This window comes from Streptomyces tirandamycinicus, from assembly GCF_003097515.1.
In the GTDB taxonomy this organism is placed as follows: Bacteria; Actinomycetota; Actinomycetes; order Streptomycetales; family Streptomycetaceae; genus Streptomyces; species Streptomyces tirandamycinicus.
This window is the reverse complement of record NZ_CP029188.1, coordinates 2,357,672-2,413,307: the sequence shown is the minus strand read 5'-3', so window position 1 is coordinate 2,413,307 and position 55,636 is coordinate 2,357,672. Positions and strand designations below refer to the sequence as shown.

Genomic DNA, 55,636 nt, shown 5'->3' with positions numbered 1-55,636 from the left:
CGCGGCCGTCCCCGCCGGACTCTTCGACGGCGCCCACTACACGGCCCTCGGCCATCTGCACGGCTGCCAGACCGTCAGCGAGCGGGTGCGGTACTCCGGTTCCCCGCTCGCGTACTCCTTCTCCGAGACCCACCACCGCAAGACCATGTGGCTGGTCGAACTCGGCCCGGCCGGGGAGATCACCGCCGAGCGGCTGGACTGCCCGGTGCCCCGGCCGCTGGCCCGCATCGAAGGCCGGATCGAGGACCTCCTCGCGGACCCCGCGCTCGCCCGGCACGAGCAGTCCTGGATCGAGGCCACCCTCACCGACCCGGTACGGCCCGCCGACCCCATGGCCAGGCTCACCGAGCGCTTCCCGCACACCCTGAGCCTCGTCTTCGCCCCCGAGCGCACCGGCGAGGACACGGCCGCCTCCTACGCGGAGCGGCTGCGCGACCGCGACGACCACCAGATCGCGGAGGACTTCGTGACCCACGTCCGCGGGGGCGGCGGCCCCGACGAGCTCGAACGGGCCCTGCTCCGCGGCGCCTTCGACCACGTTCGGGTGGACACGGCCGTCCGCGAGGTGGCCGGGTGAGACTGCACCGGCTGGAGATCACCGCCTTCGGGCCCTTCGCCGCACGGCAGGAGATCGACTTCGACACGCTGTCCGCCGCGGGTCTCTTCCTGCTGCACGGACCGACGGGGGCGGGCAAGACGTCCGTCCTCGACGCCGTCTGCTACGCCCTGTACGGCGCGGTGCCCGGTGCCCGGCAGACTCCCGGCGCACCGCTGCGCAGCGACCACGCCCCCGCAGGCACGTACACCGAGGTATGCCTGGACCTGACCGTGGGCGGCCGCCGGCTGGAGATCACCCGGCGTCCCGCGCAGTCCCGCGCCAAGAAGAAGGGCACGGGCGTCACCACCGAGAAGGCCCAGAGCCGGCTGCGGGAGTACGACGCGGCACGCGGCGAATGGACCGCGCTCAGCCGCTCCCACCAGGAGATCGGCGACGAGATCGCCCAGCTCGTCGGCATGAGCCGGGAGCAGTTCTGCCAGGTCGTCCTGCTGCCGCAGGGCGACTTCGCACGCTTCCTGCGGGCGGACGCGGAAGCACGCGGAAAGCTCCTCGGCCGGCTCTTCGACACCCGCCGGTTCGCCCTGGTCGAGGAACGCCTCGCCGAGCTGCGCCGCGCCGCCGAGCAGCAGGTGCGGGACGGTGACGAGCGGCTGCTGGCCCTGGCCCACCGGATGGGCCAGGCGGCCGGGAACGCGGCAGGCGACTGGCCCGCCCCCACCCACCGGCCGGGAGACCCCGGCCTCGCGGAGGCGGTGCTGCAGTGGGCCGCCGTGGCCCGCGCGGGCGCCCGGGAATCCCTCGCCGTCGCCGCCTCGGCCCGGGCCGCGGCCCAGACCCGCCAGTCCGCCGCCCGGCGCGCCCTGGACGCGGAACGGGAACTGGCCGCACTGCAGCGGCGACACGCCGACGCCGTGCGGCGGGCCGCGGAACTGGAGGACCGGCGGCCCGCGATGGAGCAGGCACGGGAACGCCTGGAGCAGGCCCGCAGGGCCGAACTCGTCGGCCCGGCGCTCCGGTTGCGCGAGGACGCCGAACGGGAGCACCGGACCGCGGACGCCGCCGCCCGCCGGGCCCGGGCCGCCCTTCCCGCCCCACTGGCGGACGCCGGAGCGGAACGGCTCTCCGCAGTGGAGCACGAACTCCGCCAGGAACTCGGCGGCCTGGACGCCGCGCGCCGCGCCGAGCGGCGCAGCGCCGACATCGCCCGCGAGCGCGGGGAGCTGGACCGCCAGGCCCGCCACGACGAAGGGATCCTGCAGGACGCCGAGGGCTGGCTGGCCGACTGGGACACGGTGCGCCGCGCGCTCCAGGACCGGATCGAGGCCGCGCAGGAGGCCGCCACCCGCGCCGAACACCTCGCAGGACGGCTGGAACCGGCCCGCCGCCGGGTGACCGCCGCCCGTGAACGCGACCGCCTCGCCGCCAGGGCCGCCGCCGTCGAGGACGAGCACCGCACCGCGCGCGAGCGGGCCAACGCGGCCCACGAGAACTGGCTCGGCCTCAAGGAGCGCCGGCTCCGCGGTATCGCCGCCGAACTCGCCGCCGGGCTGGCCCCCGGCGAACCCTGCGCCGTCTGCGGCTCCGCCGAGCACCCCGCACCGGCCAGGGCGGGGGAGGCCCATGTCGACCGCGTGGCGGAGGACTCGGCGTACGAGGAGTACGCCGCCGCCGACCAGGACCGCGCCGAAGCAGAGCGGCAACTGGCCGTGCTGCACGGGGCGTTCACGGCCGCAAGGGACGCGGCGCGCGAAGCCGCTCCCGAGGACCCACTCGACGGCGCCGCCCACCGCGCGGCGCCGTCCGCGCCGGAGCCGGGCATTCCGGCACCGTCCGCGGCGCCCGACGACCTGGGCGACGGAAGGGCGGCGAGCGGCTCCGGCCGGCGGCCCGGAACCGGAACCGCACCTCAGGCACCGGCCGGCGGCGCCGCGGACACCCGGATGGAGGCCGCGTCCACGCCCCGGACCGCGGTCGACGGGTCGCCGTATGTCGCGGCGGTCGCCGAACACGACCGCGGGGTCCGAGCGGACCCCGCGCCCACCGACCCCACCGTCGCGGCCCTGGAGGCGGTCGTCGCCCGGCTGGAGCGCGAGCACCGGGACGCCCACGCGCTGGCGGCCGGGACGCACGAGGCCCGCGAGGAACTGGACCGGGCCGAGCGGGAGTACGGCGAGCGGCTGTCGGCGCGGCAGGAGGCCGAACGGCGCGCCGTCGCGCGGACGTCCCGGCGGGAAGCCCTGGAGAGCGAGCAGAACGCGCTGGACGCGGAGGTGACCCGGGCCGCCGGTGGCTGCGGCACCGTCGCCGAGCGGGCCGCGCTGCTGGAGCGGCGCATCGCGCTGCTCCACGAGGCCGCGCAGGCCGTACGCGCGGCGGACACGGCGGCCGGCCGCATGAAGGAGGCCGACGACCGGCTCTCCGACGCGGCGTTCCGCGCCGGGTACGAGACCCCCGCCGCCGCGGCCGCCGCGCTCCTGGCCGACGCGGAACAGCGCGACCTGGGACGGCGGCTCGACGCCTGGCAGGCCGAGGAGGCCGCGGTGGCCGACCGCCTCGCCGAACCGGAACCCCGCTCCGCCGCCGCCCGGCCGCCCGCCGAACCCGACGCCGTGCTGCGCGCCGCCGACGCCGCCGAGAGCGCACTGCGCGACGCGGTCTCGGCGCTCGACGCCGCCCGGGAACGCTGTGCGGAACTCGACCGGCTGTCCCGTCTCGCCGCGACCGAGGCGCGCCGGCTCGGCCCGCTGCGCGACGAGTACGAGCGCGTCGCCCGGCTCGCCGCCCTCACCGCGGGCACCTCCGCCGACAACGAACGCAGGATGCGCCTGGAGTCCTACGTCCTGGCTGCCCGGCTGGAGCAGGTCGCCGCGGCGGCCACCGTACGGCTGCGGCGCATGTCCGCGGGCCGCTACACGCTGGTCCACTCGGACGCCCGCTCCGGCGGCAAGCGCTCCGGACTCGGTCTGCACGTCGTCGACGCGTGGACCGGCAAGGAGCGGGACACGGCGACGCTCTCCGGCGGGGAGACCTTCTTCGTCTCCCTCGCCCTCGCCCTCGGCCTCGCCGACGTCGTCACCGACGAGGCGGGCGGCGCGCGGCTGGACACCCTGTTCATCGACGAGGGTTTCGGCAGCCTCGACGACCAGACCCTCGACGAGGTGCTCGACGTCCTCGACTCGCTGCGGGAACGCGACCGCAGCGTGGGCATCGTCAGCCACGTCGCCGACCTGCGCCGTCGGATCCCCGCCCGGCTGGAGGTCGTCAAGGAGCGCGACGGTTCCACCGTGCGGCTGCGCTCGGCCCCGGTCAGCGGCTGACCGGCCGTCGGGGCAGGGGCGAGGAGTACACGACGCTCGTCGTCACCGAGCCGAGTCCGCCGATCCGGCCCGAGATCTCCTCGAGATGGCTCATGGACCGGGCGGCGACCTTCAGGACGAAGCAGTCGTCGCCCGTCACATGGTGGGCCTCGAGGATCTCGGGAGTCGTGCCGAGCAGATCGTGGAACGGCTTGTAGTTGCCGTTCGGGTAGCGAAGCCGGACGAAGGCGAGGATCGGCAGGCCGAGGTGCTCCCGGTCCACGACGGCCGTGTAGCCGGAGATCACCCCCGCCTCCTCTAGCCTGCGTACACGCTCGGTCACCGCACTCGGCGACATGGAGACCGTCCGGGCGAGCTCGGCGAAACTGGCGCGCCCGTCGGCCTGCAGGGCGTCGAGGATCCGCCAGTCGGTGGCGTCCGGTGCATATCCCGTCATGCTCGACAGGTAACAGGGGGATCCCCGGCCGATCAAGGCATCCGCCGGGGAATCCTGCTTCAACCCGGAGCGGGGTAACCATAGATTCGTGGTCATGACAACGATATGGACCGCTTCGAACCCCGTCCTCCGTGTGCCGCCGGCGTCTCCGGCAGCGGCCGCCGCCCACTTCTCCGCGAGTCTCGCCTTCCACGCCGACGTCTCGGACGTGGCCGCCGCGCTGGCCGCGGACGGCGACCCCGGGTTCGTCGTGCTCGACTCCCGCTCCCAAGAGGCCTGGGACCAAGGCCGTGTCCCGGGCGCGGTGCATCTGCCCACCGCCCTCGTGCCCGACCGGGCCGAAGGGCTGCTGGACAGATCGGTGCCGGTCGTCACCTACTGCTGGGGCCCGGGCTGCAACGGCGCCACACGCGCCGCACTGGCGCTCGCCGAACTCGGCTTCCGGGTCAAGGAGATGCTGGGCGGCTTCGAGTACTGGGTGCGCGAGGGTTTCGCGTACGAGACCCGGCAGGGCCGGGAGCGCCGGGCCGCCGACCCGCTGACGGCACCCGTCGGCGCGGAGGACTGCGGCTGCTGACATGGACCGCGGCCGCGGTGGCCGGCCTGCCGGACACGGGGCCGGCAGGCCCGCAAGTCCAGGAGCCGCGATGCGCCGTTGGCCGACGCTCGACCGTCTTACGGTGTCAGTGCTCTGCGGCATGATGACCGGCGTGAACACCGAGACACTGACAGACGCCTGGCGACGGCTGCTCGCCGACCCGCACAAGTCGTGGGTGCTGTTCGAGCACGGCACTTGTGTCGTGCTGGCCGCTCCGGAGGGAGCGCTCGCAGAACAGGCCACCGACCTGCTGAGCACGTTCGGCCCGGCGCATGCCGGATCCTCGGCAGGAGATTTCGGAGTGATCGACCTCGAGGACGTCGAGGGATGGGTCGTCACCGGGCATCACGACGACGTTCTCACCTATGTCGGCCCTGATGAGCCCCAGGACCACTCGCACTTCACCGTCGGGCTGTTCGGACGTTCCAAACGCCACAGGGACGGCACCGAACTTCATGTCGTGCACGTGGAGGACGCCCGAGGCTCGGCGGACCCCGCGTGAGTACCGCGCCCCGTCGCGCGTGGTCGCCGCGGCGTATCGGCTCCACGTTCCTCCTCTTTCGGTGACCAGGCGGGTGGGCTGTCCTGCCCAGGGAGCCGATCGCCTTCGTGACGACGGAAGCCGGAGCCTGGCGGACGAGTCGGAGAAGGGCCGAAGTCGGCCGCGGTGCGGCGGCGCTTCTCGGGCGCCGCCGCACCGCGGAATCCCGCTCGGTCCGGACGCACGGGCGGACCGCCCGGCGGCCCGTGGGGCCGGACCTCACGGCAGGACTTCCGCCGTCACGACCTCGACGGCGTCACAGCCTCGACAGCTCGTCCACCAGGTCGTCCAGGCCCAGCGGACCCTGCGACAGCGCCGCCATGTGCCACGCCTTCGCGTCGAAGGCGTCCCCGTGCGCCTCCCGGGCGCGCTCCCTCCCCAGCAGCCAGGCCCGTTCTCCCAGCTTGTAGCCGATGGCCTGCGCGGGCATGGACAGGTAGCGCGTGAGCTCGCTCTCGACGAAGTCGGCGGGCCGTCCGCTGTGTCGGCCGAAGAACTCCTGCGCCAGTTCCGGCGTCCAGCGCTCGCCGGGGTGGAACGGCGACTCCGCGGGGATCTCCAGCTCCAGGTGCATGCCGATGTCGACGATGACCCGGCAGGCACGCATCATCTGGGCGTCCAGGTAGCCCAGCCTGCGCTCGGCGTCCGGCAGGAAGCCGAGTTCGTCCATGAGCCGCTCGGCGTACAGCGCCCAGCCCTCCGCGTTGGCGCTCACCCCGCCGACGGTCGCCTGGTAGCGCGACAGGCGGTCGGCGACATGGACCCACTGCGCGATCTGCAGGTGATGTCCCGGTACACCCTCGTGGTACCAGGTGGAGACCAGGTCGTACACGGGGAAGCGGGTCTCGCCCATGGTCGGCAGCCAGGTCCGGCCGGGGCGTGAGAAGTCCTCGGACGGGCCCGTGTAGTAGGGAGCGGCGGCGCTGCCGGGAGGTGCGATCCGGGATTCCACCACCCGTACCCGGTCGGCGAGTTCGAAGTGCGTGCCGTCCAGGGCCTCGATGGCCTCGTCCATGAGCCGCTGCAGCCACTCGCGCACTTCCTCCACCCCCTCGATGTGGGTGCCGTGCACGTCGAGGTGGGCCAGCGCCTCCCAGGGGCCCGCACCCGGAAGGATCTTGTCCGCCTCGGTCTTCATCTCGCCGAGCAGCCGGTGGTACTCGGACCAGCCGTACGCGTAGGCCTCGTCGAGGTCGATGTCCGTACCGTTGAAGAAGCGGACCCACCGGGCGTAGCGCTCGCGCCCCACCGTGTCGGGGGCACCCTCGATCCCGGGGGCGTACACCTCCCGCATCCAGTCGCGCAGCGAGCGGAAGGCGGCGGTGGCGACGGCCGCGGCGCCGTCGAGCTCGGCGCGGAGTCCGTCCGGCCCGGCGGCGACGAAGTCCTCGAACCAGCCGCGGCCGTCCGGCCCGCCCGTCCACTCGTCGAGCTGTGCGACGAAGGCGGCGGTGGCGCGCGGACCGGCGGGAAGCCCGCGCTCCAGCCCGAGGGCCAGTGAGGCACGGTAGCCCGCGAGGGCGTCCGGGACGGCCCGCATGCGCTCGGCGACCGCGGTCCAGTCCTCCTTCGACGCCGTCGGCATCACGGTGAAGACGTTGCGCACACTGTGCGCGGGGGAGCGCAGGTTGCTGACGGTGCGCAGGCTCTCCTCGGCGTCGTGCACGGCGAGTTCGGCGGTGAGCCTTTCCCGCAGCAGACGGCCGCAGCGCCGTTCCGCGTCCGCTTCCGCGGCGGGCAGCTTCTCGGCCTCGTCGAGCCGGACGAGGGTGGCACGGGCGAGTTCGGCCACGGCCTCCCGGCCGGCCGGGGAGAAGTCCGGGAGGAGGCCCGCGCTCTCCGGGACTCCGAGGTAGGTACCGGTGATCGGGTCGAGGGCGACGAGGGCGTCGACATAGGCGTCGGCGACCTGGCGGGGCAGCACGCTGCTCGGTGTCTCTGACATGCGCTCATCCTGGTACGCGCGGGGGGCCGGCGTCATCACCGGCCGGTCTGGCTGGGCCCCGGTCGGCTGACAAATGAGCATGCCTGGTGGGCTCCTGAGCGGGTGGCAGCAGGGGGCCGCAGTCCCACTGCTGGAAGATCAGGCGGGTCTCCACACGGGCGACTTCACGCCGCGAGGTGAACTCGTCCAGCACCAGCCGCTGCAGGTCCGCCGTGTCGGTCACGGCGACATGCACCAGATAGTCGTCGGGCCCCGTCAGGTGGAAGAGCGCACGTGATTCCGGCAGCGCCCGGATCCGCTCGACGAACGGGCCGATCAGCTCCCTCCGGTGCGGGCGCACCTGAACCATCAGGAGCGCCTCGAGGCCTCTTCCGAGTTTGGCCGGATCCAGTCGCAACTGGTGCCCGAGGATGATCCCGCTGCGGCGCAGCCGGCTCACCCGGTCCAGGCATGTGGAGGGGGCGACGCCCACTTCGGCGGCCACCTCCCGGTAGGTGGTCCGGGCGTCGTTCTGCAGGATGCGCAGTATGTCCAGATCCACCGGGTCCAGAGCGACAGAATCAGCCATGGCCCGAACGTAACACGGAGCAACCACGCTACCGCCCGGTAATTGTCCAGAGTGCGCGCCATGGAATTCGTCCCCTCGAACGCCCCCGCACCCACCCGGGCGCTCGCCACCGAAGCCGTGCACGCCGGCCGCGAGGACCTCGTGGAGCTCGGCCTGCACGCCGCGCCGATCGATCTGTCCACCACCTACCCCTCGTACGACGTGGAGGGGGAGGCGGCGCGTATCGACGCCTTCGCCTCCACCGGCGGGCGGCTGGACGGGCCGCCCGTCTACGCCCGGCTGGACAACCCGACGACGGCCCGCTTCGAGACCGCACTGGCCCGGCTCGAGGGCACGGAGAGCGCGGTGGCCTTCGCCAGCGGCATGGCCGCCCTGACCGCGGTGCTGCTGGTCAGGGCGTCGATGGGGCTGCGCCATGTGGTGGCGGTCCGGCCGCTGTACGGGTGCAGCGACCACCTGCTGGACGGCGGACTGCTCGGGACCGAGGTGACCTGGACCGACCCGGCGGGCGTCGCCGCCGCGATCCGGCCCGACACCGGGCTCGTGATGGTCGAGAGCCCCGCCAACCCGACGCTGGCCGAGGCCGACATCGTCGCGCTCGCCCACTCCTGCGGCTCGGTCCCGCTGCTCGTCGACAACACCTTCGCCACCCCGGTGCTCCAGCGGCCCGCCGAGCAGGGTGCCAGGCTCGTGCTGCACAGCGCGACCAAGTACCTCGGCGGCCACGGCGACGTGATGGGCGGCGTCGTCGCCTGCGACGAGGAGTTCGCCGCCGCGCTGCGGCAGGTGCGCTTCGCGACCGGTGGAGTGCTGCACCCGATGGCCGGCTATCTGCTGCTGCGGGGCCTGTCCACGCTGCCGGTGCGGGTCCGGGCCGCGTCGACGACCGCCGCCGACCTCGCCCGCAGGCTCGCCGCCGACCCGCGCGTCGCCCGGGTCCACTACCCCTCGGTCGGCGGCGCGATGGTCTCCTTCGAGGTGTACGGGGACCCGCGCGACGTGATCGCCGGGGTCCGGCTGATCACCCCCGCCGTCAGCCTCGGCAGCGTCGACACGCTGATCCAGCACCCGGCCTCCATCAGTCACCGGATCGTGGCCGAGGGAGACCGGCGTGCCGCGGGCGTCAGCGACCGGCTGCTGCGGATGTCGGTCGGTCTGGAGGACGTCGAGGACCTGTGGGCCGATCTGTGCGAGGCGCTCAGCGCTCGGCGCGACCCGGCTCGGACCACCCGGGGGCAGGCTCCCGGGGCAGTGCGTGCGATTCCTCGTGCGGAAGCCGTGAGCGCACCGGAGCCGCGCTGAGGCGAGCGGTGATCACGAGGGTGCCCTCCTCGATCTGGTAGTCGAGCGGGAGGCCGAGCCCGCGCATGGCGGCGACCATGCCGGTGTTGGACGACTGGGTCACGGCGTACACGCTCTCGCACCCCGCCTCGACGGCCAGCGCCACCAGCCGGCCCAGCAGCTCGGAGCCGATGCCGCGGCGCTGCCAGTCGTCCTCGACGAGCAGCGCGACCTCGGTCTCGTCCCCGTCCCAGAGCAGGTGGCCGAGGGCGACGATCCGGCCGGACGCCGTCTCCACGGCGAGGGTGCGGCCGAACCGGGGGCTGAGCAGATGGTTCAGGTAGCGGTCCGCGTCGGCGACCGGCCCGTGGTAGCGCAGCCCCAGGGTGCGGGCCGAGCAGCGGTCGTGCATCGCGCGGGCGGCGGCGACGTCGCCCTGGTCCGCGCGGCGGACGGTGATCTCGTTTCCCTCGGGGAGCGTCAGCACGTCCTGGGCGCGCGGAACGCGCGGGCCGAGGCGGGCGTCGAGCTCGACGAGGGCGCGGGCCCGGGCGAACTCGGTCGGGGTGAAGGGCAGATAGGCGCGCTCGACCGTGATCGTGCCGCCGTTCGGGTCGCGCAGCCGGATCACCGTCTCGTCCAGCACGCCCTCCTCGGGGACCTGCTCGCCGGTCGGCCGGCCCCCGAGGGTCTCGGCGGGGCGTGAGTGGATGGTGCACCGGCCGAGCAACTGCCGCAGCGCGAGCGGGAGTTCGGCCGCGTCCAGGGCGGTGCGGGTGGCCAGGCCCAGCAGCCTCGTCGGAGTGTCGACCAGGTCGTGGGCGTCGGCGCGTTCGATCCAGGTGCTGCTGCCGCCGGCGGACGACACCGCCCGGGTGATCTCCTCGGCCCGGAGGGCGGCGGGTGCCCGCAGCAGGAACTCGTCGACCGTGCCGTCCGCCAGGGGGTGCGTCTGCAGCGTCAGGATGTCCACCCGGTGGCGGGCCAGGGCCCCGCACAGGGCGGCCAGGCTGCCGGGCTCGTCCCGGACGGTCGACCGCATCCGCCACAGCACGGTCTCACGGGGAGCCGGTCCGCCCGCCTCGGCCGGGCCGGTGGCAGCGAACGTGCCGGCGGTCCCGGAGCCGGCGGCTCCGGGACCGCCGGTATCGGCGGCCGGAGGCGCATGACTGTGGCGGCGTGCCCACCAGGTGTGGAACGCTGCCGTGGCGATGAGCGTGACGGCCGAGGCGACCAGCAGGTAGGGGCCGTCGGGGCCGTGGACGATCGTGTTCGCGATGGCGTCGGCCACGGCGACGGCGGTGAACAGGGCGGCCAGTTCGACGAGGTCCCGCCGCCAGTGGTGCCGGCGGGTGCGCGTCGCGGAGTTCACGTCGGTCATGGCACCACTGTGACCGAGTGGTGTTGCCTGATCACAAACGCTTTGTGACTGATGGGTTAAAGCCGATTCTTGCATGTTATGGCCCGCTTTCTACCGAATCTGTCGTTGAAGGATCGCGGCGATGACGCAAGGCGGTCGGCAGTGGCCCGCTCGGGCGATGCGCGGGGCGGAGCCGCCCCGCACGGCCGGCTCGTGGGGACCGGCGGGCCTGCTCGGAGCGGGCCGCCCCGAGGCGGCCACGCACCGCTCCACGCGGTCGGCGGGCACGCAGAGTGTCTCCCTCCGTGCCCGGCGGATGGTCGCCGCCGCCCGGCGGACGGGCGACTCCGCCCTCCGGGGCACCGATCACGTCGCCGCGTGAGCACCGGTCACCGAGGCCGATCGGGCCGCGTCCGCGAGCCGGTTCGGCTCGACCGTACCAAGGGCGGCGAGCCCGGCAACGTCATGTCCCAGCCGACCTTCGCCGTGCGGGCCACGGGCGGTGAGCAGGAGAAGCGCGTCGACGGCCACGGGCGGTGAGCAGGAGAAGCTCCTCGACGGCCACGGGTCGGTCCCGGCGCGACGGACAACGGGATCACGAGCGGGACCGGGCGGGGGCCGCAACGGGCCACCCGCGAACTCCGCCCCCTTGGGCGGCCGCGCCCCCGCCCCTCACGCAGGGCACGGCCCGTCAGCGCGGGCAGCAGCCGGGCGGCCGGAGCCGCGCGGTCCGCCCGCAGTACCGCGAGCCGCCGCGCGCCGGGCGCCGTCCGGGTCGCGTACCGGGCCGCCCGCGGTACCGCGAGCAACCGCGCATCCGGTGCCGCCCGGGTCGCGCACCGGGTGCGGCCGATCGTCCCGGGCCGGGGTCGGAACCGCGCGGCCGACCCGCGGCGAGCCGCCAAGGCCCGTGAGCGGGCCGCGACGAGACGTGCGGTGTGCGCCGTGCTCGGTGTGTCGAGGCACTGCCGCTCCGGTCCGCCCGGGCCGGGTCGCGGCAAGCTCGCGGGGGACGGGAGACGTCCGCGACGTCGTACCCCACCCGCCCCCTCGGCGTGCCGGGCCGGGTGGGCGCGACGCCCGGCCCGCGGCCTCCCGGGTGGCCCCTTCGCGGCGCACCGTGCGGGCACCGGGCTGCCGGCCGGAGCCGCTCCCGGTCAGGCGCGGCTCTGACCGACCCGGCCCGGACGAAGCACCCTGCTGAAGAGAACCGTTCCGCCCTCGGCCCGCAGCCGGACCGTCAACTCGCCGCTCGCACCGTCGATCTCGACCTCGCCGAAGTGCTGCGGCGACTCCATCGGCGACACATTGGCCCGCTCCGGCGCCCGCACGAACACCCGCTCCGGACCGAACGTCCCGTCCAGCGCGTTCGCCGGGAACCCGCCCGCCGCGAGAGGGCCCGAGACGAACTCCCAGAAGGGTGCGAAGTCCTTGAAGGCGGCCCCCGCCGGGTCGTAGTGCTGGGCGGAGGTGTGGTGCACATCGGCGGTGAGCCACAGGGTGCCCGTGATCCGCCGGTGCTTGATGAACCGCAGCAGCTCCGCCACCTGCATCTCGCGCCCCAGCGGCGCCCCCGGGTCGCCCTGGGCGACCGCCTCGAAGTTCGCCGCACCGTCCGGGACGACCAGCCCGAGAGGCAGATCGGACGCGATCACCTTCCACACGGCACGCGACCGCGACAGCTCGCGCTTGAGCCAGGCCAGTTGCTCCACGCCCAGGATCCCGGTGGCGTCGTCGGCCTGCCGGCCCGGGGAGTTGGCGTTGCGGTACGTACGCATGTCGAGCACGAACACGTCCAGCAGCGGTCCGTACCGCACCACCCGGTACACGCGCCCCTCGCGCCCACCGGGACGCAGCGTGGACACCGGGAAGTACTCGCCGAACGCCCGCAGCGAGCGGGCCGCCAGCACGTCCACGTCCTTCTCGGTGTAGCGCGGATCGTCGAGGAGCTGGCCCGGGTACCAGTTGTTGCGCACCTCGTGGTCGTCCCACTGCACCACCGTGGGGACCTGGGCGTTGAACCGGCGGACGTTCTCGTCCAGGAGGTTGTAGCGGAACGTGCCCCGGTACTCCGCGAGCGTCTCGGCGACCTTCGCCTTCTCCTCGGTCATGAGATTGCGCCACACGCGGCCGTCCGGCAGCGTCACGCTGGGGACGAGCGGCCCGTCGGCGTACACGGTGTCGCCACTGCAGAGGAAGAAGTCGGGATCGAGGCGCCGCATCTCCTCGAAGGCCCGGAACCCGCCGATGTCCGGGTTGATCCCCCAGCCCTGCCCCGCGATGTCGCCCGACCACAGGAAGCGCACGCCCGCCCGGCGCCGCGCCGGAGCCGTGCGGAAGGTGCCGTGCACCGGCTCCCCGGTGCGCCGGGGGTCGTCGGGATCGGCCAGCGTCACCCGGTAGTGGATCTGCTCACCCGCCGGCAGACCGCGCAGCGCGGTCGTCCCGGTGAAATCGGTCCCCGGCCCGAGCAGCGGGCCGTGCCATCTGCGCGCGCGGCGGAACGACTCGGTCGCCGAGGTCTCCACGATCATCCGCGCCGGCCGGTCCGACCGCACCCACACGAGCCCCGACGACGCCGTCACATCACCGGCCTGCACGCCCCATGCGGCGCCCGGCCTGCCCCGCAGTGCCTGCGCGGGAGCGGCGGCACCCACGGTGAGCGCCGCCGACGCGGCGAGCGAACCACGCAGCACGGTGCGGCGGTTGTAGGACATGGGGTGGGCCTCCTGACGAGTGGACGGCTGCCGTGCCGTGTCCGAGGTCCGTCCCGCTGCCCCGTCGGGTCGGGGCGCGGCGCGAGACACGGGCGATCGCACGGCGGAGCGTCGTCCTCATACCGGGTGTCGGCGGGCGATACGACGACGCGGCGAGGTGCCGTGGCCGTCGGCGTGCGCCCGCCGGGCTTGCGGGACGGAACCTAGCGGCCCGCGGCAGCCGGAACGCGAACCGCACATGAACACGGGGCCGAGCGCAGGGCCGATCGCAGAGTCGAACGCGGGGCCGGGCGCCGGCCGCGGGGGCCGAACACTCCCGCGCGAGCCGGGCGCGGCCGAAAGCTTTCGGGCGAACCGCGCGGTCCGGGACACGCCACGCCTCCTCGGCGCCCACCGTGCCGGAAGGCGGGCGGTCACGAGGGGCCCCGCCGCGGTACCGGTGGCCTCCGCGCCCCGGCCAGGCGCTCGCCCGCCCGCGCGCCGGTCAGCGGCTGCCGTCGAGGATGACCCGGGCGACGAGGGCCGGATCGTCGTTCATCGGCACATGACCGCAGCCGGGCAGCCGGACGAGCCGTGCACCGGGGATGGCCTGCTTGGCCCGGACGCCCTGGCGGCGCAGCAGCAGCCGGTCCCGGCTGCCCCACGCGACGGTGACGGGGACATCGGGCACGTCGGAGGTGAACTGCACCCGGCGGCCGGCGTCGAGCGTCTCACGGAAGCCGGTTGCCTCGCGCAGTGCGAGGGTCTCCGCCACCACCGCCTCCGGTGAACGGCGCCCGGGGCGGGCGTAGATGGTGCTGGTCAGCGCCGCCCGTCCGGCGGCGGTACGGGACAGCCTGCCGATCACCGGCTCGGGGACCAGCCGTGCGCCGCGGCGCATGGCGAGCAACGTCCCGAACGCGTACCTGCGCTCGGCCTCCGACCAGAATCCGGCGGGGGACAGGGCGGTGACGGACCGTACGAGCTTCTGCCGGCCGAGTTCCAGGGCGAGCAGCCCGCCGAGCGAGTTGCCGGCGACATGGGGCCGGTCGACGCCGAGCGTCTCGCAGAGAGCGCCGAGCGCGGGAGCGACGGCGGGAAGCCCGTACGACATGCCGTGGGGCAGCGCCGGGGACGAGCCGAAGCCCGGCAGGTCGACCGCGATCACGTCGCGTTCCGGCGCCAGCAGCGGAAGGACCGGCTCCCAGGCCTGCCAGTGGTGACCGATGCCGTGCAGCAGCAGCAGGGGCTCACCCGCGCCGCGACGCTCGTACGACACCGACAGCGTGCGGGGACCGCCGGGGGAGTCGACCGTGAACGAGACCTTCGAGACCATGCTGCCGCTCCTGACCATGACGTCGTACACGCGTTGTCGGCAACAATTACCGCCCGGTAGCACCGGCGGGCAAGAGGGGCGGGAGCCAGGAGGGGGCCAACGCGCACGCCGAAAGCAGGCGTTGGCCCGGGAGAACGGCGCCGTCCGGCCGCCCGGCCGTGGCCCCCGACCTCGCGCCGCGCCGCGGATGTGGCCCGAGACGCACCGGGATCGTCTGGACATCGACCCTGGCCGTGGGCTGGGATGGGCTCGTGCCAGGCGATACCGCGACCGATGTCTTCGAGACCCACCGCTCCGTACTGACGGGGGTGGCGTACCGCATGCTCGGCCGCTTCGCCGACGCCGAGGACGTGGTGCAGGAGGCCTGGGTACGGTGGTCCGCCGAGGACCGCTCCGACGTCCGCGAACCCCGCGGATACCTCGTGCGCATCACCACCCGGCTCGCCATCGACCGGCTGCGGCAGGCGCAGTCGCGCCGTGAGTCCTACGTGGGACCCTGGCTCCCCGAGCCCATCGCCACCCGCTTCGGGCAGACCGCCCCCGACTCGGCCGAGCGCACCGAACTGGCGGAGTCCGTGTCGCTCGCCGTGCTCGTGGTGCTGGAGTCCCTCTCGCCCCTGGAGCGCGCGGTGTTCGTGCTGCGCGAGGCCTTCGGCTTCCCGTACGGCGAGATCGCCGCCACCCTCGACCGCAGCGAGGCGGCCGTACGGCAGCTCGCCGGGCGCGCCCGCCGCCACGTCGAGGAGCGCAGACCGCGGTACGACGTCGACCCCGCCGCCCGCCGCGATCTGACCGAACGCTTCCTCGCCGCGGCGTCCGGCGGCGATCTCGACGCGCTGCTCCGGCTGCTCGCCCCCGACGTCCGGCTCGTCGGCGACAGCGGTGGGAAGACGAAGGCGCCGCTGCGCGTCCTGCGATCCGCCGACAAGGTGGGCCGGTTCCTGTGCGCCGTGGCCCAGCAGCCCCTGCCCGGCGCCGAGTTCCGCATCCTCGACGTCAACGGCGCGCCGGGCGTGCTGGTGCTGGTCGAGGGGAAGCCGGACAGCGTGGTTCAGATCGAGGTCAGGGACGGACGCGTCGCCTGCGTCCATATCGTTCGCAACCCGGACAAGCTCACCGCCTTCGCGGTGTAGGCGCGTCACGGCCGTCGCCTTCTTGCGGCGCTCACCGCCCGGTCGCGGGGCATCCGCCCCCGAGCGGGCGCCCGGCGCGTCCCGCGACGCGGCGGTCCTCGTGCCGCCGCCCCCGCACCGCGGCCGAGTTGACGGCTCGGCGGCTGCGCGGCGGGTCCACCGCGGCGCACCGCGACGATGCCGCGGCCACCTCAGCCCACCCCACCCCACTTCACCCCATCCCGATTCACCCCATCCCGATTCACCCCATCCCATCCCGGTCCACCGCACGGCACGGCACGGCACCGCGGCGGGAACGTCGCGTGAACGCTCTGCGGCAACGGCCGATTCCCCTGTGTAAGGGGCACAGGATTGGTCTTGACCAAGGGTGAGGGCCGCCCTATGGTCGCAGAGATAGTGCAGGAACCTTTAATAAACAAGGGCGCGTAATGCCGCCGCGGCCACGGCGATTGCGGAGGACAGGGTGGGGACCACGCAGCCGGAGACGGTGCCGGAGCCGAAGTACTGGCACCTGAAGACCGTGATCGGCGAAGCGCTCGACTCCGAGTTCGCGGTCGGGGAGATCCTGCCCAACGAGCGTGAACTCGCCGCCCGTTTCGGCGTGGCGCGGGCCACCCTCCGCCAGGCACTCGACCAGCTGGAACTGGAGGGCAGGCTGCAGCGCCGCCGCGGCGTCGGCACCACCGTCGCCCCGCCCCGCGTGGGTGTGGACGTCTCCACCTCGCCGAACGACTGGCCCGGCGCCGGCGGCGACGCCTGGCAGGCGGCCGACTGCACCCTCGCGGTGCCGCCCGCGGCCGTGGCGCGGGCACTGGACACGGAAGGCGACGAGACCGTGCACATCGTGCGCAGGCTCCTCGTCACGCACGGCCGGCCGGTGGCCGCCGAACTCCTCTACGTCCCGGCCCCCTCCGTACCCGACCTCTCCGCGATCGACGCCCCCGCCGGCGCGACCCGTGCCCGAGCGGTACTGCGTGAACTGCGGCGCCTGACCCTCGACGGCCAGGACCGGGCCGTCGAACTCGGCTCCGCCCGTGCCGACGACGCCAGGGAACTCGACCGCCTCCCCGGCGCGCCCGTACTCGTCGTCACCACCCGGTACTTCTCCGGGGGCCGCACCGCCGCCGCGTCGGTCGCGACCTACCGGGCCGACACCTGCCGGCTGACCTTCGGCGACGCGGGCGATCTGGAGATCCGGCAGCCCAGCCGCCGCCGAGCCTGCTGACCGCCATCGGATCCAGCCGCCGCCGAGCCTGCTGACCGCCATCGGATCCAGCCGCCGCCGAGCCTGCTGACCGCCATCGGATCCAGCCGCCGCCGAGCCTGCTGACCGCCATCGGATCCAGCCGCCGCCGAGCCTGCTGACCGCCATCGGATCCAGCCGCCGCCGAGCCTCCCGACCGCCCCGCCCGGTCCGGCGCCGAGGGCCGGGCGCTCAGCGCCGGGCCGTCACCGTTCCCTCGACGGCGAACAGCTGCTCCTCCACATGGTCGAGCGCCAGTCGCAGCGCCCCCGTCGCCACCGCCGCCTCACCGAGCAGGGAGAGCGCCACACGGGGCGGCCGAAGGCAGTAGCGGGACAGTTCGTCCCGCAGCGGAGGGAGTACCCCGTCGAGCCCCGCGGCCCAGCCCCCGACCACCACCAGCTCGGGGTCGAGCGCGAGCACCAGCGCCGCCACATCGTGCACCAGCCGCTGGATGAACCGGTCGACCGCCGCGAGCGCACGCTCGTCGCCCTCGCGCGCCTCGGCGAACACCCCGGCGACCGCACGCTCGTCCAGCGGGTGCAGCGGCTCACCGGTCGTCGACAGCAGCGTCTCCGGTGTGACCTCCCTGCCCAGCAGATGCAGCGCGCCGATCTCACCGGCCGCGCCGCCGTAGCCCCGGTGCAGCCGCCCGCCGATCAGTGAACCCGCCCCGGGGCTGAGCCCCGCGAGGACGAAGACGAGGTCGTCGGAGTCCGTCCCCGCACCCTTCCAGTGCTCGGCCACGGCCGCCGCGTTGGCGTCGTTCTCCACGAGCACCGGGCAGCGGAACGACCGCCTCAGCCGCTCGCCCAGGGCCAGCCCGGTCCAGCCGGGCAGCGCCGTGCCCAGCCGTACCGTGCCGTCCGCCTCGACGATGCCCGGCGTGCCCACCCCGACCGCGCGCAGCGAGCTCCTGGCCACCCCGGTCCTGCGCAGGACGTCGGCGACGACGCCGCGGACCCGTTCGAGACGGTCGTCGGCGCAGGCCGTCTCGGACACCTCTCGTGAACCGGACCCGATGATCCGGCCGTCCAGACCCGACAGCAGCACGGCGACCCGGTGCGGGCCGATCTCCACACCCAGCAGATGCCCGGCCTCGGCGCGGAACCGGAACCGGCGTGCCGGCCGCCCCTGCCTGCGGGCCTCTCCCTCGTCGGGCCCCGTCTCCGCCACCAGCCCCGAGGCGACCAGGCCTTCCACGACACCCTCGACGGTCGGCCGGGACAGACCGGTGATCCGGGTCAGATCGGTGAGCGTGGCGGAGCCGGATCCCCGCAGCGCGTGGAGCACCACCGCGGAATTGATCCGCCGCAGCAGCGACGGGTCGCCTCCGGTCAGCCGCCCCACCGTGTGCCCTCCCAGCTCGTACACATGTCTGGCGGATCGTACTCAATGGCGGCGGAGCGCTGCGAGCACCCGGGACCGCGGCCCTGTGATCCCGGCGCCCGCGGCTCAGCGGTGATCTCCGGTCCGGGGCGCCGGGGCGCCGGGGGCGAGGCCGCCGGGGCGACGGACCCGGGCCGGCCGCGGGGTGCCCTCCGGGTGGCGGTGGTCCATCGCAGGGTCAGCTGACAGACCGCCATATGTCAGTGGGGAAAGGTTTACTGAAGGCATGACCATCGCACGGCACCTGGCGACCATCGACCTGTTGCGCTCCCGGCCGTTCCCCGTGCGGGCGGGCCGGTCGGACGTGGGCAGCAGCGCTCCGGGCTACCACACGGCCGAGCTGAGCACGAGCGAGGAGTTCTGGGACGACCGATCGCACCTGGAGGTCGCCGGGGACCAGTACGAGGCGGAGCGGGAGGCCCTGGCCGCCGTGCTCAGCGCGCGATGGGGCCCTCCCCAGATCTTCAGCCTGCGCTCGGTGCTGATCAGATCGGTCGAGGAGGAGCACATACCGGAGCCCTGGGCCATGCTGAGCGCATCGGTGCCGGACGTACATCTGTGGCGGGCCGACGGACGGTGGGTGGTGCTGGGGGTCTCGAAATGGGGCACCGAACTGCCGTACCAGCTGCTGGCCGTCGTCACCGAGGTCGATCCGCCTTAGGAGTTGTCGTCGTACGTCACGCCCGGGCTCTCAGCCGACTCCACCTTCTTGATCGGGTTGATCGAGCCATTCGTAGGGTCGGGTTGCCGCTGCTACAACACCGCACCGCCAGTCACAACGGCTGCTTGATCATCGGCATTAGGAAGCGTTGGCGCAGATGGCCCGGACAGTGACGCTGAAGGTGGAGGCGGTGGTGTTGCGCATGGTGCTTCTCCACGTGGTGTTGCTGATCGGTCCGGACTCATAGAGGTACACACCGCTACTGATGAAGGTGTTGGTGTTGAGACCGCCGCCTGTGACCACCGTCCCGGCTGGACAGGTTGCCGTGAACATGCAGAAGGTGTCGGCTCCGCACGTCTGAGTGTTGGAAACCTGTTGGTAGCCGGAAACTCCGGGAGGTCCGGCAGGTCCAGTGGGTCCGGCAGGTCCGGGGGGTCCGGCAGGTCCGGCAGGTCCGGCAGGTCCGGGGGGTCCGGGGGGTCCGGGGGGTCCGGCTTTGCCCCTGCACTTGTCGCGGTCGCCCAGTGCGAGTGGGAAAGAGCCGTCGAAGGGGTGTCTGTCGCACCGGTCGTCTGCTGATACCGGCACCGCGGGTGCCTGAGCCGTCGTCCCGTGGGCCTGAACGGCGGCCAGCGCAGGAGTGGCCAAGGCCGATAGAGCTGTCGAGAGCAGGAGACCTCCGGTCAGTACCGTTGTACGTGGGGAGAGGGGCCGGAGCCGAGGTCCAGCACGCATGGCGTATCTGCTTTCGTAGTCGGCGTATCCCAAGGCGCCGAAGGGCACGTCCTCCGACGCCTTCCAGCGCTCATGGTCAGGCAGTGCCGGTCACCGGCCGAGTGAGGCACGCTCGATGCAGGCTGATTCATCAGCTCAACGGCCCAACGGGCCGCTGTCATGGAGTGGTACACCCCGTGACAGCGGCACGTCGGGAGCTCTGTGCGTCGTGACGTTGCAGGTCATGGCTATGGAGTGGGTGATGTCCGGGATGCTCGTGCCGGTCCCGCGCGGATGACTTCGGCGGTCACCGGGAGACTTCGCGGTCCGCCAGGACCGGCAGAGCCCTCGCCGAAGCGGTCCACTTCGGATCGGTGCTGCAGGCAGGCACGTTCCCCTTCGTGGGCGGCACCGGACGGCGCAGGGGCCGGGCCGCCGGCATCACCGTCAGGACTCCCACTCCGATGCCGCCGCTCGCAGCCGGCCGTACTCCTCCGCCATGGTCCGGAGCGTCCAATGCGCGTTCAGCCCACTGGGGTTCGGCAGTGCCCAGACCCGGGTCTCGCCGATCGTACGGTCCTGACGGCCGATGCGTGCTCCGCGGTCGCCGAAGGCCGTGCGGTACGCCGTGACGCCCGCGACCGCCAGCCAGCGGGGCCGATGGCGCTCCACCTTCTCCCTGAGGATCCGGCCGCCCTCGCGGAGCTCCTCCTCGGTGAGTTCGTCGGCCCGCGCGGTGGGCCGGGCGGCGACGTTGGTGATGCCCAGTCCATGGGCCGGCAGCTCGTGCTGCTCGCACGGCCTCAGTTGACGCGGGGTGAATCCCGACGCGTGCAGCACGGGCCAGAAGCGGTTCCCGGGCCGGGCGAAGTGATGCCCGGTCGCGGCCGTCATCAGGCCGGGATTGATTCCGCAGAACAGGACGGACAGACCGTCCGCGATCACATCGGGGACGAGGCGATCGCGGGCGGCCTCCAGTTCCGCGGCGGTGATGCGGGGCATGCCGGCGCCGCCCGGGTCAGAGGATGGAACCCGGGGTGTACGCGGCAGCCTCCGGATGCTGCTTGGCGATCTCCTCGATACGGGAGACCACCGAGGCGACCTGGCCGCTCGCCGCACCGGTGAAGGACAGCTTGTCCGCCATCAGCGCGTCCAGCTGGGCCCGGTCCAGCGGCACGCGGTCGTCGGCGGCGAGCCTGTCCAGCAGCTCGTTGCGCTCGGCACCCTGCTCGCGCATGGCCAGGGCGGAGGCGACCGCGTTCTCCTTGATGGCCTCGTGGGCGACCTCGCGGCCGACCCCGGCCCGCACGGCGCCCATCAGCACCTTGGTGGTGGCCAGGAACGGCAGGTAGCGGTCGAGTTCGCGGGCCACGACCGCCGGGAAGGCGCCGAACTCGTCGAGCACGGTCAGGAAGGTCTCCAGCAGGCCGTCGAGCGCGAAGAACGCGTCCGGGAGGGCGACCCGGCGCACGACCGAGCAGGAGACGTCGCCCTCGTTCCACTGGTCGCCCGCCAGCTCGCCGGCCATCGAGGCGTAGCCGCGCAGTACCACCATGAGGCCGTTGACGCGCTCGCAGGAGCGGGTGTTCATCTTGTGCGGCATCGCGGAGGAGCCGACCTGGCCGGGCTTGAAGCCCTCGGTGACGAGCTCGTGCCCGGCCATCAGCCGGATCGTCTTCGCCACCGACGACGGTGCGGCGGCCAGCTGCACCAGTGTCGTGACCACGTCGTAGTCCAGCGACCGCGGATAGACCTGGCCCACGGAGGTGAAGGCATGGGCGAAGCCGAGGTGGCCCGCGATGCGCTGCTCCAGCTCCTCGAGCTTCGCGGCGTCCCCGCCGAGGAGGTCCAGCATGTCCTGGGCGGTGCCGACCGGGCCCTTGATGCCGCGCAGCGGGTACCGGGCGAGGAGCTCCTCGACCCTGGCGTAGGCGACCAGCAGCTCGTCCGCCGCCGTCGCGAACCGCTTGCCCAGCGTCGTGGCCTGCGCCGCGACATTGTGGGAGCGGCCCGCCATCACCAGCTCGGCGTACTCGGCGGACAGCCTGCCGAGCCGTGCCAGCACGGCGACCGTACGGTCCCGCATCAGTTCCAGCGAGAGCCGGATCTGCAACTGCTCGACGTTCTCGGTGAGGTCGCGGGAGGTCATGCCCTTGTGCACGTGCTCGTGGCCGGCGAGGGCGTTGAACTCCTCGATCCGCGCCTTGACGTCGTGCCGGGTGACCTTCTCCCGCTCGGCGATCGACGCCAGGTCGACCTCGTCGAGGACCCGCTCGTAGTCGGCGAGGGCGGCGTCGGGCACCTCGATCCCCAGGTCCTGCTGTGCACGCAGCACCGCCAGCCAGAGCCGGCGCTCCAGCTTCACCTTCTGCTCGGGGGACCACAGCCCGGCGAGCTCCGCGGAGGCGTAGCGGCCGGCCAGGACGTTGGGGATGCGAGGCTTTGCAGTCACGTGCACCGATTCTACTGGCGGTTCACGCAGGCCGGTGCCCCGCCCCGATTTGTGGCTTGCTACGAGAGCCCCGGCGCGTGGCGGCCGTCCCGCGGGCTTCCGTCCGCGTCCCACGCCAGCAGTTCCGGCCGCTTCGGGCGCAGCCCGTCGCCCGACGAGCGCCCGGTGAGGCGGCGGCCGATCCACGGGCCCAGGTGCTCCCGGGCGAAACGGAGGTCGGCGGTCCGCCGGGCCGTCCAGCCGAGGGGCACGGACGGGGGCAGGGGGGACCGCCAGTCGTCCTCGGCGGCCAGGCCGAGTGCCTGCCAGACGGCTTCGGCGACCCTGCGGTGGCCCTCGGCCGTGAGATGCAGCCGGTCCACGTCCCACATGCGCTGGTCGCCGAGGGCCTCGGCCCCGTACAGGTCGACCACCAGCGCGCCGTGCCGGGCCGCCAGGGCGTCGATGTGCTCGAAGAGCGCCTCCATGCGGGGGCGGAAGCGTTCCATGACCGGGCCCCGCCGTCCCGGGCTGCGCATCAGCACCAGCCGGCGGCAGCTCGGGGCGAGGCGCTCCACGGCCTCCTCGAGACGGTCCCGTACCCGGTCCAGGTCGCACCTGGGGCGCAGTGCGTCGTTGAGGCCGCCGACCAGCGTCACCACGTCCGCCCGCATGGCGGCGGCGAGGCCGACCTGCTCCTCGACGATCTGGCCGATGAGCTTGCCCCGGACCGCGAGGTTCGCGTAGCGGAAGCCGGGGGAGCGGGCCGCCAGCCGGGCGGCGAGGAGATCGGCCCAGCCCCGGTACGTTCCGTCGGGGAGCAGGTCGGACATGCCCTCCGTGAACGAGTCGCCGACCGCGACAAAACTGGTGTACGAGGCATTCATCTCCATGGCCGTGCGATCCTACCGCCCGGTATGTGGCGCCCCCGGCACGGCCCCGAGCCGCCGCGGGCCCCGAGCCGCCACCCGCCCTGATCCGGCGATCCCGGCGGGGCCCGGCCCGGGAGCCCACGCGGCCCGGAGCCACCCGCGACCGGCGGTGTCAGCGGGTCTGCCCGGGAGGGCCCACCAGGATGCGGAGCACGTCCTCCATCGTGACCAGTCCCGCGAGCTTCCCGTTCTGGTCGAGGACCGCCGCCAGATGGGTACGGCTGCGCCGCATGGCGGTCAGTATGTCGTCGAGGGGTGTCCCGGCCCGCACCCGGGCGATCGGGCGCAGCGCCGAGACCGGGAACGGCCTGTCGCGGGGCGCCTGGTCCAGGGCGTCCTTCACATGCAGGTAACCGAGGATCCTGCGGGTGCTGTCGACGACGGGGAAGCGGGAGAACCTGGACTCCGCGGCGAGCCGTTCCAGTTCCTCGGGCGTCGTGCCCACCTGCGCGTAGATCACCCGCTCCACCGGCGTCACCACGTCCACGACCGGACGGCGGCCCAGCTCCAGGGCGTCCTTGAGCCGCCCGGCGGCCCGGTCGTCGAGCAGCCCGGCGGCTCCGGAGTCGCTGACCATCCGGGCGAGCTCGTCGTCCGAGAAGCTCGCCGCGACCTCGTCCCTGGTCTCCACCCGCAGCAGTCTCAGCAGCGCGTTGGCGAAGGCGTTGATGGTGAAGATCACCGGCCGCAGCGCACGGGTGAGCCCGACCAGCGGAGGACCGAGGAGCAGAGCGGCCCGGGTGGGCTCCGCCAGGGCGATGTTCTTGGGAACCATCTCGCCGAGCAGCATGTGCAGATAGGTGGCGACCGAGAGGGCGATCACGAACGAGATCGGGTGGATCAGCCCGTCGGGCACGCCGACGGCGTCGAAGACCGGCTCCAGCAGATGGGCGATGGCCGGTTCCGCGACCACGCCCAGCACCAGCGTGCAGAGGGTGATGCCGAGCTGGGCCGCGGCGAGCAGGGCCGAGACGTGCTCCAGACCCCACACCACGCTCCGGGCGCGCCGGTTTCCGGCGTCCGCCTCGGGCTCGATCTGGCTGCGGCGCACGGAGATCATGGCGAACTCCGCGCCGACGAAGAAGGCGTTGGCGACCAGGGTCAGAAATCCGATGAAGAGCTGAACGGCGGTCATCGTGCGTCCCCCTCCCCGTCGGGTGCCGTGGATCCGTCGACGCGGCCTGCCCCCGCCGGGTCTCCTGCCGAGCCTCCTGCCGGGTCTTCTGCCGCGTTTTCTGCCCCGTCTCCCGGGCCCTCCGAGCGGCCACCCGGCCCTCCCGGGTCCCTCGGGCCTCCCGGGCCGTGCGAGCTTCCCGGGCCGTGGGAGCCTCCCCGGCCTTCCGAACCGCCGGAGCGCTCGTGCGTCCCGGCCGCCGCCCGCGGCCGCCCGCCGGGCTCATCGGGCCCGCCCGCCACTCGCGGCTCATGAAGCAGGACCCGCGCCGCCCGCCGGCCCGACGCGTCCACCACATCCAGCCGCCATCCGGCCAGTTCGACGGTGTCGCCGACGGCGGGGATCCGGCCCAGCCGCGTGGCCATCAACCCGGCCAGCGTCTCGTACGGTCCCTCCGGCACCCGCAGCCCGATGACGTCGAGCTGGTCCATGCGGGCGGCACCGTCGGCCGACCACAGCGCGCGTCCGTCCGCGTCCTCACCCGCCCGGGCGAGATCCGGCGTCTCGTGCGGATCGTGCTCGTCCCGGACCTCGCCGACGACCTCTTCGACGATGTCCTCCAGAGTCACCACCCCGGCCGTGCCGCCGTACTCGTCGATGACGACGGCCATGGTCCGTTTGCCCGACAGCAGGTCGAGCAGCCGGTCGACGGCCAGGGTGGCGGGCACCAGCAGCGGTTCGCGCATGAGTTCGGCGACCGGATGGCGGTGGCGGCGGTCGGCCGGAACGCTCAGGACGTCCTTGATGTGTGCGACCCCCACCACGGTGTCCAGACCGCCCCGGTACACGGGGAAGCGGGACAGTCCCGTGGCGCGCGTGGCGTTGGCGACGTCCTCGGCGGTGGCCTGCGCGTCGAGGGAGGTGACCTGCACGCGCGGCGTCATCACGTTCTCCGCGGTCAGTTCGGCGAGCATCAGGGTCCGGACGAACATCTCCGCGGTGTCCGCCTCCAGCGCCCCCTCCCTGGCCGAGTGGCGGGCGAGGGCGACGAGTTCCTGCGGGCTGCGCGCCGAGGCCAGCTCCTCCGTGGGCTCCAGGCCGAGCCTGCGTACGACCCGATTGGCCGTGTCGTTCAGATGGCGGATCAGCGGGCGGAAGATCGAGGAGAAGATCCGCTGGGGGGTGGCGACCACCCTGGCGACCCCGAGCGGGCGGGAGATGGCCCAGTTCTTGGGCACCAGCTCGCCCACCACCATCAGGAACACCGTGGACAGTCCCGTTCCGATGACGAGGGCGAGTGACGAGGCGACGGACGGTGCGGCGCCCAGGGCCCTGAGCGGGCCGCTGATCAGCTTGGCGATGGACGGTTCGGCGAGCATGCCGACGACCAGGTTGGTGACCGTGATGCCGAGCTGGGCGCCGGAGAGGTGGAAGGTGAGTTCCCGCACCGCCTTCAGAGCGCTCGCCGCGCCGCGCTCACTCCGCTCGGCAGCTCTCTCGAGCTCGGCCCGCTCGACGGTGGTCAGGGAGAACTCGGCGGCGACGAAGCCCCCGCAGGCGAGGGCGAGCAGCACCGACAGGAGGAGCAGCAGCACTTCGGTCATCGGTTCACCTCCGTCCTAGGGTCGGCCAGGGCCTATGGTCGGCCAGGGCGAGGGGTATCGCGCGATGTCCGCCACCAGAGGCTCGCCCATGGGCCTGCGCTCACACCTTTCGCTTCACGGTTCACCTGACGGTTCGCTTCCTGAGGAGAAGGGACGGTTCCTCCTGGTCCGGGGCCGGTACGGCAGGTGGTCGTCCACCGGTACGGCACACGATGGACCTGCGGGCCCGTCCCCGTGTCGTCGCCGCTCGCGAACCCCCCTGGCTCTCCCTCGTCCACCGGCCGGACGGGTGAGGAGGAGCCGGCCACCCCGGTGCCCGGCACCGCCCGCTCCTACCGCTCCTACCGCTCCTATGCGAGCGGCTTCACCCAGCGGCTACACTGCGGCTCGGGCGCGTAGCCGGCCGCCCGCCACGCGGGGTGCGCGGCCTCGTTCCGGTCGAGGACCATCGCGTCGCCGCGCCGTCCGCCCAGCCGCAGGAACCGCTCCTCCGCCGCGCCGAGCAGCGCACCGGCGATCCCCTGCCGCCGGTGTTCGGGGTGGACCGCCAGCCGGTACAGGTGGCAGCGCCAGCCGTCGAAGCCCGCGATGATCGTGCCGGCCAGCACCCCGTCGCGCTCGGCGAGGATCAGGGCCTCCGGGTCCCTGGCCACCAGCCGCTCGACCCCCTCCCGGTCGTCGCTGATGCTCGTGCCCTCGGCGGCCGTCCTCCAGAAGGCGAGTACGGCGTCGAGGTCGGCGGCCGACGCCGCCCTCGTTCGAAGATCGCTCATGGTGGTCATCCCATCACCGCCCCGGCCGTGCCGTCGAAGGGATTCCCGTACGCGGCCGCCTGCCGCGGCCCCGTACCGGGCGCCGGCCGCCCGGTGCGTCCGGCGGCCGCGCCGCGATCCGCCGCCCCTCCATGCCCTCGGTCACCTCCATGCCCCCTCGCAGCCGGTCCACCGGCGCGCCCTCGCGCGCGCCGCCGCTCCGACACGCGCCTTCCCGCAACCGTTCCGGCCATGCGCCCTCGTACGGCCGGTTCGCCCGTGGCACGGTTCGCCGGTCTGTCCGTCCGTGCTGCGCGTCCGTGCCGTCCGTCCGTGCCGTCCGTCCGTGCCGTCTGTCCGTGCTGCGCGTCCGTGTCGTCCCGTTCGTCCGTCCCCCGTCCGTCGCCCGTGTCGTCCGTCCGCGTGCCGTCCGGCTGCGCCGACCGGTGGAGGAACCGTGACGAGTGGCCGTCGTGAGGACCCGTCAGCGGAGCGATTCCGTGACGCCGGAGTCCCGACCGCGGCTGGCGCGCGATTCCCCGGCCCTGCGCGGCCTCGGCGGGCGTCGCCATGCCGACCCCCGCGCCGGGACGGCGCCTCAACCGTCAGCTGCCGAGCGATCGTTCACGAGCGGCGTTCCACGGAGGGGTGACGGGCACTCTCCTCCCGTCCGTGCACCCCGCCCTCTTGCCGCTACTAGCGCGATGGCGCTAGCTTGAAGGGGTGGCCAAGACACAGTTGAACGTCCGGGTGGACGAGAGCACCGCCGCGGCGGCGCGTCGGCGGGCGCACCAGCGCGGGCTCAGCGTGAACCGGTACATCGAGGAGCTCGTCAAGCAGGACGCGGGTGAGGCGGGGCGCGCCTTCGTCGAGGCGGCGGCCGACTTCATGAAGCAGTACGAGTCGGTGTTCGCCGAGGAGTTCGGAGCCGCCGCCCCGGTGCCGGTCACCGCCATGAGCCCGTCGGGCGGCGGGGACGCGGGACCGGGGGGAGACGCCACCGGTGCCGCGCGCCGCTCCCGGCGCAGCAAGTCCGGCGCACAGGGCGAGCGTTGAGCCTGTCGGTCGACCTCGCCTGGCTGCTCATGGTCGCCGAGCAGAAGACGCCCGGCGATCCGCAGGTCACCGACTGGGGTGCGCTGATCGCCGCGGTGAGCCGCCATGAGGCGGAGATCTTCGGCATGGCCGTGTACGACGACCCGTACACCCGCGCGGCGGCCCTGATGCAGGTACTGCTGCACGTTCCCGCCCTGGAGCACTCCAACGCGATGTTCGCGACGGCCGTCGGCTACGGATATCTCGTCGCGAGCGGACTGCGGGTGGCCGTTTCCGCCGAGAGCGTGCGCGATCTCGCTCGGCTGGTGAAGGAGGGCAAGACGGGCGTCCACGGGATCGCACGCGAGCTGCGCGGCTGGGTCCAGTGACCCGGTGGCCGGGCGGCACGTGGCCGGTCCGGCGGTGTGCGGCCGGAGGCCCTCAATGGCACGGTGGCCGGGGGCGTACGGCCGGTCCGGCGGTGTGGTGCGGCCGCGCGGTCCGGTGCCGAACGGGCGGGTGTTGTGCGGCCGTGGGCGGTGCCGGGAGGCCCGGGACGGGCGGGGCGGCCGGCCGAGGTCCGCAGCGGGCCAACAGCGGGGCCGGAACGGACCGGTCCGGTCGGCGGGCTCAGCGTGTGTCCTCGTGCGGTCGCCGCGCGACCCCCAGTACACAGAAGGACGTCGGAAGCCGAGGCCCCTTCTCGGGCACGCGCAGTCTTCGGTACGTCCCCAGCTCGAAGCCGGCTGCCTCGATCGCGCCGAGCGTGTCCCGGGCCGTGTGGCAGCCCCCGAAGACGCGAGGCCAGACGGTACGGTCCAGGGCCCGCTGCGCCGTCGCCATCGGCCGGCCCGGAGCGGCCCCGTGCTCGAAGAACCGCAGTTCACCGCCGGGGCGCAGGACCCGCTTGATCTCCGAGAGCGCACGCGGCAGGTCCCGGACGCTGCACAGCACCAGTGAGGCGACCGCCGCGTCGAAGGCCTCGCTCTTCACGGGCAGCGCTTCCGCCGCGCCCGGCACCACGTCGACCGGCACCTCCGCGTGCATCGCGGCCGTCAGCGCCAACTGCCGCAGGGTGCGCTCCGGTTCCAGGGCGACGACCTCGGACACCGCCGCCGGGTAGTGGGTGAAGTTCAGCCCGTTCCCCGCGCCGATCTCGATGACGCGACCCGAGAGGCCGTCCAGCAGCTCCCGGCGGTGTGCGACGATTCCGCCCTTGACGTCGGCCGCCACGCTGAACCGGGCGTAGAAGCGGGCGAACAGCGGATGGTGTACGGCGTCCCGGGGGACCTTGGAGCTGCGCGACGGCATGGCTGGCCTCCTCCGGAGCACGACTCGGGCCCGCCCGCCGCGCGAACCGCCCCCGGCGGAGGGACGGCGGACAGAATGATTCTCCCCCCGAGGGCCACGACTCAGTCGACCCGTTCCCCGAGGGGCACCACCCCCGCGACCGGGACGCCCGCCTCCGCCGGCCCCGGGGACGTCCGGCAACCGCGCCGCCTCCGCCGCAACGAGCCGCAACGAACCGGAATGCGCCGGAACGCGCCGGCCACCGGCAGGCCACCCGCTCCGGGACATCCGCGCCGACCCGTACGCCCGCGCCGACCCGCACACGCGTACGGACTCGTACGCCCTGCCGGCGCTGCGTTCCACGGCCTGCCCGCCGAGCGGCCCGGCCCGGAACCGGGCCTGCGCCGACGGCTCCGCACAGTCGAAAACGATCTCCTGAACGGGCGCCCGCATGGTGCTCAGCGTCCGGCCGGCCCGAAGTCCGCCGCGAACGCCTCCGCGTCCCAGGACCCGCCGAGCGCGGGTGCCAGCCAGCGCGGCGCCGCGGCCCGGAACGCCTCGGGAGCCAGCGAGCCGGACCCCTCGGGGACGGCGCCGAGCAGTGCCGCACCGGCCGACTCCGGCAGATCGGCGAGATTGCAGCGGGCGGCGAGGTCCGGCGCCGCGGGCCAGCTGCCGACCACGATCCCCAGGGGCTCCAGGGAGCGGGCGCGCAGGGCTTCCGCGGTGAGCGCGGTCGCGTTGAGCGTGCCGAGCCCGGCCGGGGCCACGACCAACACCGGAGCGCCCAGCAGGCGGGCGGCGTCCGCGAGGGTGCCGCCCCGCGCGTCGAAGCGTACGAGCAACCCGCCCGCGCCCTCGACCAGTACCAGGTCGTGCTCCGCCGCCAGCTTCGCGGCCGCCTCGGCGACCTCGTGCGGTGCCACCGGCGCCATTCCGGCCCGGCGGGCGGCCGTCGCCGGGGCGAGCGGCTCGGGGAAGCGGGCGAGCTCGGTCCCGGTGACGCCCGGGCCGGCCAGCCGGGCCGCCTCCCGGGCGTCACCCGGTTCGCCGTGGGAGAGACCGGTCTGAGCGGGTTTCAGTACCGCCACGGTCCGTCCGCGCGCGGCGGCCGCCGCGGCGACGGCCGCGGTGACGACGGTCTTCCCGATCTCGGTACCGGTCCCGCTGACGACGATGACACCCATGGAGCTCCTCTGGTGATGGACGCGTGGGAGGGAAGGGCGCGCGGACGCCCCGGCCGTCGGACGCCCCCGGTTCGGCCCGCGGACGCCCCGGCCCTGGGACGCCCCCGGTTCGGCCGGCCGCGCCCCCGATTCAGCCTGCCGGGGCCGCGTCAGCCTGCCGCGGCCGCGGCCCGGACCGCCCGCGTGATCAGCGCGAGATCCGCGTCGCCCGTGACGTACGGCGGCATGGTGTAGATCAGATCGCGGAAGGGCCGCAGCCACACGCCCTCGCGCACGGCGGCCTCGGTCGCCGCCGCCATGTCCACCGGGTGGTCGAGCTGGACGACGCCGATGCCGCCCAGTACGCGGACGTCCCGGACGCCGTCGATGCCCGCCGCCTCCCCGAGACCCTCGCGGAGCCCGGTCTCCAGCCGCTTGACCTCCTGCTGCCAGTCCTGGGAGAGCAGCAGGTCGATCGACGCGCAGGCGACCGCCGCGGCGAGCGGATTGCCCATGAAGGTCGGCCCGTGGGCCAGTACCGGCACCTCGCCCCGGGAGATGCCGTCGGCGACCCTCTCCGTGCACAGCGCCGCCGCCATGGTCAGATAGCCGCCGGTCAGCGCCTTGCCGAGGCACATGACGTCGGGCGAGATCCCCGCGTGCTCCGCAGCGAAAAGCCTGCCGGTGCGCCCGAACCCGGTGGCGATCTCGTCGAGGACCAGCAGCACGTCGTGCTCGTCGCACGCCTCCCGCAGCACCCGCAGATACGCGGGGGAGTGGAAGCGCATCCCGCCCGCGCCCTGCACCACCGGTTCCACGATCACGGCGGCCAGTTCGTCCGCGTGCCGGGCGACCAGTTCGCGCAGGTGGTCCCCGTACGCGGGGTCGTAGGGCAGGTCGTGCCCGGCCGGCGGCGCGTCGGCGAAGACCTGCCGCGGCAGCACCCCCGCCCACAGGTCGTGCATCCCGCCCTCGGGGTCGCACACCGACATGGGCTGCCAGGTGTCGCCGTGGTAGCCGCCGCGCCAGGTCAGCAGCCTGCGCTTGTCCGGGCGGCCCGTCGAACGCCAGTACTGGAGGCACATCTTCACCGCGACCTCGACGGACACCGAGCCCGAGTCGCAGAGGAAGACGTGCCGCAGCGGCTCCGGAGTGATCTCGACGAGCCGGGTGGCGAGCCGGACGGCGGGCTCGTGGGTGAGCCCGCCGAACATCACATGGCTCATCCGCTCCAGCTGGCCGCGCGCGGCGTCGTTGAGCACCGGGTGGTTGTAGCCGTGCACCGCCGACCACCAGGAGGACATGCCGTCCACCAACTCGGCGTGCCCGTGGACCGGTTCGGCGAGCCGCAGCCGCACTCCGGACGCGGACTCCACGACCAGCGGGTCCGTGCGGCCCGGCATGGGACCGTACGGATGCCAGACATGGGCCCGGTCCAGGGCCACCACCTCGCGGGAGCTACGCATTGGGGGCGAGGCCGGTTCCCGCGCCGCGGCGGCGGACGGCCACCAGATCGGGGCGCGCGCCGGGCGTGCCGGCGGCCTGCTGCCCGGTGTCCTCGGCGGAGTCGCCGCACGGGGCGCATCCTCCGCCGCCGTGCGAACCGCAGCCCCCGGAGGCGGCCTCCGTCCGGTGCGCCGGAAGTGTCGTGGTGTCCGCGCCCTCCACCTCGAAGCCCGCGTCCGCGATCATCTCCAGGTCCGCCTTGCCGGCCTGGCCCTCGCTGGTGAGGTAGTCGCCGAGGAAGATCGAGTTGACCAGGTGCAGCGCCAGCGGCTGCAGGGTGCGCAGATGGACCTCGCGGCCGCCGGCGAGGCGTACCTCCACGTCCGGGCAGACGAACCGCACCATGGCGAGGATCCGCAGCGCCCGCTGGGGCGTCAGATTCCATTCCTTCGCCAGGGGAGTGCCCTCGAAGGGGATCAGGAAGTTCACCGGCACCGAGTCGGGGTCCAGCTCCCGCAGCGCGAACACCACGTCGACCAGGTCCTCGTCGCTCTCGCCCATGCCCGCGATCAGGCCCGAGCAGGCGGACAGCCCGGCCGCGTGCGCCTTCTGGACGGTGTCCACACGGTCCGCGTACGTGTGGGTGGTCGTGATGTCCCCGTACGTCCCCTCGGACGTGTTGAGGTTGTGGTTGTAGGCGTCGGCTCCGGCCTCGCGCAGCCGTTCGGCCTGGCCCTCGGAGAGCAGCCCCAGGCACGCGCACACCTCGACGCCCTCGTTCTGCTCCTTGATGGCCTCGATGGTCTTCGAGACGCGGTCGACGTCCCGGTCCGTCGGGCCGCGGCCGCTGGCGACCAGGCAGACCCGCTTCGCGCCGCCCGCGACCCCGGCGGCGGCGGCCTGGGACGCGTCGTCCGGCTTCAGCCAGGTGTACTTGAGGATCTCCGCGGTGGAACCGAGCCGCTGCGAACAGTACGAGCAGTCCTCGGGGCAGAGCCCGGACTTCAGGTTGACCAGGTAGTTCAGTTTCACCCGCCGCCCGAACCACTGGCGGCGCACCTTTCCGGCCGCGGCCACCACATCGAGCAGATCGTCGTCGGAGGTCGCCAGCACGGCGAGCGCTTCTTCGCGGGTCGGCAGCTCACGCCGCAGGCCCTTGTCCACCAGCGTGTTCAGGAGGTCCATGGCGCAGATCCTCGCCTACCGGACACCCCCCGGCCAAGGAGGAACTCCACAACGGCCCCCGTTTGAGGTGTGTGTATGGCCACACTCTGACCTTCGGCGTCCCCCGCTAGGGTCTGTTCGCTGCCTACAAAAGGACCGGACCATGCCCCCAGTGCCGCAGGATCCTTTCGACTGGACGGACGACGCGGCGCGCCGCCGTGCGGACGCGGGCCTGGTCCGTTCACTCCGCCCCCGGCCCGCGGACTCGGCACTGCTCGATCTGGCGAGCAACGACTACCTCGGCCTCACCCGCCGGGCCGAGGTCACCGAGGCGGCCGCCTCGGCCGCCCGGCGCTGGGGCGCGGGGGCCACCGGATCCCGGCTGGTGACCGGCAGTACCGAGCTGCACGCGGAACTCGAGCACGAACTGGCCCGGTTCTGCGGGTTCGAGTCCGCTTTGGTGTTCTCCTCCGGGTACGCGGCGAACCTCGCGGCGCTCACGGCACTCAGCGCACCCGGGACCCTGATCGTGTCGGACGCCGGCAACCACGCCTCGATCGTGGACGGCTGCCGGCTCTCCCGGGCCGAGACCGCCGTGGTGGCACACGCCGACCCGGAGGCCGTGGCCAAGACGCTGGACGCCCACCGCGGCAGGCGCGCCCTGCTGGTGTCCGACTCGGTGTTCTCGGTGGACGGCGACGCCGCACCGCTGTCCGCCTTCGCCGGGGTGTGCCGTGCCCACGGGGCCGCGCTGGTCGTGGACGACGCGCACGGCTTCGGCGTCCTCGGCGAGGGCGGCAGGGGGGCTCTGCGGGCGGCGGGCCTCGCGGGGGCCACGGGTGTCGTCGCCACGCTCACCCTGTCCAAGTCCCTGGGCAGCCAGGGCGGAGCGGTCCTCGGCCCGGCGCGGGTCATCGAGCATCTGGTCAACGCCGCCCGTACGTTCATCTTCGACACCGGACTCGCCCCGGCCGCGGTGGGTGCGGCCCTCGCGAGCCTGCGGCTGCTGCGCCGTGAGCCCGCTCTCGCGGACCGGGCCCGGAGCGTGGCGAGCATCCTGCACGGGCGGTTGACGGAGGCGGGGCTGACCGCTGCCCGGCCGGACGCGGCCGTCGTCTCCGTGCAGGCCCCGTCACCGGAGTCGGCGGTGCGCTGGGCGGCGGACTGCCGTGCCGCCGGTCTCGTGGTGGGCTGCTTCCGGCCGCCGTCCGTACCGGACGGGATCTCGCGGATCAGGCTCACCGCGCGCGCCGACCTCACCGAGCGCCAGATCGGGACGGCGGTGGCCACCATCCTGGAGACGGCACCGGAGGTCTGAGACGGTACCGGAGGTCTGAGACGGTACCGGAGGTCTGAGACGGTACCGGAGGTCTGAGGTGGCTTCCGGGATCTGAGGCGCCTCCGGGAGCGGGACCACGGCGAGAGCCAGCAGCCGGGACGCGGCGGACTCCGGTTCCGGCGCGGCAGCGTCTCGCGCCCGCCGCTCCGGCCGGTCAGCGCGGTGGAGTGCCCAGTCCGTGGACGAATCCGGTCCAGGCGCCCGGTGAGAACACCAGGTACGGCAGTCTCGGGTTCTTCGAGTCGCGCACGGCCACGGCGCCTTCGCCGCACCGTGCGGTCTCCACGCAGTTGTTCATTCCGACACTGCGGCTGCTGCGCCGCCAGGACGTGCCGGGCTCGGGGCGTACACATGCGTCGTGAGCAGACATCGGGGGGTGCCTTCCCTACACGCCGTCACGGATCCCTGCGACGAGATCCAACGAGTCGGTCGGGGAGAGCGCATGCGCCTGCATGGTGCGGAAGGCGGCGCCGTACGTCTCCAGGTCTTCCTTCCGTTCGAGGTAGAGACTACTCGTCAAGTGGTCGAGAACAACCACGTCCAGATCAGAAGTGTTCGGAAAGGAGAAGATAACGAAAGATCCGGTCAGTCCCACGTAGCCGCCCATGGAGAAGGGCAGCACCTGCAGGCGCACATGCGGGAGTTGGGCCATCTCCAGCACCCGGCGCAGCTGACCGCGCATCACCTCCCGGCCCCCCACCCGGCGCCGGAGGACCGCCTCGTCCAGCACCGCACTGAAGGTCAGCGGGCGTTCCGCCCGAAGCACGCGCTGGCGTGCGATGCGCACCTCGACCAGCGAGTCCACCGTCGCCGACGGCACACCCTCCAGCGCGGAACGGGTCACCGCCCGCGCGTAGTCGGGCGTCTGGAGCAGCCCGGGCACCACGGAGGTCTCCAGCGTGCGCGCCGCGCTCGCCTGGGACTCCAGGCTGATGAAGTCCCGGTACTGCGGCGGAATCACCCCGCGATAGGCGTGCCACCAGCCCTTTCCCCCGCCGTCCGCGGTGTCGGCAAGCGTCCCCAGCAGCTCGCGCAGCCGCTGGTCGGCCACTCCGTAGGCGTCCAGCAGCAGCGCGACATCGGCCGGTTTCACACCGCTCGTTCCGGTCTCTATGCGGCTGACTTTCGACTGGTTCCAGCCGACGAGGAGTGCCGCCTCACGGCTTGTGAGGCCGACGCCCAGCCGCAGACCCCGCAACTCCTCCCCGAGCTTGCGCCGGCGTACCGCGGGACCCTGCCGCATGCCGTGTCTCCTCGCATCCTCTCGTGTCCCCCGGTGTCCTCCGGTATCCTCTGCCGCCCCCTGGTGTCGCGCGGTGTCCCTTGGTGTCCTCTCGTGTCCCCTGGCGTCCTCTCGCGTCCTCCGGCGGCTGCCGGGCCGCCGCCGGGGCACCGGGCGGCCCGGCACGGGTGACCGCTCGGGGGCACATGCAGGCGCACTGCCAAACGCCCAGTCTGAGCCCAAATACGCTCTCGCGTCGCAGAGTTCACCGCTTTGAGGGACAGATATATGCATATCCCGGTGGATCCGCTCCCAAGGGGGCGGCAACAGTGGCAGTCTGGCGCGAAGCGCAGTCCGAGGCTGTTCCGGCATCCAATCCGCTGTGTGCCGCGCTCCGGCAGCCCCGGTGGGAAAGGGACAGCTCGCCATGGCAGACCATCAGGAAGCCTCCGTCACTCTGCCGAGCGATCCCGCCTCGGTATCCGCCGCGCGCAGATACGTCTCCGAGGTGCTCGCCGAGTGGGGACTGCCCGGGGAGGACGGCACCGCGGACACGGTTCGTCTCATCGTCTCCGAACTCGCCACCAACGCCGTCCAGCACACCTTCGGGCTGTCCCCGACCTTCACGGTCGACGTCCGCCTCGAGCGCGACGAGCGTCTGTGCGTCGGTGTGACGGACAGCCATCCGCGCCGGCCCCAGCGCCTGCCCGCGGCCGTGCAGCAGGACAACGGCCGCGGCATGGTGATCATCCGCTGGCTCACCGCGGAATGCGGCGGCAGGCTGTACGTCGATCCCACACCCGAGGGTGGCAAGACCGTCTGGATCGCCATGCCCTGGAGGGCGGCCGCCGCCGATCATCCGCGGTGAGGGTCCGGGCGCGCGGGGCGGGCCTGGCCCCGGGTGGCGGCTCCGGCCGGGCCCCGGGTGGCGCGGCCGTCCCGCTCCGGCCGCGCCGGACCGGCCGCGCCCACCGCCGAGTCGCCGCGCACGGGGGCGGTTCCGGCGCCCCCCGGCGGGGCGTGTCCGCCGCCCGGTGCACTCGTCGGCGCACGGGGCGGCGGACATGCCGGCTCGGCTAGCGCACCCGTCCGTAGCGGACGCTCTTGGACCAGATCTTGGTCAGCTTCACGACGGAACCGCTCTTGGGCGAGTGCCAGATCTTCCCCGCCCCGGCGTAGATGCCGACGTGGTAGACGTACCCACGCGAGTGGAAGAACACCAGGTCACCGCGCTCGCGCTGGGAGGCGGAGATATGGCGGGTGCGGTTGTACTGCTGCTGGGCCGTGCGGGGCAGCTTCTTGCCCGCCTTCTTGTAGGCGTAGAGCGTGAGCCCCGAGCAGTCGAAACGGTTCGGACCGGTGGCTCCGTACCCGTACGGGGCTCCCTTCTTCGACGCGGCGACCTTGAGAGCCTTCGTCGCGTGAGTCGAGGCGGCGTGCGCCTCAGGTGCGCCGCCCGGCACGATCAGTGAGCCGCCGACGGCGGCGATCGTGAGTGCCGAGACGGCACCCGTCCGGGACAGCAGGGACGGGAGATGTGTCTGCGCAGTCATGCGCAACCCTTCGTCAGCCGCCTGTGAAGGATGACCTGTCGGGTTCGGACCGGCGAAGACGCCCGGCCGCGTACGCGGCTTCACCCCAAGGACCCGCCACCGATCCGGCGGCCGGCCCGCACTGCTGGGTCCTCCACTCCTGCCGAAGCCCTCATGTCGACCAGGCATCCGGTGCGGCGGCAGGACTCGGCGTCCGCCCGGACCGCCCCGCCGCGGTGGCGGGGGCTTGTCGTCCCACGGATCTTGACCCATGAACTGCCCGATTTCCGACTCGAAACGACGGTTTGTGAGGCTCCTCACCACTGATCTGTTCGAGTGGACAGAGCCGTTCGGGGGACCCGGCGTCCCCGGGTGATGAGCCCCGTACCTGCGGCGGAGCCGGTCGTTGGGCCGTTCGGGCCACGCCGTCGCGCAACTCGCACGGGACCAAAGCCGAAGCCGCCGGTGGTCCGGATGGGCGACACCCGGTCGTACGCATCACGGGCGCACCGGAGGGCTCACGACAGGGGGTGCGCGGCGGCTCGTCAACTCGGTTCCTCCGGCGGCAGGGTGACCCGTGACGCTCTGCGCTCTCCGCCCAACACCCGCAGTGCGCGGGCCAATGTGGTGGCGTGCAGCTCGCTCTCACCGCGCGTGTGCATGACCGTCAGGGCGTCGCGGAGTGCGGTGGCGCCGGCGACCAGTGCCTGTGCGGCGCGCAGGGCGCCATACGTGTGCGTCCCGCGTGCCGGGTTGATCCTTCCCATTTGGTCGATCACTTCGAGGTAGCGGTCGATGAACTCGCTCTCGGCGTGCGTCAGGGCGGGCAGCGGCGGCAGCTCCGGTGGCAGCACCGTCCCCTCACCGGTCGCCGGCGGAAGTCGGGGCGGCCTTCCGGTTCTTGACGATGTGGTCGATCAGCCCGTACTCCCGTGCTCCCGCGGCGTCGAGCACCGTGTCGCGCTCCAGGTCGGCGGCGACGCGCTCCACGCTCCGGCCGCAGTGGCGGGCGAGCATGACGGTGAGCTGCTCCCGCAGCCGCAGCAACTCCTGCGCCCGGAGGTCCAGATCGGTGGGCTGCCCCTGCGCCGGTTCCGGCAGCGAGGGCTGCCGGACCAGCACCCGGGCACCGGCCAGGGCCGTGCGCTTGCCCGGGGCGCCGGCCGCGAGCAGTACGGCGGCGGTCGACGCGGCCTGGCCCAGGCAGGTGGTGGCGATGTCGCAGGTCACCGTCTGCATGGTGTCGTAGATGGCGGACATGGCGCTGATCGGGCCGCCCGGCGAGTTGATGTAGAGCGCGATGTCCCGGTCCGGTGCGGAGTACTCCAGGTACAGCAGCTGCGCGACGACGTCGTTGGCCGAGGTGTCGTCGACGGGAGCGCCGAGCAGGACGATCCGCTCGGACAGCAGCTTGGAGTACGGATCGAGCGTGCGCTCTCGGCCGCTCGCGCGTTCGGTGAACTCGGGCAGGACGTGACGGGCGGACGGACGTTCCACTGCGTACCACTCCTCCGGCGGCCGCTCCGGGCGGCCGTGTCTGCGGTGTCTGCGGTGCCTGCTGCGACCTGACCTTCGGCAAAAATGTACAGGACGTACAGACCACTATGATGAGGAGCATGGCCTACGAGATTCCGGTGACGCAAGCGCGAGCTGAGCTCGCCGACCTGATCAATCGCGTCGTCTACGGTGGCGAGCGGGTCGTCGTGACCCGCCACGGGAAGCCGCTCGTGGCTCTGGTGTCCGCCGCTGACCTGGAGCGACTGGAGACCGCGGAGCACGCGGTGGAGGGCTCCGTGACCACCTCGGTGTCGACGCCGCCCCCCGGCAGGCCGTCCGCTGCCGGCGAACGTGGCCGCTTCGGCATCGCGGCCGAGCACCGGGCGCCGGGCGCGGGCGGCGGCCCCTGACCCACGGGCCCGGAACACCCTGCCGGCGGCGTCCCGTCCCGCCCGCGCGGCGGATACGGCGAAGCCGCGCGCTCCCGTCCGCTACAGCGGGAGCGCGCGGCCGTTCGGTGCCGCCGGGACGCGGGGGCCGGTTCGGGCCCCCACCCGGCGTCAGCCCGCCGGGGCGGTCAGCCCGCCGGTGCCGGTCCGGCGGGGCGGGTAGCGGTGAGCGCGGGGGCGGTGGTGCGGCGGTGACCGCCGATCAGCACCGCGATCAGGCCCAGGACCGCCCACAGCGTCAGGGTCAGGGCCGGCCCGCCGGCGCCGCCGCCGTCGAAGTACGCCACCGACCGCAGCAGAGACCCGCCGGCGCCCGGCGGCAGCCACTGGCCGATCAGACCGGCCGGTTCCGGCAGTAGTTCCGGCGCGGTCGCCACGCCGGAGAACGGGTTGCCCAGCAGCACCACCAGCAGCGCGCCCAGGCCGATTCCGGCCGGTCCGAGGAGTGCCGCGAGACCGGCTACGGTGGCCCCCACCGCCAGGGTGGCCAGCGTGAACGCTCCCGCTTCGGCCCACCAGCCGCCCGCCAGAACCCCGAGCCAGCTGTCCGTCAGCCCGGTCGCGGTGACGCCCACGAGAGCGGCCGCCCCGGTCAGCGCCACCACCGACCGGGTGCCGCGCAGTCCGAGTCCGGTCACCATCGCCCCGGCCGCCACACCCGCCAGCGCGAGCGGCAGGACGCTGGAGGCCAGAGCGCCGCCCCGGGGGTCGCCGGCGGGGGTGGACACCACGTCCTCGGTGGCCAGGCGGACGCCGGGCGGAGCGCCCGCCGCCACCGAGTCCCTGAGCAACTGGGCGACCACCGGACTCGCGGCGGATGCCGTGAGTACCTTCGGCCCCTCCGGCGTCGTCACCACCGCTCCGTATACGACACGGTCCTCGATCGCCTGCCGGGCCGCGGCCTCGTCGGCGAAGCGGTGCACGGCGAACGCCCCCTGCCGGTGCTCGAAGTGCCGCTCCAGAGGTGCCGCCGACGCGGCGGGGCCCGCGACGCCGACGGGCAGGTCGTGCGGTGCCAGGCGGGCCGCCGGCCAGGCGAAGGCCCACAGGGCGAAGGCCACGACGGCCGGTATCAGGAGCATCACCGCGATCGTGCGGCGGGCCGGGGAGGCGGTGGACATGGGTCCTCTTTCGTGCCAGGTGCCGGGTCCGGGCCTTCAAAAAGAAGGATCGTTCGTTTTACGTCAACGCCACTTTCCTGGCCGGAACGCCGGTTGTCAAGAAGGAATGTTCGTTTTAAATTGGGATCATGGCTCGTGTATCCCCGGAGCACCTCGAGGCCCGCCGCCGGCAGATCCTCGACGGCGCCGCCCGCTGCTTCGCCCGCAACGGCTTCCACGCCACGTCGATGCAGGACGTGTTCGGCGAGGTGGGACTGTCCGCCGGCGCCGTCTACCGCTACTTCAAGGGCAAGGACGAACTGATCTCGGCCATCGCCCGCGAGGCGTTCGCCGGCATACGCGGAGCCTTCGAGGAGGCGGCCGGGATGGCGGTGCCGCCGACGCCCGACGTCCTGCTCGCACGCGTGCTGCGCACCTTCCTGGAGGAGGAGGTCCCCGGCGGCGACCGGCAGGCCTTCGCCCGCCTCATCATCCAGGTCTGGACCGAGACGCTCCGCAACGACCAGCTCGCGGAGATCCTGGACGAGGGCTACCAGGGCATGCGGCAGGCCTGGTCGCAGGTGGTCGAGGCGTACCGGAGGAGCGGGGTCCTGCCCACCGGCGTGCCCGCCGACCATGTGGCCCGGACGATGATCGCCACCGCCCAGGGCTTCATCGCCCAGCAGGCGCTGTTCGGCGACGTGCGCGTCGAGGTCCTGGAGGACGGGCTGCGCGCGCTGATGTCCATGCGGGTACCGGAGGCCAGTTAACGCGCCGGAAAAACTTCCGCCCTAACGTTCAGACCTCGGCGGCCGACCAGGCCGCGGAGCGCCGGCGGACCGCCGGCGTCCGGCATCGTCCGCCGCACCCGGTCGCGCCCGGGCAGGCCGACTGTGAGGTGGGAACGTGCAACTGACGCCGCATGAGCAGGAACGGCTGCTCATCCATGTCGCCGCGGACGTCGCGGAGAAGCGCAGGGCACGCGGGGTGAGGCTCAACCACCCCGAGGCCGTGGCCCTCATCACCACCCACATCCTGGAGGGCGCCCGCGACGGGCGCACCGTCGCCGAACTCATGGCGTCCGGACGCAAGGTGCTCACCCGCGACGACGTCATGGACGGCATCCCCGAGATGATCCACGACGTCCAGGTCGAGGCGACCTTCCCCGACGGGACCAAGCTCGTCACCGTCCACCACCCGATCGTCTGAGGGGGCGCGCCGATGATCCCCGGAGAGATCCTGCACGCCGACGGGCCGGTCCGGCTGAACGAGGGCCGCGAGACCACCCGCCTGACGGTGCTCAACGCCGCCGACCGGCCCGTACAGGTCGGCTCCCACTACCACTTCGCCGAGGCCAACCCCGGGCTCGACTTCGACCGCGCCGCCGCGCACGGCCGCAGGCTCGACATCGCGGCGGGCACCGCCGTCCGGTTCGAGCCGGGCATCCCGGTCGAGGTCCGGCTCGTACCCCTCGCGGGAAGGCGCATCGTCCCGGGCCTGCGCGGCGAGACCGCCGGGCCGCTCGACCCGCCCGGCGCCCGGCCGGAGAACGGAGGCACCCGTGCCTGAGCTGACCCGCGCGGTGTACGCCGACCTCTTCGGCCCCACGACCGGCGACCGGATCCGCCTCGCCGACACCGAACTCCTCGTCGAGATCGAGGAGGACCGCTCCGGCGGCCCCGGACGCGCCGGCGACGAAGCGGTGTTCGGCGGTGGCAAGGTGATCCGCGAGTCCATGGGCCAGTCGCGTACGACACGCGCCGAAGGCGCCCCGGACACGGTGCTGACCGGCGCGGTGATCATCGATCACTGGGGCGTGGTCAAGGCGGACATCGGCATCCGCGACGGACGCATCACCGGCATCGGCAAGGCCGGCAATCCGGACACGATGGACGGCGTCCACCCGGACCTCGTCATCGGGCCCGAGACCGAGGTCATCGCGGGCAACGGGAAGATCGTCACGGCGGGCGCCGTGGACGCCCACGTCCACTTCATCTCGCCCACCGTCGTCGAGCAGGCCCTGACGTCCGGGATCACCACACTCGTCGGCGGGGGCACCGGTCCCGCCGAGGGAACCAAGGCGACCACGATCACCCCCGGCCCCTGGCACCTCGCCCGCATGTTCGAGGCGCTCGAGTCCTTCCCCGTCAACATCGGGCTGCTGGGCAAGGGCAACACGACCTCACGCGAAGGCATGTACTCCCAACTGCGCGGCGGCGCGCTCGGCTTCAAGATCCATGAGGACTGGGGAGCCACACCGGCCGCCATCGACGCCTGCCTCGGTGTGTGCGAGGAGACCGGCGCACAGCTCGCCCTCCACACCGACACGCTCAACGAGGCCGGGTTCGTGGGCGACACCCTCGCGGCGATCGCGGGCCGCACCATCCACGCGTACCACACCGAGGGAGCGGGCGGCGGGCACGCACCGGACATCATCACCGTCGTCGCGGAGCCGTACGTCCTGCCCAGCTCCACCAACCCGACCCGGCCGCACACCGTCAACACCGTCGAGGAACACCTCGACATGCTGATGGTCTGCCACCATCTCAACCCGGCGGTTCCGGAGGACCTCGCCTTCGCCGAGTCCAGGATCAGGCCCTCCACGATCGCCGCCGAGGACGTCCTCCACGACATCGGCGCCATCTCCATCGTCTCGTCCGACTCCCAGGCCATGGGGCGCGTCGGCGAGGTCGTCCTGCGGACCTGGCAGACCGCGCACGCGATGAAGCTGCGCCGCGGCGCCCTCCCGGGCGACGGCCGGGCCGACAACCTCAGGGCCCGCCGGTACGTCGCCAAGTACACGATCAACCCCGCCGTCGCCCAGGGCATCGACCACGAGATCGGCTCGGTCGAGACCGGCAAGCTCGCCGACCTGGTGCTGTGGGAGCCGGCGTTCTTCGGGGTGAAGCCCCAACTCGTCCTCAAGGGAGGCCAGATCGCGTACGCGCAGATGGGCGACGCCAACGCCTCCATCCCCACCCCCCAGCCCGTCCTGCCGCGCCCCATGTTCGGCGCGCTCGGCAGGGCCCCCGCCGCCAACTCGCTCAACTTCGTCTCCGGGGCCGCCATCGAGGACGGCCTGCCCGGACGGCTCGGCCTGGGCAAGCGCTTCGTCCCGATCCGCAGCACCCGCGGCGTCACCAAGGCGGACATGAAGGAGAACGACGCCCTGCCCCGGGTCGAGGTCGACGCCGACACCTTCACCGTGACCATCGACGGCGACGCGGTGGAGCCGGCACCAGCGCGCGAACTGCCCATGGCGCAGCGCTACTTCCTGTTCTGACCATGAGCGACGTCATGGATACGCGGAGCAGGGCCCCGCGCGACGGCCTGGGCCCGCCCCGGTCGCCCGGCCGGGACCGGGGTGCCGGGGCCGCCGGGGACGGGCACCGGGCGGCCGGCCCGCTTCCAGGCGGACGCGTGGCGGGATGGTCCGCGGGGGTGTGGCGGTGGCGGTCATCGCTTCTCCCGCGGTGACACCCCGGCACCGACCAGGTGCAGGGCGAGGTCGCCGACCACCTTCGAGGACGGGGTGACCTTCACCAGCCGGCCGAGGATCCGGTCCGCGGCGGCGTACATCGCCTCGATGTCCTCGAAGCGGTCGCCCAGACCGAGCGCGACCGCCTGGGTGCGCAGATTGGACAGCTGCCCGCCCGGGATCTCGTGGTGGTAGACGCGCCCGGTCGGCGAGGCCAGTCCGGCCTCGAACGGCGCGTAGATCCGGCGCACGCCCTCCCAGTAGGCGGCTCGGTGGCCGGCCCGGCGGCTCCCGAAGGGTACGCAGGGGGACCCGGAGCGCCCGGCGTCAGCGTCGTCGTCGCGACCCGCGAGCGCCCCGGCCCGCTCGGCCGCGCCCTGGACTCGCTGCTCGCCCAGGACCACCCGGACTTCGAGGTCGTCGTCGTCGACAACGCGCCGCTGACCGGGGCCACCCGGGAGCTGGTCGAGCGGAAGTACGGCGAGCGGGTGCGGTATGTGCACGAGCCCGTGCCCGGTCTCGCCGTCGCCCACAACCGTGGTGTCGCCGCCGCCGAAGGCGCCGTGCTCGCCTTCACCGACGACGACGTCGTCGCCGATCCGCACTGGCTGACCGCGCTGACGGCGCCGTTCGCCGAGGACCCCCGCATCGGCTGTGTCACCGGGCTGATCCTCCCCGCGCGGCTCGGCACACCCGCCCAGGTCCTGCTGGAGAGCCACGGCGGCTTCGCCAAGGGCTTCGCCCCCCGCACCTACGACCCGGCGCGGCCGCCCGCCGACGAGCCGCTGTTCCCGTTCACCGCGGGCCGTTTCGGCTCCGGCGCCAACATGGCGTTCCGCGCCGGGGCGCTCAGGGCGGCCGGCGGGTTCGACCCGGCGACCGGCACCGGCACCGCGGCCCGCGGAGGTGACGACCTCTACGCGTTCGTACGGATCCTCACCGACGGCCACCGGCTGCGGTACACGCCCGACGCGCTCGTCTGGCACCACCACCGGGAGACCGAGCATGACCTGCGGAGCCAGGCGTTCGGCTACGGCGCCGGCCTCACCGCGTACCTCACCGCGCTCGTCGCCCGCCGACCGGGCCTGCTGCCGGCCCTGCTCGCCCGGCTGCCGCGCGGTCTGGCCCACGCCCGCTCGATGACCGCGCACCGGGACGCGGTGCAGGGCGCGGTGCAGGGCGAGGGCCGGGGCGCGGTCCAGGGCGTGCCAGGGGAACACGGAGCCGGCGGCCACCCCTGGCCGCGCAGCCTCTCCCGGCTGGAGCGGCGCGGGATGCTCGCCGGGCCCCTCGGCTATGTCCGGGCCCGCCACCGGGTCCGCCGTCTGCCGCTTCCCTGGGAGGAGAGATGACGGCACCACGATCCCCGCAGGAGTCCCGAGCACCGCAGGAGTCCCGTGTTCCGCAGAGGCCTTGCGCCCCACCCGAGTCCCGTACCCCACCCGAGTCCCGTACCCCACCCGAGTCCCGTACCCCACCCGAGTCCCGTACCCCACCCGAGTCCCGTACGTCGCATGAGTCCCGCGCCCCCTATGAGCCCCACCCGCCCGCGGAACGCCGGGCCCTTCGGCAACCCCGGCCCCTTCGGCAATCCCGTGGCCTCCGGCAATCCCGCGGCCTCCGGGAACCCCGCAGCCTCCCGGAACCCCCGGGCCTGCCGGAGACCCGAATTCCCGTGCTGCTCTACCACGCCGTCATGGACGACCCACCGGCCTGGATCGCCGAGTTCACCGTCGGCCCCGCAGAGTTCGCCGCCCAGCTCGACGCCGTCGTCGCCAGCGGCCGTACGCCCATCAGGATCGGCGCCCTCGCCGACCACCTCGCGGGCCGGGGCGCACCCCTGCCGCCCCGGCCCGTCGTCCTCACCTTCGACGACGGCTTCGCCGATCTGCCCGGCCCCACCGCCGAGGCGCTCGCCGCCCGCGGTCTCCCCGCCACCGCGTATCTGACCACCGGGGCCATCACGCCCGGTCTCCGCAGTCTGCTGCCGCCCGCGCCGATGATGACGCTCGCCCAGGCGCCGCTGCTGGAGCAGTACGGCATGGAGGTCGGCGGCCACACCGTCACCCACGCCCAGCTCGACACGCTCGGCGCCCGGCGGCTGCGGTACGAACTGCGCCACTCCAAGGCCGTACTGGAGGACGCCCTCGGCCACCAGGTGCGCCATCTCGCCTACCCGCACGGCTACAACAGCCGCGCCGTGCGCCGGGCCGCCCGGGCCGCCGGGTACGAGTCCGCCGTCGCCGTACGCCACGCGCTCAGCTCGGAGACCGACGAGGCATACCGGATCGCCCGGCTCATCCTGCGCCGCGGCCACACCGCCGCCGACGTGCGGGCGTGGATGGACGGCACGGGCGCACGGGTCGCCCCGTACCCGGACTCGCTGCCGACCGTGGGCTGGCGGCTCTACCGGAGGGCGCAGGCGGCCGTGCGGGGCCCGCGGTTCGCGGGCTGACGGGCGAAGATGGTCGAGAGCCGCCCAAAACCTAACCAGGTTCCTATACTTCGCTGAAAGGGACAGCGGTCTGACAGCAGCGTCCACATCCGTGGGGGGAGTCGCACGGTGCAGCAGCAACGCGTGCCCACACCGGTCACCGGGAGCAGCGTGCTGCCGGCGGCGCCGCGGGCCGAGGGCCACCGCCCGCCCGCGGGCACCGGCGCCCGCCCGCCTTCGGGCACCGGCCCCCGGCCGCGGAGACGGCCGCGCCTGCCCGGCCTCGCCTGGCTCCCCCTGCTCCTCGGTCTCGGCCTGTGGGGGTACGCGCTGCCGCGCATCGGCTTCCGGACGATGGGGGAGTACGGGCTCCTCGACCGGCTTCCGGTCGCGTTCTTCGCCGCGCTCCTGGTGCTCACCGCCGGCTTCCTGCTCGCGCTGCGGCGCGCGGGAACCGCCCCCTGGTGGCCGGCCGCGTACTGCGTGGGGATGCTGCTGGCGCTGAAGGCCCCGCCCGCGCTGCTGTACGACTCGGTGCGCTATCCGTGGGCCTCCAAGCACGACGCCGTCATCGACACCCTGCTGGCCAACGGTGAACTGCGGCCCCACGCACCGCTGTCCGGGAACATGGCGGCCTACGAGCAGTGGCCCGGCTTCTTCGGCCTCAACGCCGCCCTGGTGCGCTCCTTCGGCGTGGACAGTGCGGCCGCGTACCTCAACTGGGCACCGGTGGTGCTCGGGCTGCTGCTGATGCCCGTGCTCGTCCTGCTCTACCGGACCTTCACCGAGGACTGGCGGCTGGTGTGGACCGGTGTCTGGATCTACCAGCTCGCCAACTGGGTCGGCCAGGACTACCTCGCCCCACAGGGCTTCGCCTACCTGCTGCATCTGACCGTACTCGCGGTGGTGCTGCGCCACTTCGTGCTGCCGGGGTCGGCCGGGAGGCTGCGGGACCGCACGTTCCTCGACCCGGCCGCGGCCGCCGTGCCGCCGCCGACCAGCCGCCGCCAGCGCGCCGTCTGCGTGCTGGTCCTCGTGCCCCTGCTCGTGGCGATCAACGCCTCGCACCAGCTCACCCCGGTGATGCTGTGCGTGTCGCTGTCCGCCCTGCTGCTGACCCGCCGCTACCGCAACTTCGGGCTCCTCGCGGTCGCCTGCGCCGTGATGCTGGCCTGGGACCTGACCATGGGGCGGCCGCTGTTCATGGAGACCCTCGGCACCCTGCGCGAGTCCCTCGGCGAGCTGACCCGCAACTCCCGCGCCGGATACGCCGGCCGGTTGACCGGCCCCGGGCCCGAACTCGCGGGCCTGGCCAATGTGCTGATGGTGCTCGCGATCGCCGTGCCCGCCGCCTTCGCCGTGCTCACCCGGCGCAGGCTGGTGCGCAGCGCCCTGCCGCTGCTGCTGGTGTCGGCGGCGCCGCTGCCGCTGTTCGCCGTCAACGACTACGGCGGCGAAATGCTCTTCCGGGTCTACCTGTTCGGCCTGCCCGGAGCCGCGTTCTTCGCCGCCGCCGCACTCGTCCCGGCCGCCCGCGCCGCTCGCGGCGGACGGGCCGGCTCACCGCGCGCCAGGACCGTGCGCCGCCGCGCCGCCGCCGTGGCGCTGCCCCTGTCGCTGGTCGCGCTCGCCGCCGGGTTCCTCCCGTCGTACTACGGCAAGGAGAGGATGCACTACACCCCGCCGGCGGAGACGGCCCTGGTCACCAGGTCGATCGACCGGGCCCCCGAGGGAAGCCTGGTCCTCGCCGCCACCGGGTCGTTCCCGAAGGCGCTGCACCGCTACGACCGGCTGGAGCACTGGTTCTTCGCCGAGCAGGAACTCCCGGAGAACGAACGGATGCTCGCCGACCCGGCCCGCTATCTGGCCGACGGCATCCCGCCCGGGACGCGGGCGTACGTCATCCTCACCCGCACCCAGGACGTCTACACCGCGGGCGAGGGGCTGCTGCCTCCCGGCGGCTTCGCGAAGCTGCGCGACAGGCTCGCGGCGTCCCCGCTCTTCACCGTCGTCGAGGAACACCCTTACGGCGTCGTACTCGAACACCGATCACCAGCGAGGTGAGTCCCGATGCCGAAAGAGACCCCGATCCCGCTCAGAGCGGCCGTGGCGCTGTCCGGCTGGGCGGCGCTCGCCGCCACCCTGCTGCCGGGCGGCTCGCCGCTGCGATGGGTACCCGTGCTCCTGTTCGTCGGCTTCGGCCCGGGTCTCGCCCTGCTGCACCCGCAGCCGGCCGGTCTGCGGTCCGCCGCCCGTCTGGAGGCGTTCGCGCTGGCGGCGCCGATCAGCCTGTCGATCGGCGTGCTCACCGCCACCTCGCTGTTCCTGGTCGGGGGATTCACGGTGACCGCGTTCCTGCTGCCCCTCGCGGCCTTCGCGACGGTCGTCGCCGCACTGCCGGGACTTCCGCTCCCCGCGGCCACGCGCGGGGCGGCCGGGCGGGCCGCGCATGAGTTCGCTCCGGGTACGGCACCCGCGGCCGGGCCTGCGACCGGGCCTGCGACCGGGCCTGCGGCCGGGCCCGCGACCGCGGGCGACGGTGTGTCCGTCCCTGGGCCCGAGGGTGCGTCCGCCCCTGGGCCCGAGGGTGCGTCCGCCCCCGGGGCCGACGGTGTGTCCGCCCCCGGGGCCGCGCCCGAAGGCCCGGCGGGGAGTGGTGGCCGATGAGCGGACCTCGTTCGGGACCCCGGCGGCGCCTGGCCGCGGCGGTGGTCCTCGCCGCGGTCGCCGCGCTCCTCGCCGGCCTCGGGATCTGGGCCACCGCCGACGACGGCGCCGTGGACGGGAACCGCCCGGGAAGCCCACCGGGAAGCCCACCGGGGAGCCCATCGGAGGACCTTCCGGGGAACGCCGTCTCCGGCGAGCCCCCGGGCGGACCCTGCGCCCCCGACGCCGTACTCGCTCCTCGCTGCGGCGCCTGGTGGGGCGCCTACATCCCCTACGACGGGAACGGCTCGCTCACCGCACCGGTGTACGCGTTCGAGAAGAAGATCGGACGGCGGCTCGACCTCGTGTACACGTACCACGACATGTCGGGGAACGAGCTCGACGGGCAGTTGCTCACCCCCGACGAACAGGAACTGGGCCGCGACCGCCTGCTGATGCTCGCCTGGGAGTCCACGGTGTGGAAGGAACCGCACCACGCCAACTGGACCGAGACCCAGCTCGGCTGGAGGAACATCGCGTCGGGCCGGTACGACACGGAGATCATCGACCCGCAGATCCGCCGCATCAAGGCGTACGGCAAACGGGTCTTCCTCTCCTTCGACCAGGAGGTCGACGCCCGGATCGGGGAGGGCGCCGGGACTCCCGAGGAGTACGTGGCCGCCTACCGGCACCTGCGGGACCGCTTCGAGAAGCTCGGTGCGCGGAACGTGGTGTGGGTGTGGACGGTCTCCGGCTACCTCGGCAGCGCCGACCTGATGAAGCGGCTGTACCCCGGTGACGACTACGTCGACTGGCTCGCCATGGACCAGTACAACTACTTCACCTGCCACCGGACCACGGACTGGAAGGACTTCGAGCGCAGTCAGCGGCCCGGTCACGACTGGCTGCTCGCGAACATCTCCGACGAGAAGCCCCTGATGCTCGCCGAGTTCGCCACCGTCCCCGATCCGGCCGACCCCGACCGGCAGCGCGAGTGGTACGCGGCCATCCCGGAGGTCGCCCGGACCATGCCCCGGGTGAAGGCGATGGTGCACTGGAACCGCGCGGTACCGGGCGAGGGCTGCGATCTGACGGTCGACGACGGGCCGGGGCTGGAGGGCTACCGGCTCGCCGGCCGGGACGGCTGGTTCAGGCAGCCGGTCCCGAGCCGCTGAGGGACTTCCGCCGCCCGTCGCGCCGGCCCGTACGGCGGTGGACGAGCGCCGCCACCGCCGCCGTCAGGAAACCGGCCGACACCGGCAGCGCCGCGGCGGCGAAGGCGCCCTGGGCCGCCCAGCCCGCCACCGCCAGGACCCACACCGCCGCCGCGGTGGTCCGGCCGGGCGCACCCAGGGCCCGCAGGGCGGTGGCGGCCAGCCCCAGGCACAGCAGCTGCAGCAGGGGTGGCAGGACCGCGCGCAGCTCCGCCGGGCCGGCGATCCCCACCGGCCCGGTCAGCAGGCCCGCCAGCGCCTCGTGACCCGGCCCGGAGACGGGCGGAGGCCGCACGCCCAGCAGCGCGGGCGCGGTGTGCAGCGCGGCGGTGGTGGTGAGCAGAGCGGCCGTGAGCAGGACAGGCCGCAGCCGGCTCAGCGCCACGGCACCGCTGTACACGACCACCAGCAGCACCCCGGCAGCCACCGTCGGCGGCGGCAGCGCGTGCAGCAACTCGGGGCCCGTCAGCGGCCCGGGCGGAACGTCCCCCGCCCGCGCCAGCGGGAACCAGAACAGGCCGGCCGCGATCCCCAGCAGCAGCCACAGCCAGGCGACGGCGCCGTACTCCCCGCCGCGCCCGGCGGCCGGGAGCCCCTCCCGTGGTCCGTGCGCGGGTGTGCGGGGCGCCGGGGTCCACGCCTGATGCACCGGTGTGCGGGGCGCCGGGGCCCCCGCCTGATGCACCGGTGTGCCGGGCGCCGGGTCCCCCGCCTCCGTCAGCTCCCCCGCCTCCCCCGCCTCCCTCGTCTCCCCCGCCTCCCTCGTCTCCCCCGCCTCCCTCAGCTCCCGCAGAAGGACGGCCTCCCGCGCCCGGTCCCCGGCCTCCCCTGCCGCGTCGGAGGCCCGCCCTGCGGACAACGGCCCCTCGGACAATGGCCCCTCGGACTCCCGCCCTTCGGACGCCGGCCCCTCGGACGCCCGCCCCGCCGCGGCCCGTCGCGCCCAGGTCGTGCCGAAGCCGTCGGCCGCGGCGCGCCGCCGCCGCGCGAACAGCCGTGTCCCGCACGCCGGCCGGGGCTCCCGCCCGGCTAGGGCCGCCCGGAGGCCCGGCGCGGAGACCAGCGCCATCAGCGCCATGGACAGCAGCATCGCCAGGCCCGCGCCCGAGATCCCGGCCGGGCCCATCAGGACCGCGGCGCTGCCCAGCACCATCGCGCACATCGCGCCCTGGAGGGCGGCGAGGACGCCCGTGCGGCCCTGCACGCGCAGGACCCCGATGTACAGCTCCACGACGACCCGGGGCAGCGCGGCAGCGGCCAGCAGCCTCAGCACGGTCGTGCCGTGCTCCGCGTAGTCGGCGCCGAACGGCGCGAGGATCACCGGCGCGAAGACGACGAGGACGGCGACGACCGGCACCAGCAGCAGCGCCATCCGGCGCAGCGCACCGCGCACCCCGTCGGCGAGGCTGCCGGGGCTGTGCGAGGCGTGCGCGGTGAGCGAGGAGGCCATGTTGATGGCCATGAACTCCATCGTGCCGCCGACGGTGTAGGCGATGTAGAAGAAGCCGTTGTGGGCGGCGTCGAAGCGGACGGCGACCATCACCGGCAGCAGGTTGATCATCGCCAGGGAGAAGAGGGCGCCGACCGAGTCCCCGGCGAGAAACCGCCCGACGTCCCGCATCCGCGGCGGCTCGCGGTCGCCCTCGGCGGCGGCGTGGCGGGGTATCAGGCGGCGGAACACCAGCCAGCCGAGCGGCAGTACGGACAGGGCGATCGCCGCCGCCCACGACACGAACACGCCGAGGACGGGGAGGGCGCCCGCGAACACGACGAGCAGCAGCAGCTTGCCAACGGAGAACACCGCGTTGCCCACCGGTACCCAGACGGCCTCGCGCAGCCCGGTCAGCACCCCGTCCTGCAGGGTGAGCAACGCCCAGCCGACGCAGGCGGCGGTGAAGACCGCTCCGGCGACGGGGCCCCGCAGCGGGGCGTACGACGGCCCCCACAGGTCGAGGGTGACGAGGAAGGCCGCGCACGCCACGCACACGACGGCCGAACTGACCGCGTACGCCCGCCACACCAGCGGCCCGGTCGCCCGTCCGGCCCTGGGGACGTACCGCACCACCGCGCCGATCATCGTGGTCGCGGTGATCGACGCGAGCAGCCGCATCGCCGCGATGGCGGCCGACCCCTGCCCCACGGCCTCCTCGGTGAAGTACCGGGCGGCCACCAGCCAGAAGCCCAGCCCCAGGGCGGCGGAGACGCCGGTGGAGAGCATCAGCGCATAGGCGTTGCGGAACATGGAGGCGCCGCCCGCGGACCCGCCGGGCGCCTCGCCGGAGGGAGCCGTCCCGCCGGGCGCCCCACCGGAGGGAGCCGTCCCGCCGGTGGCGGTACCGGGCGCCCGCACCCGGGTCGTCTCAGCCACCGACCCCGCCCTCGGGGCCTCCGGCCGGCCCCGCTCCCGGTGGCGGCGGGGCCGGCCGGACGCCCGCCGCGTCCAGGACGGCGGTGATCCGGTCCGCCCTCAGCGGGTCGGCCGGCAGGGCGTGGCGGGCGAACCAGCGGGCCGGTTCCGGGTCGGGCGGCGGGTCGGTGAACAGCCCGGAGGCGTAGTCGTCGAGCGGCGGGTCGTACAGATAGCCGGTGGTGATGCGGTGCCGGGCCAGTGCGGCGACGGCCGCGTCCCGGTCGGCCACCAGCAGCGGGACGCGGAAGAGCGGCTGGACGGGGCCGGTGCCGGGCGCCGCCCAGGGGCTCGCCAGCAGCCGCCGGGTGCCTTCGAGATGGGCCGCGAGGCGGTCGTCGAGGCGGTCGAGCAGCCGCGCGGTGCGGTGGAGCCGGGCGCGCCCGGGGCTGATCCGGTAGTCGTGCATGTCGACCCGCACCCAGGAGTGGAACGGTGTGAGCGCGGGGGCCTCGGCGACCGCCCTCCGCAGTTCGCCGGGCCGCAGCGGCATCCGTATCCCCCCGCGCTCCTCCATGCCGAGCAGCCGCATCACGGCCCGCGCCGCCCGGACCAGGCGCAGCCCGCGCACCGAGGCCTCCGCGTACGGCCGCAGGGCGTAGGCGAGTTCGGCCGACGGCCGGGAGGGGGTGAGCAGGCGGTCGCGTGCCTCCCGGAGGGCGTTCCGCAGGGCCGGGTCGGCGACCGTGAGGAAGCCCCCGGTCTTGGCGGCGGTGTGCTTGGAGAGGCTGAAGACGGACGCCTCCCCGTAGGAGCCGACGGGTCGTCCGCCGACGCTCGACCCGATCGCGTGCGCCGCGTCCTCCAGCAGCGGGATGCCCAGCGCGTCGCAGCGGGCGCGCAGCCCGGGTGCGGGGTCGGGGTTGCCGTACAGATTGGTCGTGACGACCGCGTCCAGGGTTCGCCAGGTCGCCTCGGGGACGGCGGACTCGTCGATCGAGCCGCTTCTCGGGTCGAGGGGTGCCTGCACCGGGCGCAGGCCCGCCGCCAGCACCACGAAGAAGATGACGTCGTCGTTGACGGGCGACATCAGCACCCGTCCGCCGGGTCTGCACCAGTGGCGCAGTGCCACGTACAGCCCGAGCCGGCACGACGGCAGGTAGAGGCACTCCCTGCCGATGCGGTCGCGCATCCGCGCTTCCAGCGCCTCCCCCACGGCCCCACCACCCCCTGAACCCCCGGCTCAATGTGGCCCATTCCGGACCCCACCGTCAATACGGCGGAAGGGCCCATCCCTTGACGGAATGGACCCTTCAGGCGGGGCGCCCGCGGGCGGGAGGTCACTCCTCGACCGTGAGGCCCTTTCTGAGCTTGGTCAGCGTGCGGGTCAGCAGACGCGACACGTGCATCTGCGAGATCCCGAGCTCGTCGCCGATCTCGGACTGGGTCATGCCCGCGACGAAGCGGAGGGAGAGGATCCTGCGGTCGCGCGGGGGCAGCGAGGCGATGAGCGGCTTCAGGGACTCGATGTACTCGATCCCCTCGAGGCCGTGGTCCTCGTAGCCGATGCGGTCCGCCAGCGTGCCCTCGGACTCGTCCTCGTCGGGCTGCGCGTCCAGCGAGCTCGCGGTGTACGCGTTGCTCGCGGCCATGCCCTCGACGACCTCGTCCCTGCTGATGCCGAGGCGCTCGGCGAGTTCGCCGATCGTGGGCGCGCGGTCGAGCTGCTGGGCGAGCTCGTCGCCGGCCTTCGCGAGGTCCAGCCGCAGTTCCTGCAGCCGCCGCGGGACGCGCACGGACCAGGAGGTGTCGCGGAAGAAGCGCTTGATCTCGCCGATGATCGTCGGCATCGCGAACGTGGGGAATTCCACGCCCCGGCTGAGCTCGAAGCGGTCGATGGCCTTGATCAGGCCGATCGTGCCCACCTGGATGATGTCCTCCATCGGCTCGCTGCGGGAGCGGAACCGGGAGGCGGCGAACTTGACCAGTGCGAGGTTGAGTTCGACGAGGGTGTTGCGCACGTAGGCGTACTCGTGCGTGCCCTCCTCGAGGGCTTCCAGGCGGGCGAAGAGCGTCTTCGAGAGAGCGCGCGCGTCCACGGGGCCGACCTCGTCGAACGGCGGGAGCGCCGGGAGGTCGACATCCTCGTACTGGCCGTACTGGCCGTACTGCCCGTACTGCGCGTACTGGCCGTGGCCGTAGTGCCCGTGCTGCCCGTGCCGCCCGTACGGGTGGTGCTCGCCGGGTACCTCGGGCGCGTGGTGCCCGGTGTGCTCGCGGGAGTCGGGGAACTCGGGGGACTCCGTGGATTCGAGGTGATCGTGCTGACATGTCGACGGCGCGTTCGGGGTACGCGTTTCGTCGAGCCGGGGTGACATGGTCTCCTCCATCGTTCTCGGCATATGGCTGCCGATGCCCATACGCGGTGCTGCGGTGTGCGGCGCCTCCAAAGCCGGCCGTGTTGGTGGTGTCCATATAGCCCTACCCGCTCTTCACCGCCCGTTGCAAGTGTTGAAAGTCATGTATGTCCGATTTGTGGGGGAGTTCGGCTACCGATCGGCGTACGAAAGGCGTAATGTGCTGCGGACGTCAACGTCGTCGGCGAAGAGGACGGGCATGGACCGCGGGACGGTCGGCAGTGCGAATCGAGGCCGCCTTCGGGTCGAGGTAAGGACCGAAGGCCAGAGCGAGGTGGTGACCCCGGCGGGTGAGCTCGATCACCACACCGCCGAATTGTTGCGTGCGCCACTCGAAGATGCGCTCGATCAAGGTCGTGCACGCTTGGTGGTCGACTGCTCACACCTGGAGTTCTGCGACTCCACGGGGCTGAACGTGCTGCTCGGTGCCCGCCTCAGGGCCGAGGCCGCCGGAGGCGGGGTCCATCTGGCCGGAATGCTTCCCGTCGTGGCACGGGTCTTCGAGATCACCGGTGCCGAGGCGGTCTTCACCGTCCACGACACGGTGGAAGCGGCCCTGGCGGAGTGACTCCCGCCGCATGACCGGACCGGGGGGTGTTGTCCGGATCCGGCCGGGCAGAAGACCCCAGCAAGGTTCCCCCAGGGACCCTCGCAAAAGCGTGCGAACCCCCGCACGCTCCGTATCGACCCACAATCGACCCACACGCGAACTGGTGAATCGGTGAGGTGAAGCGCTGATGAGCACCACCCGGCAGCATCCGCCGGGCGACCTCGGCCCCGAGCCGGACGGCGCCCCCGCCGGGGCCGGCGGCGGACCCGGTACCGTCCTGCCCGACGGCCGGGTGCGCACCCTGGCTCTCGGGAACGCCAGCGGCATCGTCCCGCTCGCTCGCGACTTCACCCGGCAGGCCCTGTACGACTGGGGCTGGCTGCCCGCCCCCAATGCCGACCGGCGCGCCGCCGCCGAGGACGTCCTCCTCGTCGTCTCGGAACTGGTCACCAACGCCTGCCTGCACGCGGAAGGCCCCGACCGCCTGCGGGTCTCCAGCGATGCCAAGGTGCTCCGGCTGGAGGTCACCGATCTCGGCGCCGGCCAGCCCGCGCCCCGCACCCCGCACCGGGCCGGCCGGCCCGGCGGCCACGGCATGTTCATCGTCCAGCGCCTGTGCCTGGACTGGGGTGTCGTCAGGACTCCGGGGATGACGGGCAAGACGGTGTGGGCGGAGCTCGCGGCGCCCTCCTAGCCGGGC

The 55,636-nt window shown here is 73.6% G+C and carries 53 protein-coding genes and 1 riboswitch (1 of these 54 only partly in view); of the genes, 26 read left to right on the top strand and 27 right to left on the bottom strand.

The window, feature by feature from the left end; translation table 11 throughout:
* Positions 1-577 carry the final stretch of an exonuclease SbcCD subunit D gene (locus DDW44_RS10625; RefSeq protein ID WP_108906267.1) on the top strand. It extends 587 nt beyond the left edge of the window, so the window shows 577 of its 1,164 coding nt (coding positions 588-1,164); its start codon lies beyond the left edge, outside the window; the stop codon is at positions 575-577.
* Positions 574-3,876, top strand: coding sequence for an AAA family ATPase (locus tag DDW44_RS10620; RefSeq protein WP_108906266.1), 3,303 nt, complete (start codon positions 574-576; stop codon positions 3,874-3,876). The genes DDW44_RS10625 and DDW44_RS10620 overlap by 4 nt, the downstream gene beginning before the upstream one ends.
* Here DDW44_RS10620 and DDW44_RS10615 read toward each other — a convergent pair.
* On the bottom strand, positions 3,866-4,312 hold the full coding sequence (locus tag DDW44_RS10615) for an Lrp/AsnC family transcriptional regulator (RefSeq protein ID WP_017948431.1): 447 nt from the start codon (positions 4,310-4,312) through the stop codon (positions 3,866-3,868). The two genes, DDW44_RS10620 and DDW44_RS10615, sit on opposite strands and share 11 nt — an antisense overlap.
* Positions 4,313-4,406: 94 nt before the next feature.
* Between DDW44_RS10615 and DDW44_RS10610 the strand changes: the two genes are divergently transcribed.
* Both DDW44_RS10610 and DDW44_RS10605 read left to right on the top strand, forming a co-directional pair.
* On the top strand, positions 4,407-4,889 hold the full coding sequence (locus tag DDW44_RS10610) for a rhodanese-like domain-containing protein (protein WP_026165370.1): 483 nt from the start codon (positions 4,407-4,409) through the stop codon (positions 4,887-4,889).
* Positions 4,890-5,013: 124 nt separating this feature from the next.
* Positions 5,014-5,412, top strand: a complete 399-nt coding sequence (locus tag DDW44_RS10605; RefSeq protein WP_108908797.1) for a hypothetical protein — start codon at positions 5,014-5,016, stop codon at positions 5,410-5,412.
* A gap of 295 nt (positions 5,413-5,707) precedes the next feature.
* Here DDW44_RS10605 and DDW44_RS10600 read toward each other — a convergent pair whose 3' ends face one another.
* Positions 5,708-7,396, bottom strand: a complete 1,689-nt coding sequence (locus tag DDW44_RS10600; protein ID WP_108906265.1) for a DUF885 domain-containing protein — start codon at positions 7,394-7,396, stop codon at positions 5,708-5,710.
* 4 nt (positions 7,397-7,400) lie between these two features.
* Positions 7,401-7,964: an Lrp/AsnC family transcriptional regulator gene (locus DDW44_RS10595; protein ID WP_051093159.1), complete on the bottom strand. Its 564-nt coding sequence runs from the start codon at positions 7,962-7,964 to the stop codon at positions 7,401-7,403.
* A 60-nt stretch (positions 7,965-8,024) separates the two neighbouring features.
* On the opposite strand from DDW44_RS10595, the gene DDW44_RS10590 reads away from it, so the two are divergent.
* Complete coding sequence (locus DDW44_RS10590; protein ID WP_208647954.1) at positions 8,025-9,266, top strand: trans-sulfuration enzyme family protein; 1,242 nt, start codon at positions 8,025-8,027, stop codon at positions 9,264-9,266.
* Here DDW44_RS10590 and DDW44_RS10585 read toward each other — a convergent pair.
* Complete coding sequence (locus DDW44_RS10585) at positions 9,163-10,626, bottom strand: GNAT family N-acetyltransferase (RefSeq protein WP_108906263.1); 1,464 nt, start codon at positions 10,624-10,626, stop codon at positions 9,163-9,165. The two genes, DDW44_RS10590 and DDW44_RS10585, sit on opposite strands and share 104 nt — an antisense overlap.
* Before the next feature lie 121 nt (positions 10,627-10,747).
* On the opposite strand from DDW44_RS10585, the gene DDW44_RS10580 reads away from it, so the two are divergent.
* Complete coding sequence (locus DDW44_RS10580) at positions 10,748-10,987, top strand: hypothetical protein (RefSeq protein ID WP_240800551.1); 240 nt, start codon at positions 10,748-10,750, stop codon at positions 10,985-10,987.
* A complete protein-coding gene (locus DDW44_RS32020) occupies positions 10,984-11,145 on the top strand; it encodes a hypothetical protein (protein WP_018891106.1) in 162 nt (53 codons plus the stop codon). Before DDW44_RS10580 ends, DDW44_RS32020 begins: the two co-directional genes overlap by 4 nt.
* Positions 11,146-11,762: 617 nt before the next feature.
* On the opposite strand, the gene DDW44_RS10575 is transcribed toward DDW44_RS32020, so the two are convergent.
* Together DDW44_RS10575 and DDW44_RS10570 are read right to left on the bottom strand one after the other, a co-directional pair.
* Positions 11,763-13,322: an alkaline phosphatase D family protein gene (locus DDW44_RS10575; protein ID WP_108906261.1), complete on the bottom strand. Its 1,560-nt coding sequence runs from the start codon at positions 13,320-13,322 to the stop codon at positions 11,763-11,765.
* Positions 13,323-13,806: 484 nt separating this feature from the next.
* A complete protein-coding gene (locus tag DDW44_RS10570; RefSeq protein WP_108906260.1) occupies positions 13,807-14,637 on the bottom strand; it encodes an alpha/beta fold hydrolase in 831 nt (276 codons plus the stop codon).
* A 251-nt stretch (positions 14,638-14,888) separates the two neighbouring features.
* Between DDW44_RS10570 and DDW44_RS10565 the strand changes: the two genes are divergently transcribed.
* Together DDW44_RS10565 and DDW44_RS10560 are read left to right on the top strand one after the other, a co-directional pair.
* Positions 14,889-15,770, top strand: a complete 882-nt coding sequence (locus DDW44_RS10565; RefSeq protein ID WP_108906259.1) for an RNA polymerase sigma-70 factor — start codon at positions 14,889-14,891, stop codon at positions 15,768-15,770.
* A gap of 463 nt (positions 15,771-16,233) precedes the next feature.
* The gene (locus DDW44_RS10560) at positions 16,234-16,995 is read left to right on the top strand and encodes a GntR family transcriptional regulator (RefSeq protein ID WP_108906258.1); all 762 of its coding nucleotides are present in this window, start codon (positions 16,234-16,236) and stop codon (positions 16,993-16,995) included.
* A gap of 210 nt (positions 16,996-17,205) precedes the next feature.
* Here the strand turns inward: DDW44_RS10560 and DDW44_RS10555 are convergent, their stop codons facing one another.
* Positions 17,206-18,363, bottom strand: coding sequence for an ROK family transcriptional regulator (locus DDW44_RS10555; protein ID WP_026165367.1), 1,158 nt, complete (start codon positions 18,361-18,363; stop codon positions 17,206-17,208).
* 265 nt (positions 18,364-18,628) lie between these two features.
* Between DDW44_RS10555 and DDW44_RS10550 the strand changes: the two genes are divergently transcribed.
* A complete protein-coding gene (locus DDW44_RS10550) occupies positions 18,629-19,063 on the top strand; it encodes a hypothetical protein (RefSeq protein WP_017948416.1) in 435 nt (144 codons plus the stop codon).
* Positions 19,064-20,224: 1,161 nt separating this feature from the next.
* On the opposite strand, the gene mug is transcribed toward DDW44_RS10550, so the two are convergent.
* The 6 genes from mug to DDW44_RS10515 all read right to left on the bottom strand — a co-directional run bounded on the left by mug (position 20,225) and on the right by DDW44_RS10515 (position 26,631).
* Positions 20,225-20,779 (bottom strand): G/U mismatch-specific DNA glycosylase, encoded by a 555-nt coding sequence (mug, locus tag DDW44_RS10540; RefSeq protein ID WP_108906257.1) that lies wholly within the window; start codon positions 20,777-20,779, stop codon positions 20,225-20,227.
* Positions 20,780-20,795: 16 nt separating this feature from the next.
* The gene (purB, locus tag DDW44_RS10535; protein WP_026281855.1) at positions 20,796-22,229 is read right to left on the bottom strand and encodes an adenylosuccinate lyase; all 1,434 of its coding nucleotides are present in this window, start codon (positions 22,227-22,229) and stop codon (positions 20,796-20,798) included.
* 59 nt (positions 22,230-22,288) lie between these two features.
* Positions 22,289-23,101 carry an SGNH/GDSL hydrolase family protein gene (locus DDW44_RS10530; protein WP_108906256.1) on the bottom strand — a complete coding sequence of 271 codons (813 nt, stop codon included), beginning with the start codon at positions 23,099-23,101 and terminating at the stop codon, positions 22,289-22,291.
* 151 nt (positions 23,102-23,252) lie between these two features.
* On the bottom strand, positions 23,253-24,275 hold the full coding sequence (locus DDW44_RS10525; protein WP_108906255.1) for a hemolysin family protein: 1,023 nt from the start codon (positions 24,273-24,275) through the stop codon (positions 23,253-23,255).
* A complete protein-coding gene (locus DDW44_RS10520) occupies positions 24,272-25,858 on the bottom strand; it encodes a hemolysin family protein (protein WP_108906254.1) in 1,587 nt (528 codons plus the stop codon). Before DDW44_RS10520 ends, DDW44_RS10525 begins: the two co-directional genes overlap by 4 nt.
* 350 nt (positions 25,859-26,208) lie before the next feature.
* Positions 26,209-26,631 (bottom strand): GNAT family N-acetyltransferase, encoded by a 423-nt coding sequence (locus DDW44_RS10515; RefSeq protein WP_244224000.1) that lies wholly within the window; start codon positions 26,629-26,631, stop codon positions 26,209-26,211.
* 702 nt (positions 26,632-27,333) lie between these two features.
* On the opposite strand from DDW44_RS10515, the gene DDW44_RS10510 reads away from it, so the two are divergent.
* Both DDW44_RS10510 and DDW44_RS10505 read left to right on the top strand, forming a co-directional pair.
* Positions 27,334-27,666: a hypothetical protein gene (locus tag DDW44_RS10510; RefSeq protein WP_240800550.1), complete on the top strand. Its 333-nt coding sequence runs from the start codon at positions 27,334-27,336 to the stop codon at positions 27,664-27,666.
* Positions 27,663-28,034 carry a hypothetical protein gene (locus DDW44_RS10505; protein ID WP_017948408.1) on the top strand — a complete coding sequence of 124 codons (372 nt, stop codon included), beginning with the start codon at positions 27,663-27,665 and terminating at the stop codon, positions 28,032-28,034. The genes DDW44_RS10510 and DDW44_RS10505 overlap by 4 nt, the downstream gene beginning before the upstream one ends.
* Positions 28,035-28,275: 241 nt before the next feature.
* Here the strand turns inward: DDW44_RS10505 and DDW44_RS10500 are convergent, their stop codons facing one another.
* The 4 genes from DDW44_RS10500 to bioB all read right to left on the bottom strand — a co-directional run bounded on the left by DDW44_RS10500 (position 28,276) and on the right by bioB (position 32,732).
* Positions 28,276-28,956, bottom strand: a complete 681-nt coding sequence (locus DDW44_RS10500) for a class I SAM-dependent methyltransferase (RefSeq protein ID WP_017948407.1) — start codon at positions 28,954-28,956, stop codon at positions 28,276-28,278.
* A gap of 437 nt (positions 28,957-29,393) precedes the next feature.
* Complete coding sequence (bioD, locus tag DDW44_RS10495) at positions 29,394-30,122, bottom strand: dethiobiotin synthase (protein WP_108906252.1); 729 nt, start codon at positions 30,120-30,122, stop codon at positions 29,394-29,396.
* A 149-nt stretch (positions 30,123-30,271) separates the two neighbouring features.
* The gene (locus DDW44_RS10490; RefSeq protein ID WP_206307292.1) at positions 30,272-31,567 is read right to left on the bottom strand and encodes an adenosylmethionine--8-amino-7-oxononanoate transaminase; all 1,296 of its coding nucleotides are present in this window, start codon (positions 31,565-31,567) and stop codon (positions 30,272-30,274) included.
* A complete protein-coding gene (bioB, locus tag DDW44_RS10485; RefSeq protein WP_108906250.1) occupies positions 31,560-32,732 on the bottom strand; it encodes a biotin synthase BioB in 1,173 nt (390 codons plus the stop codon). The genes DDW44_RS10490 and bioB overlap by 8 nt, the downstream gene beginning before the upstream one ends.
* Before the next feature lie 151 nt (positions 32,733-32,883).
* On the opposite strand from bioB, the gene DDW44_RS10480 reads away from it, so the two are divergent.
* On the top strand, positions 32,884-34,029 hold the full coding sequence (locus DDW44_RS10480; RefSeq protein ID WP_108906249.1) for an 8-amino-7-oxononanoate synthase: 1,146 nt from the start codon (positions 32,884-32,886) through the stop codon (positions 34,027-34,029).
* 175 nt (positions 34,030-34,204) lie between these two features.
* Here the strand turns inward: DDW44_RS10480 and DDW44_RS10475 are convergent, their stop codons facing one another.
* Positions 34,205-34,420, bottom strand: coding sequence for a DUF397 domain-containing protein (locus DDW44_RS10475; protein ID WP_108906248.1), 216 nt, complete (start codon positions 34,418-34,420; stop codon positions 34,205-34,207).
* 15 nt (positions 34,421-34,435) lie between these two features.
* Positions 34,436-35,293 carry a helix-turn-helix domain-containing protein gene (locus DDW44_RS10470; protein WP_017948400.1) on the bottom strand — a complete coding sequence of 286 codons (858 nt, stop codon included), beginning with the start codon at positions 35,291-35,293 and terminating at the stop codon, positions 34,436-34,438.
* A gap of 406 nt (positions 35,294-35,699) precedes the next feature.
* Between DDW44_RS10470 and DDW44_RS10465 the strand changes: the two genes are divergently transcribed.
* A complete protein-coding gene (locus DDW44_RS10465; RefSeq protein ID WP_018891124.1) occupies positions 35,700-36,140 on the top strand; it encodes an ATP-binding protein in 441 nt (146 codons plus the stop codon).
* 208 nt (positions 36,141-36,348) lie between these two features.
* On the opposite strand, the gene DDW44_RS10460 is transcribed toward DDW44_RS10465, so the two are convergent.
* The 3 genes from DDW44_RS10460 to DDW44_RS10450 form a co-directional block, all read right to left on the bottom strand.
* Complete coding sequence (locus tag DDW44_RS10460) at positions 36,349-36,825, bottom strand: C40 family peptidase (RefSeq protein ID WP_108906247.1); 477 nt, start codon at positions 36,823-36,825, stop codon at positions 36,349-36,351.
* A gap of 3 nt (positions 36,826-36,828) precedes the next feature.
* A riboswitch (cyclic di-AMP (ydaO/yuaA leader) is annotated at positions 36,829-36,985 on the bottom strand.
* Positions 36,986-37,349: 364 nt separating this feature from the next.
* Positions 37,350-37,658 carry a hypothetical protein gene (locus DDW44_RS10455; protein ID WP_017948397.1) on the bottom strand — a complete coding sequence of 103 codons (309 nt, stop codon included), beginning with the start codon at positions 37,656-37,658 and terminating at the stop codon, positions 37,350-37,352.
* A gap of 7 nt (positions 37,659-37,665) precedes the next feature.
* Positions 37,666-38,301 (bottom strand): ATP-dependent Clp protease proteolytic subunit, encoded by a 636-nt coding sequence (locus tag DDW44_RS10450; RefSeq protein ID WP_108906246.1) that lies wholly within the window; start codon positions 38,299-38,301, stop codon positions 37,666-37,668.
* A 119-nt stretch (positions 38,302-38,420) separates the two neighbouring features.
* Here DDW44_RS10450 and DDW44_RS10445 point away from each other — a divergent pair, with 119 nt between their 5' ends.
* On the top strand, positions 38,421-38,711 hold the full coding sequence (locus tag DDW44_RS10445; RefSeq protein WP_017948395.1) for a type II toxin-antitoxin system Phd/YefM family antitoxin: 291 nt from the start codon (positions 38,421-38,423) through the stop codon (positions 38,709-38,711).
* Positions 38,712-38,878: 167 nt separating this feature from the next.
* Here the strand turns inward: DDW44_RS10445 and DDW44_RS10440 are convergent, their stop codons facing one another.
* Positions 38,879-39,871: an ABC transporter permease gene (locus DDW44_RS10440; protein WP_108906245.1), complete on the bottom strand. Its 993-nt coding sequence runs from the start codon at positions 39,869-39,871 to the stop codon at positions 38,879-38,881.
* 128 nt (positions 39,872-39,999) lie between these two features.
* Here DDW44_RS10440 and DDW44_RS10435 point away from each other — a divergent pair, with 128 nt between their 5' ends.
* From DDW44_RS10435 to DDW44_RS10420, 4 genes are all read left to right on the top strand, one after another.
* The gene (locus DDW44_RS10435) at positions 40,000-40,620 is read left to right on the top strand and encodes a TetR/AcrR family transcriptional regulator (RefSeq protein ID WP_017948393.1); all 621 of its coding nucleotides are present in this window, start codon (positions 40,000-40,002) and stop codon (positions 40,618-40,620) included.
* A 136-nt stretch (positions 40,621-40,756) separates the two neighbouring features.
* Positions 40,757-41,059: an urease subunit gamma gene (locus tag DDW44_RS10430; protein ID WP_026281857.1), complete on the top strand. Its 303-nt coding sequence runs from the start codon at positions 40,757-40,759 to the stop codon at positions 41,057-41,059.
* Between the two features lie 12 nt (positions 41,060-41,071).
* The gene (locus DDW44_RS10425; protein WP_017948391.1) at positions 41,072-41,419 is read left to right on the top strand and encodes an urease subunit beta; all 348 of its coding nucleotides are present in this window, start codon (positions 41,072-41,074) and stop codon (positions 41,417-41,419) included.
* Complete coding sequence (locus DDW44_RS10420) at positions 41,412-43,133, top strand: urease subunit alpha (protein ID WP_108906244.1); 1,722 nt, start codon at positions 41,412-41,414, stop codon at positions 43,131-43,133. Before DDW44_RS10425 ends, DDW44_RS10420 begins: the two co-directional genes overlap by 8 nt.
* A gap of 173 nt (positions 43,134-43,306) precedes the next feature.
* Here the strand turns inward: DDW44_RS10420 and DDW44_RS32685 are convergent, their stop codons facing one another.
* On the bottom strand, positions 43,307-43,579 hold the full coding sequence (locus DDW44_RS32685; RefSeq protein ID WP_244224202.1) for a hypothetical protein: 273 nt from the start codon (positions 43,577-43,579) through the stop codon (positions 43,307-43,309).
* A gap of 21 nt (positions 43,580-43,600) precedes the next feature.
* Between DDW44_RS32685 and DDW44_RS10415 the strand changes: the two genes are divergently transcribed.
* The 5 genes from DDW44_RS10415 (at position 43,601) to DDW44_RS10395 (ending at position 49,583) form a co-directional block, all read left to right on the top strand.
* Positions 43,601-44,680, top strand: a complete 1,080-nt coding sequence (locus tag DDW44_RS10415; protein ID WP_425275630.1) for a glycosyltransferase family 2 protein — start codon at positions 43,601-43,603, stop codon at positions 44,678-44,680.
* A 344-nt stretch (positions 44,681-45,024) separates the two neighbouring features.
* Positions 45,025-45,783 (top strand): polysaccharide deacetylase family protein, encoded by a 759-nt coding sequence (locus tag DDW44_RS10410; RefSeq protein ID WP_244223999.1) that lies wholly within the window; start codon positions 45,025-45,027, stop codon positions 45,781-45,783.
* A gap of 108 nt (positions 45,784-45,891) precedes the next feature.
* Complete coding sequence (locus DDW44_RS10405; RefSeq protein WP_108906241.1) at positions 45,892-47,826, top strand: hypothetical protein; 1,935 nt, start codon at positions 45,892-45,894, stop codon at positions 47,824-47,826.
* A gap of 6 nt (positions 47,827-47,832) precedes the next feature.
* Positions 47,833-48,429, top strand: coding sequence for a hypothetical protein (locus tag DDW44_RS32680; protein WP_244223998.1), 597 nt, complete (start codon positions 47,833-47,835; stop codon positions 48,427-48,429).
* Complete coding sequence (locus DDW44_RS10395; protein WP_244223997.1) at positions 48,426-49,583, top strand: glycoside hydrolase family 26 protein; 1,158 nt, start codon at positions 48,426-48,428, stop codon at positions 49,581-49,583. Before DDW44_RS32680 ends, DDW44_RS10395 begins: the two co-directional genes overlap by 4 nt.
* Here the strand turns inward: DDW44_RS10395 and DDW44_RS32675 are convergent.
* From DDW44_RS32675 to DDW44_RS10380, 3 genes are all read right to left on the bottom strand, one after another.
* On the bottom strand, positions 49,558-51,990 hold the full coding sequence (locus tag DDW44_RS32675; RefSeq protein WP_108906240.1) for a lipopolysaccharide biosynthesis protein: 2,433 nt from the start codon (positions 51,988-51,990) through the stop codon (positions 49,558-49,560). The two genes, DDW44_RS10395 and DDW44_RS32675, sit on opposite strands and share 26 nt — an antisense overlap.
* Positions 51,983-53,173 (bottom strand): DegT/DnrJ/EryC1/StrS family aminotransferase, encoded by a 1,191-nt coding sequence (locus DDW44_RS10385; RefSeq protein ID WP_279634828.1) that lies wholly within the window; start codon positions 53,171-53,173, stop codon positions 51,983-51,985. The genes DDW44_RS32675 and DDW44_RS10385 overlap by 8 nt, the downstream gene beginning before the upstream one ends.
* 136 nt (positions 53,174-53,309) lie before the next feature.
* Complete coding sequence (locus tag DDW44_RS10380) at positions 53,310-54,359, bottom strand: RNA polymerase sigma factor SigF (RefSeq protein WP_108906238.1); 1,050 nt, start codon at positions 54,357-54,359, stop codon at positions 53,310-53,312.
* A gap of 226 nt (positions 54,360-54,585) precedes the next feature.
* Between DDW44_RS10380 and DDW44_RS10375 the strand changes: the two genes are divergently transcribed.
* Complete coding sequence (locus DDW44_RS10375) at positions 54,586-54,954, top strand: STAS domain-containing protein (protein ID WP_108906237.1); 369 nt, start codon at positions 54,586-54,588, stop codon at positions 54,952-54,954.
* 169 nt (positions 54,955-55,123) lie between these two features.
* Positions 55,124-55,630 (top strand): ATP-binding protein, encoded by a 507-nt coding sequence (locus DDW44_RS10370; RefSeq protein WP_017945836.1) that lies wholly within the window; start codon positions 55,124-55,126, stop codon positions 55,628-55,630.
* Positions 55,631-55,636 lie beyond the last annotated feature (6 nt).

Excerpts from the sequence above, each read along its gene's own strand:
- DDW44_RS10615 (WP_017948431.1), bottom strand. The coding sequence starts at position 4,312 with ATGACGGGATATGCACCGGACGCCACCGACTGGCGGATCCTCGACGCC.
- DDW44_RS10610 (WP_026165370.1), top strand. The coding sequence starts at position 4,407 with ATGACAACGATATGGACCGCTTCGAACCCCGTCCTCCGTGTGCCGCCG.
- DDW44_RS10605 (WP_108908797.1), top strand. The coding sequence starts at position 5,014 with ATGACCGGCGTGAACACCGAGACACTGACAGACGCCTGGCGACGGCTG.
- DDW44_RS10600 (WP_108906265.1), bottom strand. The coding sequence starts at position 7,396 with ATGTCAGAGACACCGAGCAGCGTGCTGCCCCGCCAGGTCGCCGACGCC.
- DDW44_RS10595 (WP_051093159.1), bottom strand. The coding sequence starts at position 7,964 with ATGGCTGATTCTGTCGCTCTGGACCCGGTGGATCTGGACATACTGCGC.
- DDW44_RS10590 (WP_208647954.1), top strand. The coding sequence starts at position 8,025 with ATGGAATTCGTCCCCTCGAACGCCCCCGCACCCACCCGGGCGCTCGCC.
- DDW44_RS10585 (WP_108906263.1), bottom strand. The coding sequence starts at position 10,626 with ATGACCGACGTGAACTCCGCGACGCGCACCCGCCGGCACCACTGGCGG.
- DDW44_RS10580 (WP_240800551.1), top strand. The coding sequence starts at position 10,748 with ATGACGCAAGGCGGTCGGCAGTGGCCCGCTCGGGCGATGCGCGGGGCG.
- DDW44_RS10575 (WP_108906261.1), bottom strand. The coding sequence starts at position 13,322 with ATGTCCTACAACCGCCGCACCGTGCTGCGTGGTTCGCTCGCCGCGTCG.
- DDW44_RS10570 (WP_108906260.1), bottom strand. The coding sequence starts at position 14,637 with ATGGTCTCGAAGGTCTCGTTCACGGTCGACTCCCCCGGCGGTCCCCGC.
- DDW44_RS10550 (WP_017948416.1), top strand. The coding sequence starts at position 18,629 with ATGACCATCGCACGGCACCTGGCGACCATCGACCTGTTGCGCTCCCGG.
- mug (WP_108906257.1), bottom strand. The coding sequence starts at position 20,779 with ATGCCCCGCATCACCGCCGCGGAACTGGAGGCCGCCCGCGATCGCCTC.
- DDW44_RS10530 (WP_108906256.1), bottom strand. The coding sequence starts at position 23,101 with ATGGAGATGAATGCCTCGTACACCAGTTTTGTCGCGGTCGGCGACTCG.
- DDW44_RS10525 (WP_108906255.1), bottom strand. The coding sequence starts at position 24,275 with ATGACCGCCGTTCAGCTCTTCATCGGATTTCTGACCCTGGTCGCCAAC.
- DDW44_RS10520 (WP_108906254.1), bottom strand. The coding sequence starts at position 25,858 with ATGACCGAAGTGCTGCTGCTCCTCCTGTCGGTGCTGCTCGCCCTCGCC.
- DDW44_RS10515 (WP_244224000.1), bottom strand. The coding sequence starts at position 26,631 with ATGAGCGATCTTCGAACGAGGGCGGCGTCGGCCGCCGACCTCGACGCC.
- DDW44_RS10500 (WP_017948407.1), bottom strand. The coding sequence starts at position 28,956 with ATGCCGTCGCGCAGCTCCAAGGTCCCCCGGGACGCCGTACACCATCCG.
- bioD (WP_108906252.1), bottom strand. The coding sequence starts at position 30,122 with ATGGGTGTCATCGTCGTCAGCGGGACCGGTACCGAGATCGGGAAGACC.
- DDW44_RS10490 (WP_206307292.1), bottom strand. The coding sequence starts at position 31,567 with ATGCGTAGCTCCCGCGAGGTGGTGGCCCTGGACCGGGCCCATGTCTGG.
- bioB (WP_108906250.1), bottom strand. The coding sequence starts at position 32,732 with ATGGACCTCCTGAACACGCTGGTGGACAAGGGCCTGCGGCGTGAGCTG.
- DDW44_RS10475 (WP_108906248.1), bottom strand. The coding sequence starts at position 34,420 with ATGTCTGCTCACGACGCATGTGTACGCCCCGAGCCCGGCACGTCCTGG.
- DDW44_RS10470 (WP_017948400.1), bottom strand. The coding sequence starts at position 35,293 with ATGCGGCAGGGTCCCGCGGTACGCCGGCGCAAGCTCGGGGAGGAGTTG.
- DDW44_RS10465 (WP_018891124.1), top strand. The coding sequence starts at position 35,700 with ATGGCAGACCATCAGGAAGCCTCCGTCACTCTGCCGAGCGATCCCGCC.
- DDW44_RS10460 (WP_108906247.1), bottom strand. The coding sequence starts at position 36,825 with ATGACTGCGCAGACACATCTCCCGTCCCTGCTGTCCCGGACGGGTGCC.
- DDW44_RS10445 (WP_017948395.1), top strand. The coding sequence starts at position 38,421 with ATGGCCTACGAGATTCCGGTGACGCAAGCGCGAGCTGAGCTCGCCGAC.
- DDW44_RS10440 (WP_108906245.1), bottom strand. The coding sequence starts at position 39,871 with ATGTCCACCGCCTCCCCGGCCCGCCGCACGATCGCGGTGATGCTCCTG.
- DDW44_RS10435 (WP_017948393.1), top strand. The coding sequence starts at position 40,000 with ATGGCTCGTGTATCCCCGGAGCACCTCGAGGCCCGCCGCCGGCAGATC.
- DDW44_RS10425 (WP_017948391.1), top strand. The coding sequence starts at position 41,072 with ATGATCCCCGGAGAGATCCTGCACGCCGACGGGCCGGTCCGGCTGAAC.
- DDW44_RS10410 (WP_244223999.1), top strand. The coding sequence starts at position 45,025 with ATGGACGACCCACCGGCCTGGATCGCCGAGTTCACCGTCGGCCCCGCA.
- DDW44_RS32680 (WP_244223998.1), top strand. The coding sequence starts at position 47,833 with ATGCCGAAAGAGACCCCGATCCCGCTCAGAGCGGCCGTGGCGCTGTCC.
- DDW44_RS10395 (WP_244223997.1), top strand. The coding sequence starts at position 48,426 with ATGAGCGGACCTCGTTCGGGACCCCGGCGGCGCCTGGCCGCGGCGGTG.
- DDW44_RS10380 (WP_108906238.1), bottom strand. The coding sequence starts at position 54,359 with ATGGAGGAGACCATGTCACCCCGGCTCGACGAAACGCGTACCCCGAAC.
- DDW44_RS10375 (WP_108906237.1), top strand. The coding sequence starts at position 54,586 with ATGGACCGCGGGACGGTCGGCAGTGCGAATCGAGGCCGCCTTCGGGTC.
- DDW44_RS10370 (WP_017945836.1), top strand. The coding sequence starts at position 55,124 with ATGAGCACCACCCGGCAGCATCCGCCGGGCGACCTCGGCCCCGAGCCG.